A 41,097-nucleotide genomic window follows, 5' to 3' on the forward strand; every position below is an offset into this window, starting at 1 on the left:
TAGCGGAAGATCCGCTTATATAGGGCATTGTGGGATATTAGCTCAGTTGGTAGAGCACTTGACTTTTAATCAAGTTGTCCGGGGTTCGAATCCCCGATGTCTCATGGATCTTAAGGTATATAGCTTAACAGCTATATACCTTTTTTTAATTAGCCTGTATGGTTAATTTTGAGTCAGCAATTTTTAATTCACAATAGTAATGAAAAGGCTATAATATTTTATTGAGAAACCTAGTGTTTTATTTGCTTTTTATTACAAATATCCGTATAATTATTTTAGATCCGTATATTGAGAGACGTTTTATAAAAGTCAGGTATACATATACTAAAGTACAAGGAGATATCAATATGGATTATAACCGATGTCCGGAATGCGGGATGCCACTGGAGCCCAATGCAAAAAAATGTACTTTCTGCGGAAAGAAAGTGAAACCTAAGAAGGGATCACCGGCGACAATCAACACTTACGGCAACAACAATACTTCCAATAATGAAACGTATGCGGGACCTCCGTATCAAAAGCAAAATACACAGGGTTCGGCGGGAAGTACATCTAATTCAAACCGCTACTCCACGAATCCGAATCCGGGCCCGAACACAAATCCGAATTCGAATCAGAATACATCACGTATGGGTAATACAGGACCAGCCAGACCGGCCGGTTCACAATATAATCCCTATGATTCCTTTCCGGGAAGAGGAGGGGCTGGTTACAATTCCAGTAAGAGTAATAAATTGGCGCTTACGATTATACTTGGCGTCTGTGTCGTAGTGGTTCTGATCGGGGCGACGGTTATGGCCTTTCAGAATGCGGCAAACCGCTTCTACCATCAGGAATATACTTTGGCGGAGCCTCCGCAAAATAATTATTCTTCCCCAGAGTTCAGTTCGAATAACGGAATTGATCAAGTGCTGGAGGCAGTTTTTGATAAGCCGTCGGCGGCTGTGACAGAGGAAGAAATCAGTGCGATCCGGTATTTAAAGATATCGGATAACTATGATGACGGCAGTATCGACATTTTTTTCAGCGACAGGGATTATTACGATTATAATGGCAGCGATGAGTATTTTGACGATTACGTGAATTATACCTATGTGGAAGACACGTATCTGGAGGCCGAGGACCTGGCCCGTTTCAAGGGGTTGACTAGGCTGGTGCTGGACGGAGCATATCTGGAGGATATTTCCTCTTACAAGGCTATGCAGAATTTAAGAGGTTTATTTTTATATAACACGGTCTATGGCTACAGCAATCTGGAGGTATTTCTAGATTTCCCGCAGCTGGAGGGGATCGGGATCGATTATATTACAGATTTAAGCGGTTTGGATCAATTTAAGAATCTGAAAGAGCTGAATTTGTATAATTCCAGTTTCACAAACCTGGAGGACATCCTTCCGGTAACCAGCCTGGAAAAATTATCGATTGAAGAGAATTATGTAATTAATTCGCTGGAGGGTGTGCAGGATCTTCCGAATTTAAGATATCTGGATCTTTTTTATAATGAAGCGCTGAAGGATTTGAGTCCCATCTCCCAATGCGGCGGCCTGACAGAACTCAGTGTGGATTTGGATTACGCGGAGACGATACCGGACTTATCCGCGCTTACGAACCTGGAAAGTCTGGAATTGGGTTATTTTATAGATCTGTCGGCTTTGAATATAAATAAACTGCCTGAGCTGAAAAAAATCAATTTCTACAGCGGCAGCTTTGATGAGAGTAATTTTGCAAATATCTGTTCGTTAAGCCAGCTGGAGAGATTGAATATGAACTGGTGCACTCTCTACTGCGATACGGATAATTTAGCCAATTTGACGAATTTAAAGCATTTGGGCATTTCTGAAAATGGGATATCTAATATCGATTTTGTGGAAAGCCTTGGCCAGTTGGAGTACCTGGATATTTCTCTCAATAAGATTCAGGATATCTCCAAGCTTGCCGGTCTCAGCAATCTGACGTATCTGGATGTATCTGGTAATCCGGTGACCGATACCAGTGTGCTGGATCAGTTGGAAATGGAAGGTGTGGAAGTTTATAATTATGATGAATAGGGATCTGTATACCCGGCTAAAGGCTTATGGCAGTTCGGATTTTTACGGTTTTCATATGCCGGGACACAAAAGGCAGATGCTGTATCCTTTTGATAATCCGATGGGTATCGATATAACGGAGATAGACGGTTTTGATAACCTGCATCATGCGGAAGGGATTCTGATGGAAGCCCAGGGACGCGCGGCTGCGTTATATGGCTCTTCGGAAACTCATTTTCTAGTCAATGGCAGTACAGCCGGGCTGCTCAGTGCGATAGCCGGCTGTACCACACGCGGCGGTAAAATAATCATGGCAAGGAATTGCCACAAGGCGGTGTATCATGCCGCCTTTTTAAATGAGCTGGAAGTTATCTACTGGATGCCGCAAATGGATACGATAAATGGTATAAATTGTGGATTACCTGTGGATAACTTAAAAAAATTGTTGGAAAAAAATCCTGAAACACAAGCAATAGTAATGACTTCGCCCACTTATGACGGTGTTGTGTCAAATGTGGATAAAGTTGTGGAAATCGTCCACAAATGTGGAATTCCGCTCATTGTGGATGAGGCGCACGGGGCACATTTTGGTTTTGATCCGCGGTTTCCCGGGAGTTCTGTCGGGAAAGGAGCGGATGTAGTAATCCACAGCCTGCACAAGACACTGCCTTCCATGACCCAGACTGCGCTGATCCATCTGAATGGGGATCTGGCGGACCGGGAAAAGATTCGCAGATATCTGAGTATTTATCAGACCAGCAGTCCGTCCTATGTGCTGATGTCCAGTATAGACAGCTGTATCGGGCTGTTGAATGAGAGAAAAGAGGAGTTGTTTGACTCCTTCTGCCAGAAACTGACTGCTGTCCGGGATCAGCTGGGACAGATGGAGAAGCTGCGGCTGTTTACAAGAGAAGATGCGATAAAGAGGGAGGGCGTAGCTCTGGACCTGTCAAAATTACTGATTACTACCAGAGGGACAAATTTAAACGGAAAAGAGTTAAGCGGTCTTTTAAGAGAAAAATATCATCTGGAAATGGAAATGGAAACGCCGGGTTATGTTCTGGCACTTACCAGCATAGCGGACACGGAAGAAGGCTTTCAGAGACTCACGCAGGCCCTCATGGAGATCGATGGGCAAAGCGCGGTTATAGTTGAAGATTCTCAGACGGGGAATACAGATACCGGAGCCGGAGCTTCTATGAAGGGGAATGAAACGGTGATGTCCATCTGGCAGGCGGACCAGCATAGAAAAAAGAGTGTACCGTTAGGGGAGAGCAGCGGATTGGTCAGTGGAGAATTTGTCTATCAATATCCGCCGGGAATACCTCTGATCGCGCCCGGAGAAGTGATAAACGGTGAGATTCTGGAGCAGATCCGTCTGGCAAAAGCACAGGGAATTAACGTCCAGGGTATGAAGGATTATACTGCGGAATCCATAGAAATTCTCGATGATATCAGGCGTTGAAGGACGGATGGCCAGTCTTATTTACACCTGATTTCTAATACGTGAAATCTGATCATAATAACGAAAAAATACAATTATTATTGTATACTATGTCTCTTTCTAGTTGGAAAAAACTGTGCTATTCTGTATTAACTTCAATGAAATTCAGTGAGACGTATTTTACTTCACTGGAGATCGGGAAGAATACATTTATATGGAAGGATAGCGAGGGATTCACATGGAAAGAGATATGACCAAGGGGAGCCCGATGAAGCTGATTTTATGGTTTACGGTTCCTCTTTTAATTGGAAATGTATTTCAACAGTTATATAATATGGTTGACACCATAATCGTGGGCAGATATGTGGGAGTTCAGGCACTGGCGGCTGTGGGTTCCACCGGGACGATTATGTTTTTAATCCAGGGATTTATGCTTGGGCTTACAGCGGGATTTACGGTGCTAACCGCACAGCGGTTCGGTGCAGGTGATGTGGAGGGAATGAAGAAGACGGTGGCTTCGGCCTATGTCCTGTCCATTGTGATCACAATTGTGATTACGGCTCTTAGTATGATTGGTATGCGTCCGCTTCTGGAGTTGATGAATACGCCGGAGGATATTATCCAGGATGCCTACGATTATATTATCGTCATCTGTGCAGGCACAGGAGCCGTCGTGCTGTATAATCTGCTGGCCAGCATTATGCGGGCTGTGGGCGACAGTAAGACGCCCCTATACTTTCTCATTATTTCGGCGGTGCTGAATATATTTCTGGATCTGCTGTTTATTATTGTATTTTATATGGGGGTAAAGGGTGCGGCTTACGCAACCATCTTATCACAGGGGATCGCAGGCGTACTGTGCCTGATCTATATGCTGAAGAAGTTTCCGAATCTTCGGATACATAGGGAACATTGGCGTCTGGATAAGAATTGTGTGAGGTATCAGATTTCCCTGGGACTTCCGATGGCGCTGCAGTTTTCCATTACGGCAGTAGGCGCGATTATTCTGCAGAGCGCATTAAATGTGTTCGGTTCCACTGTGGTAGCTGCGTATACAGCGGCTAATAAGATGGAGCAGCTGGTCGTGCAGGCGCTGCCTTCCCTGGGGGTCACCGTATCCACCTTCTGTGCGCAGAACCTGGGCGCGGGGCATATTCCCAGAATTAAGGAAGGGATAAAGAAAAGCGTTATGCTGGCGTTTATCTTTGGTTTCTTTGCTATGGCCACTATGCTGCTGGCCGGTAACTGGCTGGTACGTTTGTTCATAACGGACCCTACCGATGAAATCCTGCACTATGCCGGAATTTATCTGGTGGCTAATGGTATTTTTGAATGGATTCTGGGACTGCTGTTTGTGTACCGGAATGCTCTTCAGGGAATGGGACGCGGAGTTGTTCCCCTGATAGCCGGCGGCTGCGAACTCTTTGCCCGTGTGGTCGTGGCGTTTGTGGGTAAGGGAATCGGAAGTTATATGGTGATCTGTCTGGCAAGTCCTTTTGCGTGGCTCTGTGCGACGATTCCTCTTATGTTCGCTTATTACCGCCTTATGAAAGATTTTATGAAGCGGTGGAATGAAAGACTTGCCGAGAGGGAACAGGAACAGTTATTGGCTGATGCTGACAGCTGTTGAGAACAGGATATCAATTACGGCATATGAAATATAGCATTACATACAAAAGCAAGACCGTTGCAAACAGGATGGGGAAATATCCTTTTGCAGCGGTCTTGTTTCATTCGGGTAAGTTTATCCTACGTATGTTTATTGTGATTACTAATTATATTTTTATTGCTATGAGCACTTAGTGCCTGTATTTTAGGCACTTACGTGCGATGCATGAAAAAAATAGTCAGCGAGGCTTTTTCGAGCGCTACTATTTTTTATGTCATTCGGTTGATAGATAATGAGACATATAGTTTTAGTAAGTAAATAACTGGGTCCAGTAATTTGTACCGGAACTGTTCTGGTAATGTCCCACATCGATGGAGGTGTAATTTTTGTTTAAGATATTGGCCCGGTGCCCTTCGGAATTCATCCATCCCGTTACTACTTCCTGGGGACTTCTCTGGCCCCACGCGATATTTTCTCCTGCACCCCGGAAGCTGATTCCGGCTTCCTTCAGTACAGAACTGAAGGAGGAACCATTGGGCCTGGTATGGGAGAAGGAAGTCTCGATTTCTTTGGCACGGGTCTGTGCCGCGGATGAGATGTTCAGATCAAAGGTAAGCGGCGCCAGTCCCACTTTAGCCCGTTCTTCATTTACCAGATCCGCGACCTGTTTCGCATAGCTGTTTTCGGAGGGAGTCTCATCGGGGGCTTCGGTACCCGGCTGATCGGTCTCCGGAGGAGTGAGATCGGGTTTATCAGTTTCCGGCTGATCGGTTTCGGGTTTGTCCGGTTTGGGCATTTCTACACCCGGGAAATTGAAGTCAGGACAATTATTCCAGTCGATCTGAATTCCCATCGCTTTTAACTGCTGTTTTAAATCTTCCAGGCTCGTTCCGGTAACCTGCTGGACGATGGGACAATCTTTGGTTCCGAGCTGGTTACAGATTTTATTTAAATCAGCGGCGGGCATTCCGCCGGTTGCAGAAGAGCCTGCGATTGTAGTTGCCAGAAGCATAGCTGCCATTTGATACATATGTAGTACCTCTCTTTCTTTAAATATTACGTAAATATTACAAATTTGTTACAAAGAGATCATAACATAATTCAGAAAGAGAGCCAATGGTAGTTTCTGGGAGATGTTTCAAGGTTTACAGTTCTGACAGGGTTCGTATCCTTCTTCCAGAGCTTCCTCCCGGGTATTGAAATAGATCCGGTTCTTTTCGGCAGGAAGGGAAGGGCATGCATCCGTGTGGAATTTCTTTGAATTTACATTTCCAATATAGGAAGCTTCCGGGAGATCATAAAGTCCATTGGCGTCATCGGTGTGCTCCCTGTCACTCTCTATTCCCTGCTGGTCAAAGGTGATATTGGTTCCATCGCTGGACGCGATGACAGTTCCAATAGTATCGGTGCGGTAGATGGTAGCGCCCACGTCCCGGAAGCGGCTGAGCGCGGCTTCGTGGGGATGGCCGTAGGAATTATCCCTGCCGCAGGAGATTACGACGTTTGGGGGATTCACGGCTCTTAGGAATACATAGGAATTGGAATATTCGCTGCCATGATGACCGGCCTGAAAGACATCCGCTTCCAGGGACACGCCGCTTTCCGCCAGATCTTTTTCCGGGGCCTGCCCGGCGTCGCCTGTGAATAGGAAACGGTTATCTCCGTGGGTTATTTTTAAGATCAGGGAGTTGTCATTCGTATCTTCATAATCAGTACCGGTTTGCAGAAACTCAAGCCGGCAGTCTCCGAAAGAAAAGGTATCGTGCTGCGAGGGGTGAATCGGAGTAAGCCCCTTTTGGTCAGCGGTGTTGGCCAGATCCTTGTATACTTTTGAATCGGGGGTATCCGTATTCATGTAAAGGTTGTCAACGGGTATTTTTTCCAGAATAGCGGCCCCGGCTCCGATATGATCTTCGTGGGGATGTGTAAAGATGACCGCGTCCAGCGAGTCAATGGAGAGGGATTCCAGATATTGGAGAATGGTTTGGGCATCCTCTCTGTTGCCGGCGTCTATCATGACAGCGGCATCCTGGGACAGCAGGAGCGTACAATCTGCCTGTCCAACGTCCAGATAGTGGACTGCCAGCGTGCCCGAAGGGACGGATGGGGCCGTGGATGCACCGGATGCCGAGGGGGATGCGCCGGTACAGCCGGTCAGCAGCAGGAATGCGGTTAAAAGAGCTGATATACAGCAGAGGATTCGGTAGTGTTTTGGTTGCTTTTGTCTGTGAAAAGGATTGCAGAAATGGGTTTTAAGATTCATAGTTTGGTGTCTCCTCGTTTATTGTAGTAGTTTTTCGTGGATTTCCGGATTCTTGTGGATAATTATTCGGCAGGAAGATCTGAATGTGGAAAACTTGATGTTCCGTTGTGATTTCCATCAGTCCGTTGTATTTGGCTGTTTTTTCCTGAATCGTATTAAGACCATATCCGTGGTTGGAGGCATTGGATTTGGTAGTGCGGTAGAGGGTCCCTTTTGGCAGCAGTTTTCCAATGTAATGGTTTCGGCAGGAGATCACGGTTACTTCCGCCGCCGCTTTTATTTCGAAAAGAATAAAGCGGTCCTGCGTGTTGTCTTTTTTCAGCGCTTCCAGGGCATTGGTCAAAATATTACCAATGATAACGGAAGTGTCATCGTCATCCATCGGAATGTAATTGACATATACTTCTGGTTCAAATCTGTAATTGAGCTGTTTGCATTTGGCCTGGATGTCGGAAAGTATCGCGGATACTACCGGGAGGCCTTCTATGTATATGAGGTTGCGGTAACTGAGCTGGCCAATGTTGGTTTTCAGGTAGTCCCGGGCTTTCAGGGTCTGGCCTTGGTCCAGGTAGGTGTCGATGACCTGGGCGTGGTAGCGCATGTCGTGGCGGAATTTTCGGATTTCTTCTGTGTTGCCGGCCAGGTTTCTGTAGTATTCGGTCATTCGTTCGGAGTTTAGGGCTTTTATTTCGGTTTCGTGCATTTTTAGTAAGTGGTTTTGTAATAAATTAAATAATATTAGAGTTATGATTACGATAATAAAATTAAGAAAAACAATAACTAATACAAGTGATTCCAAGGAATCTTTGGAATATTTTGCTTCCACATAAAAATCAAAGGTAGTAACTAAAATTACTATATTTAAAATCATTAGAATAATAATTGTAATGGTATAAATCTTGCTATTTATTGATCGATATTTATTCTTTATATAAAAAAGACTGAATATCACAAAGATGATTAAAAAGTTTATGAATTTTTGTAAATATGTATAAGCCAGGTTATTTGATAATTTTGTAAATGGCCAACTCATAAAATATTCTAATGAAAAATTAACTAGAAGGATAATAGCATTTGTAACTATGAAGGTTGAAACCAATAATTTTATTTTTTTGAAAATGCTGCCTTCATAAAAAAGTATAATATACAAAAAATTTATTATTACGATTAAAGAATCAGAAATTATAAAAGATGGTATCAAAATTGACACTAATGATATTAAACAAGTGGTTAAAAGAAATATTATGCAATATTTGAATTTAGAGAATTTATATTTAAGGAAGGTATTATAGATTAAGTTTATTACTAAAAAATCTAAAATAGTATTTAGTATCGCAGGTACATAATTTAACAATTCACTTAAATCTCCTTTGAGTTTTTAATATTATAACATACCATTTGTGATTTTTAATAAAAAGGTTAAAATGTCATATAAAAAGAATGAATGGTCCTGTTATTATTTGAACTTAAAATTTTAAATGGTATATTCGAAAAAAGGAGGTAATAAAAAATGCACAAAAACGATTTTAAAGAATTAGAAAATGAGAAAATTACTTTATTGAAAGAAGAAGACATTATTGAAATTAATGGTGGAGGGTTTTGTGATTTTATTCTAGATATTATTAATTCATTTAGGAAGTAAGATTAAGTTTATTGTAAAATGAATTGAAAATGTCCTGAAAGTATCCATTAAAAGAACTTTCAGGACATTCTACTATAGAAAATATTATTTATGAACATCAACTTAGCCAACATCTAAATTTTGCTCCCGTGTCCCGAAAGTATCCGCTGCAAACTATACTTTCGGGACATATTTTTGTAATTATATGTGAAAGAGGAACCAGATAGACGATTCTAAGCCGGCATCCGGGGACAGGCACCTTGCGCCTTTAGTATTTTGCTGGCTGGGGTTTCGGACGCAAGGAGCCAGTCCCCTCCCTAATTTACACAGGTTATTTGCCGTGATATAATGAGGCTTAGAATTAGTAAATGTTGGGAGACGGCAGGGTATGGTATATAGAATTGCGGTTTGTGATGATTCTGAGATTCATAATATGGAGATTTTGAAGTTGATTAAGGAGTTTTCACAGGGGAAGGATATTAAGACGCAGATCGATATTTTCCATGACGGTTTAGAATTTATCTCGGCGGCCACGAGGGTGAAGTATGACCTGGCTTTATTGGATGTGGATATGCCCAGAATGAATGGAATCGGCGCCGCAAAGATTGTCCGGAAGAATGATCCGAATCTGGTAATTATTTATATCACGAATTATGAGGGTTTTACATACGATGCCTGTGAGGTGGAGGCCATCGGTTATATCCTGAAACCGGTGCAAAAGGATAAGTTTTTCCGGATTATGGGACGGGCTTATTCGATTGTTCACGATATCAGGACAAGCCTGAAGGAGAACCTGATCACGATTACTACGCAGTATGAAAACGTTCCAATCGATATGAATAAGATCGTCCGCCTGTCCAAATTCCGCAATACGATTCAGATATTGATGGTGTCCGGTAAGGAATATATCTGGTATCAGACGATGAAATACGCGCAGCAGGTCCTGGATGAAAGATATTTTGTTGAAGTTTACAGAGGAATTATCGTGAATATCCGGTATGTGAAGAATATAGCGGATGAATGGATTGAACTGGAGTTTGATAAACAAAAGGAGAATGTCCCTGTTAGTAAAAGAAAAGCAGCGGAAGTAAAGAAGCTTTATTATAAGAGGAAAGTTTATATTTAAGATATGATCCCGTTGAGAACGAAGCTTATATTAAAAAATAAAAACGAATCTTATATGAATAATAAAATAGTAATCATATGTGTTGAAATATAATGGTAATGATTTGTATAAAATGTACAAATTGAATCAATAATTACTCAAAAATAAAAATTTACCACGCTTTTTCGACATTATATCCCTGGTTTGTTAGCAGCTATTGTCGAAACATGTAAAATAACACAAAAGGATAATGTAGAAGAGGTTGGGGTATGAGATATAATTTTGTCAAACAATTGGACAGTACGGATTGTGCTGCCGCTTGTCTCGCCATGATCTGTCTGTATTATAAAAAAGAAACCACAGTGACCAAGCTGCGGGATCTCATGGGTACGGATATAAAGGGAACGAACCTGGTCGGTTTGAGCAAAGCGGCAAAGGAACTGGGGTTCGTCAGTCAGGCCGTTAGAGTGGAGGAAGGCGGATTTTTTGTACCGTTTACGCTGCCCTGTATCGCCCATGTGATGACGAAAGAAGGTATTTACCACTTTGTAGTCGTATTTAAAAAATCTAAAACAGAAGTAGTGATCGGGGACCCGGCCAAAGATCTGATGCGCATGCCGGTGACCGAATTTCTGGAGATGTTTACGGGAAACATGCTGCTGATCAAGCCGGCAGAAGGGTTCTCGGGGGGAAAGGAAAAGGGAAGCCGCCTGTGGTCCCGTTTCCTGAAACTTTTGCTGCCCCAGAAAAAACTATTTCTCTTTTCTATATTGGCCTCTTTTGTAATAACTGTCTTAGGTATTGTTTCTTCACTGTTTAACAAAATATTGCTGGATGAAATCCTTCCCTATGAACTGGAACAGTCGCTGGTGATCCTGGTGCTGATTTTTATTACCCTGCAGATCACAATGGTAATCGTGGGATTTATCAGGGAATGGATGATGATCTATCTGTCGCAGAAAATAGATATTCCATTGATTCTGGGATATTTTCAGCATGTCTATAAATTGCCCATGAAGTTCTTCGCGGCGCGCCGGACCGGCGACATCATTACCAGATTCAATGATGCCTTTACCATTAAAAATATGTTTACCAATGTGGCGCTGACCTTGATTATGGACATTACGCTGGCGTTAATTACCGGTGTTATTCTCTATTTTATGAACCCGGAACTGTTTTTCCTGATTGCGCTTCTGGTGCTGATTGAACTGATGCTGGTGGTTTTATTTAAAGAACCGTACCGCAGGATCAATGAGGAGCAGATGCAGCAGGTTTCCGTATTGAATTCCCAGATTATCGAGGGACTGCAGGCCGTCGAGACCATTAAGGGGAATGCTACGGAGGACCTGGAGCTGGAACAGGTGGAACGGGAATATATAAAGACGCTCCGAATGAATAAGAAGGAGAATATGCTTTCCAATGTGCAGGAGCATGTGTCATCGCTGATTATCTCCGTTGGGAATCTCTTACTTATGTATTTCGGCGGGAAAATGGTGATCCGGGGAGGGCTGACGCTGGGGTCTTTGATGGCGTTCGGAACTTTATCCGTATATTTTATGGATCCCATTAACCGGTTGGCTAAACTTCAGCTGCAGATTCAGGAAGCTTCGATTTCCATGCGGCGTGTGGCGGAAATTATGGACTGCGACAGGGAACAGGAAGACGGTTACTATCAGGAACTGAAAACCGTGGAAGGGGATATCTGTGTAAACCATATCACATTCCGGTACGGGAACCGGAAGCCTGTGCTCAAGGATGTGTCCTTCCATATAGAAAAAGGTCAAAAGGTGGCCATAGTAGGCAGCAGCGGAAGCGGCAAATCGACCATTGCCAAGCTTCTGCTCAAATATTATGAGCCAGAGGAAGGAGATATCCGAATTGATGGAATGGATTTGCGTGAGATACGTGTCGAAACATTACGAAAGCTTGTGTCTTATGTACCCCAACAGTTATCCCTCTTCTCCAGGAGTGTATTTGATAATATTCGTGTGACGAAGATGGACGCTACCAGGGAAGAGGTGAAGGCCGCGGCGAAAAAAGCCGATGCGGAAGGGTTTATCAACAAGCTGCCGTTACAGTACGATACTTACCTTGAGGAGGCGGGGAATGGTCTAAGCGGCGGGGAAAAGCAGAGGCTTGCTCTGGCTAGGGCATTTTTAAAGGACAGCAATTTTTATATTATGGATGAAGCTACCAGCAATCTGGACTTTGGCGCGGAAAGCCTGATCTTTGATATGATTTATAACAAATTTAAGGATAAATCCATGCTGATCATCGCGCACAGGCTGGCCACGATCAAAGATTGCGACCAGATTCTGGTGATGGATGAAGGCAGTATCATAGAACAGGGGACCCACGGGGAACTGCTTGAGAAGAGAGGGCGGTATTACGAGCTCTGGAACATGCAGCAGGGGATCTTTAAAGGAGCTGGTGCGGATGAGTAGACAAGTGCGGACAATGAAAGATTTGACGGACAGCGCCCTGTTGTATCAGGCAAAATTTCCCCGTTTCGGATACCTGCTGATCGTGGTGGTGACCGCTGCTCTTATTATTACCGGGATCTGGATGTCCGTATTTCCAAGGGTACTGGTAATCAGCGGGGAAGGCGTGGTCCAGGGGGCAAATAAAACTTCGATATTGGCCCAGGAATACGGGGAGATCGCAAATCTTCTGGTCAAAGAGGGAAGTTATGTAGACCGGGGAGACGCAATATTTTACCTGAAAGATAAAACGGAACCACTGCGGGCGCTGGAATCGGGCATTATTCACCTGAATCGGGATTATCAGACGGGATCTCAGATTCTCAAAGGGGAAGAGCTGGGCAGCATTAATAATGAAAGAGACAGCTATGTGATCGTGAGCCGGATCGAGGCGAAGGACAGACCCAGGATTCAAAAAGGGGATGAGGTACAGATCGTCGTAAAGGGGCTTTCTCAGAGTACGTATGGCTGTCTGTATGGAACCGTCGATTCTATAGACAGCGACGTAACCATCGAAGAACAGACGGACAGCGCTATTTTTAAAATACGTATTATTCCCAATCAGGATTATCTTCTGAGTCATACCGGCGAGAAAATAAACCTGATGAGCGGGATGCTGGCGGAAACCAGGATAACCTATGCCCAGATGAGCTATCTGGATTATCTGAAGAGCCAGCTGGGAATCCAATTTTAGAGGCGCAATCATAGAGGCGCAATCATAGGGGAAGAGAGTGAATCATTTGGCTAAAGTCATATACAAACAACTGGAGGACCTGAATTATCTGGACAAACATCTGCTGAAAGCTCTCCATAATACCGGGGATACCCTGATTATACAGGGGAAAGAATATCAGGTGCGCATTGACGGATCTGAAATCCTGAATCCGAACCATGAGGTGGACTTGAATTATCAGATTGTGGAAAATGAGAATGGATATCTGCTGGCGGTAAATGACGGCAGGAGCCTGCCCGGTCCGATCTATCTGCATTTTTATAATGATCAGGAAATCCAGCTGACGGATTATAATGGTTATATTTATATAGAAGAAAATGATCAGTATGAGCGGATGAAAATGGTCAATCAGGAGAGTGGCGAGATAATCATCGATGAGGGCGGAAGCTATCTGTTCTCGCAGAAAAACATGGCAAAGAGCACGGTTCCGGGTGTGATATTTGCGGGTTTGGGGGGAGTCGCCGCAATGTTGCTGGTGGCCTGCCTTCTGATTAAAAAAAGGTATTGGTTCTGGTAGAGTGAGTAAAGAAACCAAAAGGGGACATGTCCAAATCGGTTTGGGACATGTCCATTTTGATTGAATCAGATGGGGCGGCATGATAAAATATAGTCGGACAGTAACCGGGGACTTGAGCTTTTCAAGTTCCCTTCTACTTATCGGCAGCCCTGTAAGGACTCAAAACAGAGGACGGATACGATGGAAGAGATAAAAATAGAAGCAATGGATGAAGGTTCCCATATAGAAAATGCGAAAGAAGATCAGGAATTCCGGTTAAAGATAGCAATCTGCGATGATGAACCGGGAACCTGCTCCGAGATAGAGGAAGCGGTCATAAAATTCGCCCGGCAAAAAGGCCTGGATATCCGGGTGGAACTATTCTACACGGGAGAAGCGCTGTATCACTATATGGTGAAGGTGAGCAGCTTCGATCTGATCTTTCTGGACATCCGGCTGGAACGGCTGAGCGGTGTGGACATCGGCAGGATGATCCGTGAAGAGCTGAGGAATGAAAAAACGCAGATCGTCTATATCTCTTCGCGGCAGAGCTATGCGATGCATTTGTTTGCGGTGCGGCCGATGGATTTTTTGATTAAACCTCTGAGTGAGGAGCGCATCTGCGAGAAGGTGGGACAGTATCTGGCGCTGACCCGGAAGCAGAAAGACTTTTTTTCATTTACCAGTGACCGCACTTTGTATCGGGTGCTGTACCAGGACATCCTGTATTTTCAATGTGACGGGAAGAAGATCCGGGTAGTGCAGTCAGGCGGTGTGAAAGAGTTTTATGGGAGAATGCGGGACGTGGAGGCGGCAGTTGAGTATAAGGGGTTCTGGACAATACACAAATCCTATGTCATCAATTCCGTCTATGTAATCGAATATCGGTATGACAGCATAAAAATGGCAAATGGGGATCAGCTGCCGGTGAGCCAGAGATACCGGAATGAAGTGCGAAGGAAGCTGCTGTCGGAGTATGCGGAAGGGGAACGCCAATGAATTATATCAACCTGGTAAATTTTCTGATCAATGCAATTCGCATATACGCGGTAATCCGCTTCCTGGGGATCTTTCTGGACAGTTCCGGGGCGGGGAAAAAACGGGAAATTATCTTTTATTTGCTGTGCCTTGGGATCAGTACATTTTGCAGCATTACGCTGCCGACCGATGTGGACTGGATACTATGGATGATTTTGCTGCCGGGAACGGCGTTGACCTATAAAGAAAGCCTGCGCCGCAAATGGGGAGTAGTGGTAATGGAGGAAGCCATCCGGATTCTGTTTGGGCAGGTTCTGGGGTATGTATTTCTGAATCATTATCCGGTTTTGAAATGGCAGAAAATGCTGCTGGACTTTTTCTCGGTTCTGTTGTTTCTGCTTTTGGAGCTTTTCCTGGAGAGAATCGTGTATACGCAGAGGGAACAGAAGGTTCAGATACTGGAACGGCAGCTTCAGATGTATTCCAACGAATTCGGCGTGATTCACCGGACCCAGAGTCAAATGCAGGGATTGCGGCACGATATGAAGCACCATACGAGGATGTTAAAAGAACTGATCTGCGCGCAGGATCAGAAAGGGGCGCTGGATTATCTGGACCGGATGCAGGAGTTCATGGAGGGTGAGGAGGAGACTGTCTCCTCCGGCAATGAAACCATCGACAGTATCATAAATTACTACCTTCGGGATGCGCGGGAATTGGAAACGGAAATCTGTACGGATATCCAGATTCCCGAAACTTTGGAATTCCCGGTTTTCGACATCAATGTGATCCTGGGAAATTTACTGGAAAACGCAGTTGACGCGTTGAGAAACTGCCGTGAGAGAAAGCTGGCGGTACGGATGAAGCTGGACCGGGGAATCCTGCTGGTGTGCGTGGAAAATACCTATGAGGGGGACATCAGGGAGGCGAAAGGCCGCCTTCTGACCGGAAAGCATGACCGGGTAAATCATGGAATCGGGCTGGATAATGTAAAGAGAATTGCGGGGAAATATTCGGGGGAGGTGCGCTTTTCCTACAAGGAGGGAAGATTCCGGGCGGATGTCCTGCTGTATATCAGCTGATTTTTTGTGAATTTTTCCAATAACGGTACTCGTTTTTCCAACTGTAATAGAATTACCTTCTTGTCTGCTAGTATCATAGTGAGCCGGCAACAAGGAGGAAGAACAGATGAAAACGGATACAAAGAGATATTGGGTATTGGACGGGGTCCGGGGGATCGCGTTGATTCAGATGGTGATTTTTCATTTTCTGTATGATGTGTTTATCGTCTACGGTTACGACCGGAGCTGGTATGGACAATGGTATATTACTCTGTGGCAGCAGGAGATCTGCTGGACCTTTATCCTGGTGGCCGGATTGGCCTGGCATTTTAGCAGGAATAACTGGAAGAGAGGCGCCCTGCTGAATGTGTGCGGATTCGCTGTCACTGTGGTGACCGGTATCGCGGTACCGTCGGAAACCGTATGGTTTGGAATTCTGAATTTTATGGGATGTGCGGTCTGGCTGATGATCCCGTTGGACCGCCTGCTGCGCCGCCTGAATCCATACGCGGGTGCGGCGGCGGCCTTTGGGCTGTTTTGGCTGACGAGGCCGGTCGGAAACGGATATCTGGGTCTGGGCACATATCAAATGATTCGGATACCGGAAGGGCTCTATCGGTTGAAATTCCTGACCTGCCTTGGATTTCCTTTTGACGGGTTCACATCAGGAGACTATTTTCCGATCTTTCCCTGGTTCTTTTTGTTCTGTACGGGATATTTCCTGTGGGAAATCATAAAAAGAAAAGGGTGGGATTCCGCTCTTACAATTCACATTCCGGCGGCGGAGGCGGTCGGTAGAAGGAGCCTGCTGATCTATCTTGCGCATCAGCCGGTGAGTATGGCGATTTTGTATCTCATCCTCGGGTAGCGGAGGGCTTGCGCTGGTCTCCGCTAAGAGGAATCGGAAAGCCGGATTCAGGAACCGGGCCTATTCACCAAGGGCAGTCGCACTGACTTAGCGTTCCTCCACGGGGCTTCCCGTACCCGCTGCTTAGGGCTTGGAACCGTGGGCGGTATCCGGGGATACTACGGGCGGCCGGGTTCTTTTGTATCTCCCTGGGAGCGCGGAGGGCTTGCGCTGGTCTCCGTTAAGAGGAATCGGAAAGCCGGATTCAGGAACCGAGCCTATTCACCAGGAACACGTGATGTGTTCCCGGTTCAGAGGCTCTTGCCCGTCGGACGTGAAGTCCGCCGGTCATCCTGAACCCGGCTTTCCGATTCCCCTAAGCGGAGACGCAGCCGCCCTATGCGCCCCCAGGGAGATACAAAAGAACTCGGCTGCCCGTAGTATCCCCGGATACAGCCCACGGTTCCAAGCCCTAAGCAGCGGGTATGGGAAGCCCCGTGGAGGAACGCTAAGTTAGTGCGACTGCCCTTGGTGAATAGGCCCGGTTCCTGAACCCGGCTTTCCGATTCCCCTAAGCGGGAGCTCAGCCGCCCTATGCGCTCCCGGGGAGACACAAAAGAATCCGGCTGCCCGAAGCATTCCGGGACACCGACACACACACCGGCCCTGAGCAGCTGGCATACCTAAATCCGAGGAAGAACCAGGTTCCATCTATTTTTAGAAGGTCCAAAAAGGGGTATGTAGAAAGGTCCAAAAAGGGTATACTTTGACAAAGCCCAACCGTATAGAGTATCATGTATAATAGAAATAAAAGGCAGAGCCAACACCTGCAGACTGCTATTCACTGATAAGAGGTATCCATGGGAAAAATATTTTATCTAATGGGAAAAAGCTCATCCGGAAAAGATACGATTTACAAGGATCTGGTATCCGACGAAGGGCTGCGGTTAAAAACAATAGTCCCGTACACAACCCGCCCGATCCGGGAAGGTGAGACGGACGGAGTGGAATATTATTTCTCCGGCGAGGAAGAGCTGGAGCGCCTGCTGGCGGATGGGAAGATCATAGAGCTGCGGGCGTACAATACGGTTCACGGAGTCTGGAAATATTTTACGGTCAACGATGAGCAGATCCGGCTGGCGGAATATAATTATGCGGTGATCGGGACGCTGGAATCCTATGAGAAAATGAGGGATTACTTCGGCGCCGGCCGGGTGATACCCATTTATATAGAAGTGGAAGACGGCGTGCGCCTGCAGCGGGCCCTGGACCGGGAGCGCAGACAAAAGGAGCCCAAATATGCGGAAATGTGCCGCCGTTTCCTGGCGGACAGCGAGGATTTTTCCGAAGAAAAGCTGGGAAAGCTGGGAATCCGAAATCGTTTTGAAAATCGGGAACTTCCGGAGTGCATCAACCATATAAAAACTTTTATTTCAAAAGAGATTATGATATAATTAATTGCACTGGGCGCGGCCTGACACCGATCGGGACCGCGTAATCTGAATAACCGGGTGCAATTTATTGAAAAAAGGAAAAAAACTTATGGCAGGATTTCAGGATGTAGTTGGACATGAGCAGATCATCGATCATCTCCAGCGCGCGATTGAACTAAATAAAGTATCCCACGCCTATCTGTTTTGCGCAGAGGAGGGGGCGGGGAAGAAGCTGCTGGCCGGGATCTTTGCCCAGACTCTGCAGTGCGAGAAGGGCGGAGTGAATCCGTGTATGGAATGCCATTCCTGCATCCAGGCCGCGGGAAAGAACCAGCCGGATATCATATGGGTCACACACGAGAAGCCGAATTCCATAGGTGTGGAGGACATCCGTACCCAGGTAAACGGGGACATTCAGGTAAAGCCTTACGGCAGCCCTTATAAAATATATATTATCGATGAGGCGGAGAAGATGACCGTACAGGCCCAGAACGCCTTATTGAAAACCATCGAGGAGCCGCCGGCCTACGGGATCCTGATCCTGTTGGCGGAAAGCGCGGACAGGCTTCTGCCCACGATTCTGTCCAGATGCGTGACGCTGAATTTAAAACCGGTGGCGGATGAGAAGATCCGGAAGTATCTGATGGAACAATTACAGGTGCCGGATTATAAAGCGGACTTAAGCCTGGCGTTCGCCCAGGGAAATGTGGGACGTGCGGTGAAGCTGGCCACGTCGGAGAATTTCAATGAGATCAAGGATGCGGCGCTGCATCTGCTGCAGCATATCCACGAGATGGAGCTGTACGAGATCATCAGCGCGCTCAAGCAGATCACGGATTACCGGATGGATATCAACGATTATCTGGACATCCTGATGGTGTGGTACCGGGACGTGCTGCTTTTCAAAGCGACAAAAGATATGAATCCGCTGATCTTCAAGGAGCATATCAACTATATACGGCAGCAGGCGGACAAGAGCTCCTATGAAGGGATCGAAACGATTCTGGAGCAGCTGGACAAGACGAAGGCCCGTCTGAAAGCCAATGTGAATTTTGAGCTGGCAATGGAATTATTGCTGCTGACGATAAAGGAGAACTGATATGAGAAATGTGATAGGCGTGAGATTTCGCAAAGCGGGCAAGGTATATTTCTTCGATCCGCTGAAGTTGACCATCAAAATGGGAGATCACGTGATCGTAGAGACGGCCCGGGGCGTGGAATATGGGACAGTGGTGCTGGGGCCCAAGGAAGTGGAAGATGAAAAAGTGGTGCAGCCGTTAAAACCGGTGATCCGTCTGGCATCCGCCAAGGACGACGCAGCGGAGGAGCGCAACCGCAAAAAGGAAAAAGAGGCCTTCGGCATCTGTATGGAAAAAATTCGGAAACATGGCCTGGAAATGAAGCTGATCGACGTGGAATACACGTTTGATAACAATAAAGTGCTGTTTTATTTTACGGCGGACGGAAGGATCGACTTCCGGGAGCTGGTAAAGGATCTGGCCGGTGTGTTTAAGACGAGAATCGAACTGCGTCAGATCGGCGTGCGGGATGAGACGAAGATCCTGGGCGGCGTGGGAATCTGCGGCCGGGCGCTGTGCTGCAACAGCTACCTTTCGGAGTTCGTGCCGGTGTCCATCAAGATGGCCAAAGAACAGAACCTGTCGTTAAACCCCACGAAGATATCGGGAGTCTGCGGAAGGCTGATGTGCTGTCTGAAAAATGAAGAGGAGACCTACGAGGAGCTGAACAGCCGCCTGCCCAATCCGGGCGACCATGTCACCACCAACGACGGGCTGCGCGGCGAGGTGCAAAGCGTCAGTGTTCTGCGCCAGCAGGTGAAGGTGATCGTGGAGGTCAACGACGAAAAAGAGATCCGCGAGTACAAAGTAAATGAGCTGAAAACGAAACCCAAGAGAAAAAAAGAGAAGATCAATATAGCGGATAAAGAGCTGAAAGCTCTGGAAGCCTTGGAGAAAAAGGAAGGAAAGTCCAAACTGGATGACAATTAAGTTCGATGAAGATTGAGTTAAAAGAGCAGGAACGTCTGGATGAGCTCCATCGGAACGGTTACCGGATCATCCAGAATCCATCCCGCTTCTGTTTTGGCATGGACGCGGTGCTGCTGTCAGGGTACGCAGCGGTGAAGGAAGGGGAAACCGCGCTGGATCTGGGCACGGGAAACGGGATCATCCCGATCCTTCTGGAGGCCAAGACAAAAGGAAAGCACTTTACCGGCCTGGAAATCCAGGAGGAAAGCGCGGATATGGCCAGGCGCAGCGTTGCCCTGAACGGGCTGGAGGAGAAAATAAAGATTATAACCGGTGATATCAAAGAGGCAGGTGAGATGTTCGAGGCTGCTTCTTTTGATGTAATTACATCCAATCCCCCCTATATGATCGGGCAGCACGGCCTGGTGAATCCGGATTCCCCCAAGGCCATAGCGAGACATGAACTGCTGTGCACTTTGGAGGACATTATCCGGGTCAGCGCCCGGCTTTTGCGCACCGGCGGGCGGTTTTATCTGGTACACCGGCCGTTCCGGCTGGCGGAGATTATGGCTGCGCTGGTAAAATACCGGCTGGAGCCCAAACGGATGCGCCTGGTTTACCCATTTGTGGATAAAGAGCCGAACATGGTACTGTTAGAAGCGTTACGCGGAGGGAACTCAAGAATCCGGGTGGAAAAACCTCTGATTGTGTATAAGGAGCCGGGGGTTTATACGGACGAGATCTATGATATCTATGGGTACTGAGCGTGTAATCCATGGAACGGAAGAACAGGAAAGGGGGAGTTAATATGGAGCAGAACGGACAAGGCAAATTATATCTGTGTGCAACACCCATCGGCAATCTGGAGGATATCACGTTCCGGGTGTTGCGAACCTTAAAGGAAGCGGATCTGATCGCCGCCGAGGACACCAGGAACAGCCGGAAGCTGCTGAACCATTTCGAGATTCACACCCCTATGACCAGCTATCATGAATACAATAAAATCGAAAAAGGCCGGCTTCTGGTAGAAAAACTAAAAGCCGGCAGTAATATTGCCCTGATCACGGACGCGGGTACGCCGGGGATCTCCGATCCCGGGGAAGAGCTGGTGCGGATGTGCTATGAGGCGGATATCGAAGTGACCTCCCTGCCCGGGCCTGCGGCCTGCGTCACGGCGCTCACCTTGTCGGGGCTTTCGACGAGGCGGTTCGCGTTCGAAGCCTTTCTGCCGATGGATAAAAAAGAACGGCAGCGGATTCTGGGTGAGCTGACAGACGAGACCAGGACCGTGGTATTATATGAAGCGCCCCACCGCCTGGTGCGTACGCTGAACGAACTGCTGGAGGCGCTGGGGGACCGGAATGTGACCGTGCTGCGGGAGCTGACGAAAAAGCACGAGACCGCATTTCGGACCACATTGGCCGGCGCAGCGGCTCACTATGAGAGTACGGAACCGAAAGGGGAATGTGTGATCGTTCTGGAAGGGCGGAGCCATCAGGAGCTGGTGGAGGAAAGCCGCCGCCGGTGGGAGGAAATGCCCCTTAATGAGCATATGGGCTACTATGAAGCCCAGGGAATACCGCGCAAGGAAGCCATGAAGCAGGTGGCAAAGGACCGCGGCGTTTCAAAAAGGGACATTTACCAGGCGCTGCTGGAATCCGAACGCTAAAGTAACCAGGCCGCTAATGTAAGCAGGCCGTTAATGTAACCTCAATACGTAGGAATCAGATCTTAAGCAAAGTTATTTATACACAGATTCATCCAGCAGCCCCAGCCGTTTATCCACGATCAGCGCGTTCGTGAGGGAACCGGAGACGTTCAGAAGTGTACGGGGCATATCGATGATCGGATCGATGGCTAAGATCGGGCTGATCGTGGAAAATGCCGAAGCCAGGCCCACGCCGGAGAGGCTGACGCTGGCGGCCATAGACGCGGTGCCCGGGATGCCAGCGATGCCCAGGGAGCCGATGGTGACCACGATCACCGCCATGACCAGCATGGAAAGATCGATGGGAGTGCCGGTAATATTACATACATAGACAATCAGGAGCGCGGGAAATAAGCCGGCGCAGCCCTGCATCCCGGCCGTTGTCCCGAATCCGGCCACAAAGTTTGCTGTGGCCTCGGACACCCCCAGATCCTTTGTCAATGTCTCTACCGTCAGCGGCAGACACCCCACACTGGAACGTGAAGTAAACGCCAGCAGGAGTGGAGCCGCTGACTTTTTCAGATAAGGGACCGGATTCAGCCCGTTCAACAAAAGAGCGGCCAGCTGGATAAAAAACTGGACACCGGTACCCAGATACAGGGCAAAGATGAATTTACCGGCATCGAAGATCCCGGACAAGCCGCGCCGGGCGATGGTATTTGCCAACAGGGCCAGTACGGCGAAGGGCATATAATCCAGGATCAGAAGCGCCATATTGATCATAGTCCGGTGAAGCCCCCGGATTCCCCGGTAGAGAGGCTCCGCCTCGGCGGAATGTTCCTTGTTCACCCACCACAGAGCCAGGCCCAGGATCGAGGAGAAGATCACCAGCCCGATAATATTGTTATTTACCATGGCGGACACGATATTATCCGGAATCAGGTTCTTAAGCGTGGCCGGGACGTCGGAAAGTTCGGCGGCGGACACAGCGCCGGAGATACCTTGGCTGCCGGAAGCCCCGGAGGAGACGGAATCCTGTCCGAGACCGAACAGCAGCCCGATCACCAGGCCTGTGACCGCGGAAACAGCGGCCATGACCAGCGTGACGCTGAGTGTCTTGCGGATCAGACTCCCCATCTGATGGCCCTGTTCCAGCGAAATAATTACCTGAAGGATGGAAATGATAACCAAAGGCACCACGATGACCTTGATCAGGTTCATGTAGCCGGTACCGAACAGCTGGTACCAGGCGGTGGCCTCCCGTATAAACCGAATATCCTCCGGTTGATCCGGAAAACCCGACGCGGCCTGGACGGCGAGCCCCAGAAGCAGTCCAAGCCCCGTTCCGATCAGGACGACGACGGAAAAATCCAGATGCTTCTTATGATAGAGGATATGAATCAGGTAGAACCCGGCGGCCAATAAGATTAAAAACAGTATAGTTCTTATATCGCTGATAAGCAGAAATTGCTGCAAAAACGGAATATCCATGATGATCTCCTAAAGGTTCGAGTGGATTACGAAAAAAGGAATTTGGCGTTAATTGGAAACAATATCAGTATTTCCTGTTCCGTAATTCTCATACCCTTTTTGAAGATTCCATTCCGTTGGAAAAAACTTAGCGTTCTTCCCGGAGGCCTCGTATGTCCGCTGCTTACGGCTTGGAACCGCGGGCGGTATACGGGGATGCTCCGGGAAGAACGCTAAGTGTGTGCGACAGCCCCGGGATAAGATCGCTTAACGGCAGCCGTTCCGGTTTATTTTATGAATGGTGGTAACGGATACGGCGCCGGATATATCTATATTCCGAACGGTGGCGGGATAAGTCAGGTTAAAGGAAACCGCAGTATTGGATTCGGTAACCGGTATTGTGAAACTCCCGGAGGCCGAGGTGTTGCGGGAAGCGGAACCGGTCGGCGCAAAATAGGAATACAACAGCCGCAGCGAGTTATTGATTTTGGGAGTGATTTGCATATAGCTGTCGGGTTCCGGGGTTGCCAAAAATATATAATCGACCAGATATAAATAGCCGGGCGCAAGCAGTATCTGCGTGTTATCCAATGAAATCTGATCCCCTTCCTGAAACAGGACCAGCATGGGCAGGTCGGAGTTCGAGGGCGGGCTGGATTGGACGCCGTACTGGGCATAGGAATAGGATTCCCGCGGTTTATCTGGTCTGCAAAAGCAGTCATAGAAACGCATATTGGTAAAGTCCCTTTTTATTTACATTGTATGAATTCAGGGAAATAAATGTTACAAGCGTTTCAGATATTCCGTGGGCGTGCAGCCCATTTTCTTTTTAAAACATTTCAGGAAATAAATATAATCATTAAAACCGCTCTTGGCCGCCACATCCCGGATCGGGAGATTTTCGCTGCGCAGAAGGCGGGTGGCGTGGTTTAAACGTACCTGCATCAGATAATCCGGGAAGCTTACGTGAAGCTCCTGCCGGAACAGCTTGCTCAGATAGACGCTGCTGATATGGATGCGGGAGGCCGCCTCGGACTGGGACAGCGGTTCCGCGAAATGTTCATGGATATAATTCAGCGCCTGCCGCATATATACGGATAATTCCGGGACCTCCCGCTTTTGCAGGAGATCAATCAGACGGTCGAAGAGGGAGGCGATCCACTCCTGTACGGTGGACAGGGATTGGAAGTCGTACAAATATTGGCCGGACAGCGTATCATCGTCATAGATTTCCTTAAAATTAACGGCCTGTTTTTTGCAGATCTGATTCAGCAGCCCCAGCAGATCCGTGAAGGCCATCTGCGTGACCGGCAGGGGAGGCTTTTGCCTGCGGATATCGGTGAAAATCTCATCCAACAGCTCATGGGCTTTTTGGGAATCCCGTTGGAGAACTGCTTCCGTCAGCGCGTTTTCCCTGCTGATGCTCAGAAAATCGAAGTCGGATGAGGCGCTGGTCCCATTTTCCCGGGTGAAAATAGAGCCGGGTTCGTAATAGAACTTCTGACGGAGATTTTCCTCCGCCTGACGGTAGGAAGCCGGCAGATCCGCAGGATGAATGCTTAAGGGGCCAAGGCTGAAGCTTACGGACAGGTTCAGGAACTTTTTCATGCAGAAGGTAATGCGCCCGATCGTATTCTGAATGGTATCGTGGATGGCGCTCTCGCTCCGCGTAGAGCCAAAGCTTAAGATCATGGCGTATTTTTCATTGGAAATATGGCACATGGCGCCGTTTTCCTGATCGGTGAGTATCTCGGTAACGATATTTACAATAGAAAATGAGATCAGGTTATTGTTGGCCAGATCCCTGGCCTGATAATCGTCGATACACATTAACAAAGGCAGCATGCGAAGGGGCTTTAAGGGGAGGGCCAGCACTTTGCAATGGGCCTGTATTTCCCCGGGATCGGAATAAAAACCGGTCAGCAGGTGGATGAGAAAATCCTGGCGCAGGGCTACCAGATTATTATCCGTCAGCCGGGAAGGGGCTGAACGGTCCTGCAGGCCGGCGGCCGCTTTTTCCAGAGCGGACAGAAGACTTTGCGGCGTCAGGGCGTGTTTTAACAGATAATCCATCGCGCCGCCTTTTAAAGCGCCCCGGACATATTCGTAGTCATCATAATTGCTGAGGGCGATAAACGGGATGCGGGGCGTCAGCCGGTTTATCTCTTCACACAGCATGAGCCCGTCCATTTCCGGCATCTTCATATCGGACAAAAGGATATCCGGGCGGGCCGACGTAAGCTTATCCAGCGCTTCTTTTCCATTGGAGGCCTCCGCGCACAACACAAATTTCTGCTTTTCGGTTGAAGTCTGCGCTCCGGTCCACTCTCCGGTTGAAGTCTGCGTTCCGGTTAAAGTCTGCGCCCGGGTTAAAGCGGGAATCTCCACATTTAACATATATTTCAGTGTGGTGCGCATCAGGACTTCATCGTCTACGATCATCACATTCATGTAAAATCACCTGCACTCTCTGCTGTAAATAAAGGGAACGACAGCTCCACGATGGTATACAAATCAGGCTTGCTGTTGATAGTAAAGGACTGGCGGCTGCCGAACATCAGCTCCAGCCGGCTGCGGATATTGGCAATCCCGATGTGGGAGGAATCGCTGTCCAGGGCGTGGGACAGGGTGTTCTGCTCCTCCTGGGTCAGCCCTTTACCGTTATCTTTGATCCTTATGTATAGCAGATCTTTATCTTGGAATATGCGGATCTGCAGGTAACCTGGCCGGGTGACCGGTGCGATTCCGTGCAGCAGGGCATTTTCCACCAGGGGCTGGAGCAGCAATTTGGGAATCAGGTAATCGTTCAGCGCGTCGTCCACGGCAAAGTAACTGGTAAATTTCCCATTGAACCGGTATTCCTGAATTTCCAGGTAATGTTTCAGATATGCGGTCTCCTCCGCCACCGTTACATATTTCCGGGGGCTTAGATTCACGTGGAGCATATCGGAGAGGGCCTGGGTGACGCTCTGGATATTTTGCGCTCCCTGGACGGTGGCCAGAAACTTTATGGTGTTCAGGGTGTTGTACAGGAAGTGCGGGTTGATCTGAGCCTGGAGGGCTTTTATTTCCAGATTCCGTTTTTCATTTTCCCGTTTGCGGATATCTTCGATCAATTCCCGGATTCTTCCGATCATGTAGGTGATCTGGCGGTAAAGCTGGCCCACCTCATCTTTGGTCTGTATCGTGATGTTAAGTTCCAGCTGGTCGGAATCGATCTTACTGACGGCAGTGGACAGGCGGGTCAGCTTCCGGGTGATGATGGAGATGAACAGGGTGACGGTAATAATAAAGACTACGGCGCACACCAGCGCGATACGGAAGACCACAGCCCGGGTGGTCATAAAGTCTTCGAGAATATTCTCATATGGTACGAAGCCGATCACGGTCCAGTCGGTGATCGAAGCGTTCTGCTCGATAACCAGACAGTCCCGGCCGCCAAGCTCTGTGGTAAAATAGCCGTCCTTCCGATGCGGGGACGTGGTTAGAAGATTCAGCTCCTGAGCGGTCAGTATCTGCTTTTCTTCCTCCAGCGGGAAGATCACGCTTTCCGTATCCGGGTCCAGGATTAACATAGAATAGCCGTTCACATTCTGCACATTGAACATGTCTTCCAGGAGGGAACACTTGATGTCGGCTGTCACGATTCCGATGACCTGTCCCTGATGCTGTATTTTTCTCGCAATGGAAAAAACCAGATCCCCGGGATAGCCGCCTGCGGGGTCGTAATAGTGGGGAGGGACAAAGAGCAGATCCCGGTCGGATTGAATAAGTTCCTGAAACCAGGGCTGCGCCTGCAGATCCTTTCCGTTCATGAAGATTCCATAGGACAGGGTGTTCCCGTTCAGATCGCTGACGGCCAGCCCATTTAAGTAAGATTTAAAATTACATAGACTGAAGATATAATCTTCCGCGTCGCGCCGGTATTGGAGCAGTAGCTGATCGTCCTCGTTTTCATTCATAAGGTAATTGAAGATCCGGGAGTTCAGCCCGAAACTCATATTGCTGGAGATCAGGGCGGTGACGCTGTTGATGTCTTTTAAGGCGGTGCCGAAGTTGTTGTTGGACACCTGCATGATGGAATAAAGATCCCGGGACGCGGTCTCGGAGGCCTGGCTGGTCATCCGCTGTGTCCAGACCCGGGTCACGATTCCGGCGAACAGAAAAAACAGGCAGACTGTGACGCAGAGCAGCTTCCATGTGAGACTGTGGAAAAACAATAAAGTCTGTTGTTTGATATTTGATTTCAATTTCATAAACTCCGCCCCCAAGTGCTGTCGTCCATCGCACTTTTATACTATAATAGAGTGAAGGGGGACATGTCCAATCCGGTTTGGGACATGTCCGTTCAGAATGGACATGTCCCAAACCGGATTGGACATGTCCCCCTTCACAACTTCATTATACATAGGAAGAGTCAGGCGTGCAATGTGGGGACCGACACTTTATAAAAACAGACAGTCCAGTTTAAAAAATGACAATTCAATGGCCCGCCGGGGAATCTATAATAAATACAACGAAGCGGTTTGATCGTTAAACTATGAAGGAGGATATGAGAATGAAGTTAAAACGAGTGATGAGTCTGTTAGTTACTGCGGTGATGATCTGTTCCCTGGCGGCCTGCGGCAGCGGGAAGGAAGCGGCACCGGCTGAAAAGGAGGAAGCCGCAGCCCCTGCACCGGCCGAAACCCCGGCACAGGAGGAAGAAAGCGGCGGAGAAGAAGTAAAGACGCTGACGATGCTGACCTTTACCGAGTGGTATACGGACGGATGGGCGGCCCTGGACAAATATATCAATGAAAATGCCGATGAACTGGGCTTTAAGCTGGATATCCAGAAGATCGCCGGAGGTTCCCAGGGGGAAGAGGTAGTGAAAGCCCGGTTTGCGACCGGTGATCTGCCGGACATTATGCAGAGCTACGGAGCCAAATGGATCGACACACAGGTCAATGCGCTGGATAAAATGGTGGATATGGAATCCCTGCCCAGCGAGTCGGAGTATGACCCGGCGACTATGGAAGAGGGCGGATACCGCTACAACGGGAAGCTGTACGGAATGCCCATCGGAACGACCAGCCTGCTGGGCGTGTTCTATAATAAGGACGTGTTTGAGGAAGCCGGCGTAACCGAGGTGCCAAAGGACTGGCAGGGATTCCTGGATACCTGTGAAAAAATCAAAGCGGCCGGGAAGGTTCCTCTTTATTATTCCGGAAAAGATGCGTGGACGCTGCAATGCTTTAATCATTTCGGGTTCAACAAAGAAGTGTTTGACAGTGGATTAAGCTATACGGAATTCTGGGATGAAATGAATACGAACAAACGCCACTATGCGGACTGTACGCAGTTTAAAGAAGCGATCGAAAGATCCAAGGAAATGCTGGATAAGGGCTATGTGCAGGAGACCTACCTGTCCGACACCTATGATATGGCGCAGACGGCGCTGGCAAAAGGGGAGGCGGCTATGTATATCAACCCGTCCAACGTGCTGGACGAGATCGCCAACAAATATCCGGAAGCTATGGAAAATATCGGCGGCTTTGCCCTGCCTCTCTATGAGGACAGCCAGAATTATACCTGTCTCTCTCTTCCGGGAGCGCTGGGCGTGACCACCAGCTGCAAAGACGTGGAGGCCGCAAAGAAAGCCATTGATTTTATCAGCTCCGCGAAAGCGCAGCAGATCTATGCCGACGGCGTGGCCGGTGTGTATCTGAACAAAAATGTGACTTGTACGCTGACCCCCGCCCTGCAGGATCTGGTGGATCTGATGCAGAATGGCAAATCCATCGCGCTGTGGCAGGGAGCAGGTAATAATTATGGCTACGGAGATTTCGGAGCAATGGTTCAGGATTATTATGTGGGCTCCAAGACCGTAGATGACCTGCTGAAAACCATGGACGACGAAACCGCGAAAAATGCTATCGCGGCCGGTGACGCGAACTGGAATAAGTAGGCCGGCGAATCCGGTTACATACACCCGGAACGTAGATGAGATGACAAGAAAAGGTCCTTCTGCCCAAAAGAAAAGAGGGGCCTTCTCTGTTGATACAGCGAATCCGCCGGGACTGGAAAGGGGCTCTTAATATTGAAACGAAAAAGTATCTATTCCTATTGGATGCTGTTACCGTGTCTGGCTATTTTCGGGATATTCTTTATGCTGCCTGCCGTCATGGGCGTGGGATTTTCTTTCCTGAATATCCGAAACGTGGACTTCTCTACGGCCACCTTTGCCGGTATCGGGAACTATAAAAATGTACTGACGGACAGCGGCATGAACATCGCGATCAAAAATTCTTTTATTTTCGCCTTTGTCACCACGGTTCTGAAGGTGACGCTGGGCCTTCTGCTGGCTGTGCTTTTGAACAATAAACTGAAAACGACAAATTTTATGAGAACCGTATTTTTCTTACCGGCGGTTTTGAGCAGTGTGGCAGTGGGTCTGATCTTTACGGCTATGATGCATCCGACGAACGGGATCATCAATGTGGCGCTGCGGGCGGCCGGCCTGCCGATGCTGGCGCAGAACTGGCTGACGGACCCGAAACTGGCGATCTTTTCGGTAGCTTTTGTGGAGGTCTGGAAATGGACCGGATTTACCATGGTGATCCTGCTGGCCGGCCTGCAGTCCATACCGGAGCACTATTATGAGGCGGCCAGAATCGACGGCGCTACCGGCTGGCAGAAATTCCGGTATGTGACATTCCCGCTGATTATGCCGGCATTTACCAACGCGCTGGTAGTGAATCTGATCGGCGGGCTGAAAGCCTTCGACGTGGTGCAGACCGTGACGGGCGGAGGACCGGGAACGGCCACGGAAGTGTTTGGCACGCTGGTGTACAAATCATTCGGCAGCGGCCGTTATGGGGAGGGCTGCGCCGCCAGTATCATCCTGTGCGTGGTGATCCTGATCGTGGTGCTTCCCGTATACCGGTTCCTCACTGGTAAGGAGGTAGAAATGTAATGGCAAAGAAAGTAACCGGAATGGCAGCGGAGATCTTCGCGCTGATCTGCAGCCTGTTTATGCTGGTGCCGTTCTACATGATCCTGATCAATTCCTTTAAGAGCAAGGAAGGGGCCGCGCTGGTGAATCTGTCATTGCCGGACGAGTGGCACATTGTGGAAAACTACACGGAAATGTTCAGGGAGGGGGGATTGGGGCTGGCGTTTCGAAACAGCGTGCTGCTGACCGTTCCAAGCGTCCTGGTCATCATCTTTGTAAGTTCGCTGGCGGGCTTTGTACTGCAGCGCAGGGTGAGTAAGGCGTCGAAAAGGCTGCTGATGCTGATCCTGATGGGATTATTCATACCGGGCCAGATCATACCGACCTATTTTATCTGTTACTATATGCATGTCCGGACGTTTTTGGCCGCGGGACTCGTGCTGATTGCGTCCAATCTTTCCATGGGAGTCTTTTTGTATACCGGATATTTTAAGAGTATTCCAAGAGAATTAGATGAATCGGCAATGCTGGACGGCTGCAATGGGCTTCAACTGTTCTTCCATATTATTTTCCCGCTGCTCAAACCGATTACGGTTACCCTCTTTATTATTACTTTTATGGGTATTTGGAATGATTTCGGGACGACGATTTATTTTCTGAACAGCTCCAGGAACTTTACCTTAACGCTGACGATCTATAATTTCTTCGGGGTACACAGCTCGGACTGGAACCTGGTGTTCGCAAATGTCATCGCGGTATCCCTGCCGGTGATTATCGTATACTTTATGGCGCAGAAGCAGATCATGTCCGGTATGACTTCCGGAGCAGTGAAGGGGTGAGGAAAGATGAAGACTGAAGAAATACAAAAGCCCGGCGAGCCGCTTGAGTATATGAGACACGGGGCGGACCCCGCCGGCGCTTATGCGGATAACCTGGCGGTGTCCGGGGAGTGGCGCGTGTACGCCGGGGAAATGGAGATTCCGGTCTATTCGGTGCCGGTGACGCATGGAGGCCCCCATAGTTTCTGCCAGATTCTGACGGAACAGGAGAATACAGCCCTGTGTGTAACGATGCATTGTCTAAGAGAGGTCCGCAGCGCCAGGATTCACACCCTGAAAGGGGATATTCCGTTTCAGATACAGGGAAATGAGATACGGGGAAAGGTTACCGGACACGGGTATCTGACCGTGGAGATCAACGATAAAATCTATGCGCCGCTGACCGTTATTATACGACCGCCGCTTAAGGATGAAAAATACGGTGAAAGAAACGGCGGCCCGTGTTGTGGAAAATATAGTGAAGCACAGGAGACAGAACAGCGGGTACGCATTTACAAAGCGGGAATCCATGAAGTGGAGTCCGTGGAGTTAAAAGACAATGAGACGCTGTACCTGGAACCCGGGGCGGTCCTGCGGGCGGTGCAGCCCGCGCCGGACGAAGTGCCGGAGACAGAAGAAGACTGGGCCGGAATCCCCAATTACGCGGACTTTATCCGGGCGGATAACAGGAAGAATATAAAAATAATCGGCTACGGTATCATCGATCTGTCCGGTCTAAGCTGGCACGCCCGCCGGACGCTCCGGCTCACGGGATGCGGGAACGTGGTGGTGGACGGGCCTGTCCTGATCGGCGCCGCCCACTGGACCACGGCCCTGTTCCGCTGTGAAAATGTGGAGGTGCGGAATCTGGTAATACTCGGATACCGCCAGAACAGCGACGGCATAGACATCGTGAACTGCCGGAACGTCCATGTGGACAACTGTTACATCAGAACCGGGGATGACGCCATCTGCGTCAAATCTATGGAAGCGCCGCCGGTATGCGGCGGTGAGAAAATTCTGGTGGAGAACTGTACCGTCTGGGATGATAAGGTGCGGGGAATCGGAATCGCCGGGGAGTCCAAAAGCGATATCCGCGATGTCGTCTTCCGGGACTGCCTGGTGCTGCACGGGCTGGCGGACTGGGCATATGAGCTGGGCGCGTTGTGCATCACCCTGTGCGACAGCGGTACGGTGTCGGATATCCTCTTTGAGAACATCCGCATTCTGCAGGAAAGCGCCTGCGCGATCAACTGCATGCTGTACCGGGACCGGTGGTCTACGGACACGGAGGCGGGCCATATCCGCGGCATTCGGTTCCGGAATATCCGCATGCCTGAGAATTCACCTATCCGTATATGGGGCTACGATGAAGAGCATGAGGTGGAAAATATCCGGTTGGAGCAGATCGATAACGGCGGGGAGCCATTGTGGATAGACCGGAATTCTTATGTGAAAAACATTAGCGTATCCGGAAATGAGGCATCGGATCAAGCGCCATCAGAACGTACCGGATAAATAAGAAATTTGTATCAGAAAGGATAGTTGCCATGCTGTCTGTAAATGACATACAGATTCGCGACCCGTTTGTGCTGACAGTCCCGGAGGAAGGATGCTATTACCTCTACGGAACGACGGATGAAGATCCCTGGAGCGGGCGCGCCCAGGGCTTCCGGGCGTACAAAAGCCGCGATCTGGAAAACTGGGAAGGACCTTATACGGTTTTTACTCCGCCCCCGGACTTCTGGGCGGACCGGAATTTTTGGGCGCCGGAGGTACACCGCTATCGCGGAGCTTATTATATGCCGGCCAGTTTTAAATCGGCAGAGCACAGAAGAGCGGTACATATTCTGTGGAGCCGGAATCCCTTAGGCCCGTTTCTCCCGCTTTCCCCTGAACCGGTCACGCCGGAGGGATGGGAGTGCCTGGACGGAACGCTGTATTGGGATGAGACGGATTCTCCCTGGCTGATATTTTCCCATGAGTGGACCCAGATCCATGACGGGGCCATGTGCTGTATGAGACTGACGGAGGATCTGAAAGAAGGCTGCTCCCGGCCCGCCGTAATGTTTCGGGCCTCCCGGTCTGGATGGAGCATCAATGACACCGGTGACGTGGTAAAAGGCGAGGGAGAGAATTATGTGACGGACGGGCCCTATATTCTGCGCCCAAAAGATGGAGGCTTACTGCTTCTGTGGTCCAGTTATTCCGCCACGGGCTATTCGATCGGGACGGCGTACAGCGGCAGCGGCAGAATCACAGGGCCATGGAGCCATGCGGCAAAACCGTTTTTTTCGGCGGACGGAGGCCATGGTATGGTGTTCCCCACGCTGGATGGCAGGATGATGCTGGCGATTCATCAGCCGAACAGGACGCCCTGTGAACGGGCCCGTTTCATTCCGGTCCAACTGCTGGAGAGGGATATCAAAATATTATAGGGCGGATCAGGCCAAGATGAGCGTAAAGATTACCATAAACCTTATTTCGAAAGAAATTGCGGCGCTTGGGGTGCGCCGGTGGAGGCAAAAATGAAAAATGTAAATAAAAAAGAGTTTTGCTTGCGAAACTCTCCGCCTGCGGCGGGCCGTGTAAGCGGCATCTTCTTTCCCGCCGCAGTGCGATCACCCGGAGGGCTTTTTTATTCCATAGGCGTATTTTCCTATGGAATAAAAAAGACGGCGCTGGCCGCCGTTGTATGCGCAATGGTAAGTTTTATGACAGCGGGCGCGGCGTGGGGAGAGGAAGCCTATACGGTAAACGAACCGATGGAGCGGGCATATGAGCCGCTTGTAAATGTGTATGAAAAACCCGATGCCATGCCGGAAAAATACAGTTCTTCGGATTTTCAGGTGCAGGCGGGAGGTCTGGACATTCCGGTCTACGTATCCGGGAACAACGCATGGGGGAATCCTGTGTCCTACGGGACATTCGAGAGCACCGGGCCGGTTGAAATTCAGATCAGCGCTCAGGTTCCATTTACGGATTACGCATTGCTGCCGGAATCTCTGGGGTTAAGCGGACAGCGGGCGGGTAATAAAGTGACCTTTACCGCGCAGCCCGGAACAGATATCACATTTTTACCGGACAGAAACTATAATGGGAGAGTGCTGCACTTGTTTGTCCGGGAACCTCTCACGGATATCCCGGATATACAGAGTGATCAAGTGATCCACTATGGGCCGGGATATTATGATCTTTCCGGCCGGCCGCCGTTAATGCTCCGGACCGGCCAGACACTCTATCTGGAAGGCGGCGCTGTCTTGCGGGGACGGGTTCTGGTTCAGGACGCGGATCACGTTACCATATGCGGCCCCGGGATTCTGTTGAACGATTATGTAAGCCAGGACAGTTATGACGGGGTGGCGGTGGCGCTGAAAAATGCAAATGATGTGACGGTCCGGGACATTACCGTCATCCGCGATATGAATTCCTGGATTTCCTTTATGTGGAAATGCAGTAATGTTACTGTAAAAAACTACAAAGCAATCAATGCGAGATACGCATCCTCCGACGGATTCAATGTGGCAAACTGTCAGGGCGTGCTGTTTGACGGAAGCTTCATTCACTCCTGCGACGACAGCGTGGCCATCAAAGGGACGGGCAACAACGGATACAACCCCGCGGAGGATCCCTCCCAGGCTCTTCCCACCAGCAATATTACCTATCAGAATTCCCAGCTGTGGAGCGACGCCAACAATGCCATCGGCATCGGGGCTGAAACCCAGGCCGGCTATTTTGATCAAATCCGGTTTCAGAATATCGATATCCTGCGTAATTATGACGATCTGAATTATCCGGATCAGCTGACGGAGCGCTCAGCGATCAATATATGCGCGTTGAACGCCACGCAGATTCAAAATGTGACATTTGAAGATATCCGGGTGGAGAAAGCAAAACGGCTGATCAATATCACGATGGAAGACAGCTTCTGGTTCGGAAGCCTGGCGGGAAACTGGCAGTGGCCCGGTTCCATACAAAATGTCACGTACCGCAATATCACATCCAAATCCGACGGTTCCAACCAGATCCGGATATCCGGTCATGACTCGAATCATCTGATATCGGATATTCATTTTGAGAACATAAAGATTCAAGATACGCCGTTGACGGATTTTGACACAGACATTTTTTCCGTAAATTCCTTTGGAAAAAATATCCGTCTTGTATTGGATCTGCACCCGGAGGGCGTCACCGCAGACGGTCCCATAACGGCTCCGTCCAACCGTTATCAGGCGGCGGAACAGCTGTCGGATACGCAAGGGGGAAACGGCTGGTATTACCGGACCTGGCAGGCAGGCGTCGGTACCCTGGATATGGCCTGGAATCCGGATGGTTCCAATCATTGGCGTGGGCCGAAACAATGGGACGCCATCTGGGCGGAACAAGGACAGCTGCTGTTTCATCCCGATGAGACACAGATCCTGCTGGACTGGAAAGCGCCCAGAAGCGGCGTTATATCAATCAGCGGGACGGTCAGGAAATATGCTTCGGAGGGAGGAGACGGTGTCAATGTCAGCATCTGGAAAAACGACCGGATGATCTGGCCTGTCAACGGAGCGTGGCAGACGATCGACTTTGACGATACGGCGGGGGTGGCCGCCGAGGTTTCCACCAGCGTGGTTTCGGATGATGTGATATCGTTCCGGGTGGATAAACGCGGGAATACGGCCTATGATTCGACGGCGTGGACACCGACGATTATCTATGAGTAACCAATAAATAAAAGGCATCTCCCATAAACAAAGCGGCCGGAAAACCAATCATGTTTTCCGGCCGCAGTCTGTTCTTATTCCGTTCTTGTTCCCAGCAGCTCTTGCACCTTCCGGACGCAGCCCTGTATCTCTTCGAAGCAGTCGTTCAGCGTCTCCCGCTCGATGGTCAGATATCCGCTGTAGGAGATATCCCTCAGAGCCTTGAACCACAGGGGAAGATCCACATCGCCCTCTCCCAGTGGAGTCTCAATAAAATAATCGCTTAAACGCATATCCCCGATACCGCCCTCGGCAAAGTAACGGTAGATCACGGCGGGGTCCGTCTGTTTTAACATCTTCCCATCCTTCACATGGGTATGCACAATGCGGTCCGCTAACAGGCGGACGCCCTTAATGGGGTCATCCCCGGTCACCATGACCAGGTTCGCCGGATCGTAGTTGACTCCGATAGAGGGACAGTCAAGCCCTGTCAGAAAATCATGCAGCACGGATGTGGTCTCCGGGCCTGTCTCGATGGCCAGACGGACTCCGCAGGCCCCGCACAGTTCGTCTATTCTTCGGCAGGCTTCCGCCAGGACGCGGCGGACCGAAGACGCGGGGTCCGCGGGGATAACGCCCAGATGGGTGGTTACCGTGCGGCAGTTCAGCTCGCCGGCCCATTTTATCATACGTCCGGTCTTGGCGATCCGCTCCGGGTTATCCTGGGGGATGGCGAAACCGTGGCCGCCCAGGTCGGCGCAGACGGCGCTGATCTCCAGGCCGCTTTTTTGCAGGGCTTTTTCGAACTCCCGGCGTTCGGACAGGGACAGGCGGTCCAGATCCAGAGGGCCGACGCCTGCATAGAATTGGACGGCATCGGCTCCGGCTTCGCGGGCCAGAGTCAGGGCTTTTAACGGTTCCGTTCGGAAAGCTTCCAGCATTACTCCTATTTTATTCATGATCTACTCCTTTCTTTCAGCGCCGCAGGGATAAGGCATATTCCGTGGGGGTCATTTTCGTCTCTTCTTTGAACCGTCTGGAAAAATAATAGATATTATCATACCCTGTCAGCTCCGCGATCTGCGTAAAGTTGTGATTGCTCTCCCGGATCAGCCGCTTGGCTTCGCTGATCCGGACTTTCGTCAGGTAGGCGATGACGGAGGACCCGGTCTGATCCTTGTAAGTGCGTTTTAACTGGGAGACGCTGATGTTGACCTGGGCGGCCAGTGCTTCCAGTGTGAGCTTCTCGGCGTAGTGGCTTCTTATGTAGGACTGCACCCGCTGCACGATAATCGCGTGGTTCTGCAGGGCATTGGAGCCGATCCGCCTTTCCCGGATGCCGATTCCGTCCTGCCTCCGGTATATCAGGATGAAGAGCTGTTCCAGGCTGGTTTTCAGCAGCTGATCGCTCCCGAAGGGCGCGTTGGGATTTTTCTGCATATTGATCCCCGGCGCTGACTTTTCAAAAAATTCATAAGCGGACTCGGATTCCGTAACGACCCGGAGCAGGCACTCCTTTTCAAACGGATTCAATAGGAGGATCTTATTGCGGAAATAATCCATGCACGGGCTGTCGCAGCAGAAGGACACGACAATAATGTTGGCTGTAGAGTTCCGTATTGTCTGCAGGTCATGGTATTCTCCCGGGCAGTGAAAAGCCATCTCTCCTGTTTTTAGCAGATACCGCCGTCTGTCGGCCGTAATAATGAGTTCCCCCTTATCCACATAGACAAATTCCCAGAAATCATGGCTCTCCCCTTCAAAAATGTAATTTTTAGGCAGGACGTAATACGAGATATTGACAATATCCGTGATAAATACAACGGTTTCTAATTTTAATTTATAGTATTGTTGCATATTTGTCCTCCTTTTTTTGAAATATGGTCTGATTCTGTAAATTTGCGGACGTTTATTGTAAAGTGCAATTCTTAAAAAGAGTTTATAATTAGAGTTATCAAAAGTATATACTTTTCAGCCAAACCTGTAAATAGTGTTCACACAGTCAATTAGGAAAAACCGTATTCAGGCCGAATACCAAAAGAAAATGAAAAGCAAAAAGCAAAGCAAATGGCAAAGCAAATAGCAAAGCAAAAAGAAAAGAAGGTGGATTATTATGAAAAAAGCAATCAGTATCTGGTCATTTTCCGGGCAGCCTCTGAGAACATGTATGGAGCTGGCCAAGGACGCGGAATTTGACGGAATCGAGCTGGCCATGGATGGGACCGGGGAGTTGACGCCGGATACCACGGACGAGGAATTGAAACGGATTTTAAAAGATTCCCGGGAGACAGGCATTCGGATTCACAGTATCGCCAGCGGCCTGTATTGGGATTATTCCTTTACGTCGGATGAGGAAACCGAGAGGGAACGGGCCGTAGAACTGGCCATGCGCCAAATTCAGATTGCCAAAACACTGGAAGCGGATTCGGTATTGATCGTGCCGGGCGCCGTAGGCGTTGATTTTCTACCCGACCGGGCCGTGGTGCCTTATGACGCGGCATATGACCGGGCGCTTCTGGCGTTTCAAAGGCTGGCACCCGCAGCGTCGGAGGCGCAGATCCAGGTCGGCATCGAGAATGTGTGGAATAAGTTCCTGGTATCCCCGTTGGAAATGCGGAACTTTATCGACCAGGTGGACTGCCCGTACATAGGCTCCTACTTCGATGTAGGAAATGTGGTGTATAACGGATATCCGGAGCAGTGGATCCGGATTCTGGGCAAACGCATCAAGAAGGTGCATTTTAAAGATTACCGAAGAGCGGCAGGCGGACTGCACGGGTTCGTGGATCTGCTGGCCGGTGATGTGGACTGGCCGGAAGTGATGCGGGCCTTCCGGGATATCGGGTATGACGGTTATTGCACCGCGGAAATGCTTCCGCCCTACACCTGCTGGCCGGAACAGATTCTCTATAACACGGCGGCCTCTATGGACCGCATCTTTGGAAAGGAGTAAATTCTTATGTTGAAAATTGGATTAATCGGCGCCGGATATATGGGCGGAATGCACACTGCCTGCTATCAGGCCCTGATGGAAGAGGATGTTAAAGTTACCGCGGTGGCGGACCTGCGGCCGGAATATGCCAAAGCTGCCGCTGAAAAATTTTCCGCGCAGATCTACCAAGAGGGCATGGACCTGATCGAGCAGGCGGACGTGGATGTGATCGATATCTGTCTACCCACCTACCTTCATACCAAATATGCCGTAGCGGCTATGAAAAAAGGCCGGGCCGTATTTATAGAAAAACCGGTATGTTTAAGCCCCGATGAGATGGAGCTTCTTCTGGCCGCGCAGCGGGAGACCGGTGTTCCTGTCATGGTAGGACAGTGCATCCGGCTGTGGAGCGAGTATGCCTGGCTGAAAGAGGCGGTGGAAAATAAGACCTATGGGGCGCTGCGCTCCGGGGTCTTCAAGCGGATCAGCCCGCTTCCCGGATGGGCGTGGGAGAACTGGCTCCACCGCCCCGAGTGCTCCGGTACCGTTGCTATGGATATGCATGTGCATGACGTGGATTATGTGCGCTATCTGCTGGGTGATCCCCTGGAAGTAACCGCCCGGGCGGCCAGGGATTCCGAAGGCGTCATCCAGCAGATCTTCGCCACCTACGGATATGAGGATGCGGCCGTCACCGTGGAGGCCTGCTGGGATTATCCGGACGCGTTCCCGTTTACCATGGAATACCGGGTTAAATTCGACGAGGCCACTGTGGTATTCGATTCCTCCGCCACCCCCTCCCTGGCGGTCTATCCGAAGACCGGCGGACGGATCATCCCGGAGCTTGATAAGGAGTTCGAGAGCGAAAATGATATCGGCGGAAATATTTCTTCTCTGGGGGGTTATTATAACGAGCTGCGGTATTTTACGCAGGGTGTGAAAAACCATACCCCTCTGACCATAGCCACGCTGGAGGAGGCCATCCGTTCCGTCCGGCTGGTGCTTCAGGAGATCGAACTGGCGGGAGGTATGAGACGGCCATGAGAAAAACCTATGGCGTGGCGCTGATTGGCTGCGGACATATGGGGGAGGCTCATCTTTCTCAAATTTATTACAAAGAAAACGTGAGGTTAGAGTATGTGTGCGATCTGGACGAGGCGAAGGCCCTCAGCTTTCAGAAACGGTACGGGGCCGGCCGCTTCTGCACGGACAGCCGGGACTGTATCTCTTCTCCCCGGGTCGATATCGTAATTATCGCTACGTATCCCAGCACCCACCTGGAGCTGGTGCGGCAGTGCATCCTTCATCAAAAGCATGTGATCTGCGAGAAACCGATCGCGCCGGATCTGGAGGAAGGCCGCCGGTTCGTCCGGCTGGTCAGGGAACATCCGGAGTGCAAGGTGCTGGTGGGCCACATACTGCGGCACAATGCCACCTACCAAAAGGTAGCGGATATGATCCGCTCCGGCGCCATCGGCAGGCCCATCGTTTTTCGGATGGTACAGAATCATCACACCATGGACTGGGAAAAATACCTGGCAATATTAAAAGAAGCTTCGCCGCTTCTGGACTGCGGGGTTCACTACGTGGATGTCGCGCAGTGGTTCACAGGGGCCCGGGTACAGCGTGTGTCTGCATCCGGTTCCAGAACGGAGGAAGATGTTCCGAAGGATTCCTTTAATTACGGTTTTATGACCCTGGAACTGGACGACGGCTCCGTAGGCTATTATGAGGCCGGCTGGAGCAATACGTTTTCCTCGGATAATCTAAAAGAATTCGTCGGCCCCGGGGGAAGCATCCGGATTATCTACCGGAAAGACCGGCAGACCCACCAGGAGGAAGGCGATCTGATCGAATATTACAAATATCCGGAGAAAGAGTACGAGATGATTAATCTCCAGAGCGACCGCAAACCCACCGGAGCACAGTTTGACCATCTGATCCGGATGATTGAGGAAGGGTGCGAGGCGAACCCGACCATTGAGGAAGTTTTCGAAAGCTTTGAAGTGTGCTGCAATGCCCAAAAACAGGTGCTGGATAAATTAATGCTGCGGGAGTGAAGTTCTTCCTCGGGGTTGGGGATGGCCGCTGCTTTGGGCCGGGGTGTGTACCGGTTTCCGGGGGTGCCTTCGGCGGCCGGGCGGTTTGGTGTCTCCCCGGGATCGCGGAGGACTTGCGCTGGCATTCGCTAAGTGGAACCGGAAAGCCGGGTTCAGGATGCACGGCGGACTTCACGTCCGACGGGCAAGAGCCTCTGAACCGGGGGCTGTAGCACTGACTTAGCGTTCTTCCACGGGGCTTCCTATGCCCGCTGCTTAGGGCTTGAAACCGTGGGCGGTATCCGGGGATACTACGGGCGGCCGGGTTCTTTTGTATCTCCCTGGGAGCGCGGAGGGCTAGCGCTGGTCCCCGCTAAGGGGAATCGAAAAGCCGGATTCAGGAACCGAGCCTATTCACCAGGAACACCTGATGTGTTCCCGGTTCAGAGGCTCTTGCCCGTCGGACGTGAAGTCCGC

General features: G+C 49.6%; 33 protein-coding genes, 1 tRNA gene and 1 pseudogene. 26 read left to right on the top strand and 9 right to left on the bottom strand.

The window, feature by feature from the left end; all coding sequences use genetic code 11:
* Positions 1-31 precede the first annotated feature (31 nt).
* The 4 genes from KTH89_RS21450 to KTH89_RS21465 all read left to right on the top strand — a co-directional run bounded on the left by KTH89_RS21450 (position 32) and on the right by KTH89_RS21465 (position 5,101).
* Positions 32-104 (top strand) — tRNA-Lys (locus KTH89_RS21450).
* 243 nt (positions 105-347) lie between these two features.
* Positions 348-2,048, top strand: coding sequence for a leucine-rich repeat domain-containing protein (locus KTH89_RS21455; RefSeq protein ID WP_238723037.1), 1,701 nt, complete (start codon positions 348-350; stop codon positions 2,046-2,048).
* On the top strand, positions 2,038-3,492 hold the full coding sequence (locus tag KTH89_RS21460; protein ID WP_238723038.1) for an aminotransferase class I/II-fold pyridoxal phosphate-dependent enzyme: 1,455 nt from the start codon (positions 2,038-2,040) through the stop codon (positions 3,490-3,492). Before KTH89_RS21455 ends, KTH89_RS21460 begins: the two co-directional genes overlap by 11 nt.
* A 217-nt stretch (positions 3,493-3,709) precedes the next feature.
* Complete coding sequence (locus KTH89_RS21465) at positions 3,710-5,101, top strand: MATE family efflux transporter (protein ID WP_238723039.1); 1,392 nt, start codon at positions 3,710-3,712, stop codon at positions 5,099-5,101.
* A 286-nt stretch (positions 5,102-5,387) separates the two neighbouring features.
* Here KTH89_RS21465 and KTH89_RS21470 read toward each other — a convergent pair whose 3' ends face one another.
* From KTH89_RS21470 to KTH89_RS21480, 3 genes are all read right to left on the bottom strand, one after another.
* Positions 5,388-6,110 (bottom strand): CAP domain-containing protein, encoded by a 723-nt coding sequence (locus KTH89_RS21470; protein ID WP_238723040.1) that lies wholly within the window; start codon positions 6,108-6,110, stop codon positions 5,388-5,390.
* 108 nt (positions 6,111-6,218) lie between these two features.
* Positions 6,219-7,343 carry a ComEC/Rec2 family competence protein gene (locus KTH89_RS21475; protein ID WP_238723041.1) on the bottom strand — a complete coding sequence of 375 codons (1,125 nt, stop codon included), beginning with the start codon at positions 7,341-7,343 and terminating at the stop codon, positions 6,219-6,221.
* Entirely contained in the window at positions 7,333-8,046 is a 714-nt protein-coding gene (locus tag KTH89_RS21480) for a sensor histidine kinase (protein WP_238723042.1), read from the bottom strand. The genes KTH89_RS21475 and KTH89_RS21480 overlap by 11 nt, the downstream gene beginning before the upstream one ends.
* Before the next feature lie 807 nt (positions 8,047-8,853).
* Between KTH89_RS21480 and KTH89_RS24940 the strand changes: the two genes are divergently transcribed.
* The 13 genes and pseudogenes from KTH89_RS24940 (at position 8,854) to rsmI (ending at position 21,754) form a co-directional block, all read left to right on the top strand.
* Complete coding sequence (locus KTH89_RS24940; RefSeq protein WP_275061817.1) at positions 8,854-8,985, top strand: hypothetical protein; 132 nt, start codon at positions 8,854-8,856, stop codon at positions 8,983-8,985.
* Positions 8,986-9,352: 367 nt separating this feature from the next.
* Positions 9,353-10,090 (top strand): LytR/AlgR family response regulator transcription factor, encoded by a 738-nt coding sequence (locus tag KTH89_RS21485; RefSeq protein WP_158348637.1) that lies wholly within the window; start codon positions 9,353-9,355, stop codon positions 10,088-10,090.
* Between the two features lie 248 nt (positions 10,091-10,338).
* Positions 10,339-12,513, top strand: a complete 2,175-nt coding sequence (locus KTH89_RS21490) for a peptidase domain-containing ABC transporter (protein WP_238723043.1) — start codon at positions 10,339-10,341, stop codon at positions 12,511-12,513.
* A complete protein-coding gene (locus tag KTH89_RS21495; RefSeq protein WP_238723044.1) occupies positions 12,506-13,243 on the top strand; it encodes an HlyD family efflux transporter periplasmic adaptor subunit in 738 nt (245 codons plus the stop codon). The genes KTH89_RS21490 and KTH89_RS21495 overlap by 8 nt, the downstream gene beginning before the upstream one ends.
* A gap of 46 nt (positions 13,244-13,289) precedes the next feature.
* On the top strand, positions 13,290-13,799 hold the full coding sequence (locus KTH89_RS21500) for a hypothetical protein (protein WP_158348640.1): 510 nt from the start codon (positions 13,290-13,292) through the stop codon (positions 13,797-13,799).
* Between the two features lie 204 nt (positions 13,800-14,003).
* Positions 14,004-14,732, top strand: a pseudogene (locus KTH89_RS21505) (LytR/AlgR family response regulator transcription factor); the annotation flags it as partial.
* A gap of 50 nt (positions 14,733-14,782) precedes the next feature.
* Positions 14,783-15,838: a GHKL domain-containing protein gene (locus KTH89_RS21510; protein ID WP_408639973.1), complete on the top strand. Its 1,056-nt coding sequence runs from the start codon at positions 14,783-14,785 to the stop codon at positions 15,836-15,838.
* 106 nt (positions 15,839-15,944) lie between these two features.
* The gene (locus KTH89_RS21515; RefSeq protein WP_238723047.1) at positions 15,945-16,685 is read left to right on the top strand and encodes a heparan-alpha-glucosaminide N-acetyltransferase; all 741 of its coding nucleotides are present in this window, start codon (positions 15,945-15,947) and stop codon (positions 16,683-16,685) included.
* Positions 16,686-17,524: 839 nt separating this feature from the next.
* On the top strand, positions 17,525-18,118 hold the full coding sequence (locus tag KTH89_RS21520; protein ID WP_238723048.1) for a nucleoside/nucleotide kinase family protein: 594 nt from the start codon (positions 17,525-17,527) through the stop codon (positions 18,116-18,118).
* Between the two features lie 88 nt (positions 18,119-18,206).
* Positions 18,207-19,196, top strand: coding sequence for a DNA polymerase III subunit delta' (gene holB, locus KTH89_RS21525; protein ID WP_238723049.1), 990 nt, complete (start codon positions 18,207-18,209; stop codon positions 19,194-19,196).
* 1 nt (position 19,197) lies between these two features.
* Positions 19,198-20,106, top strand: coding sequence for a PSP1 domain-containing protein (locus KTH89_RS21530; protein ID WP_158348245.1), 909 nt, complete (start codon positions 19,198-19,200; stop codon positions 20,104-20,106).
* Positions 20,107-20,111: 5 nt separating this feature from the next.
* On the top strand, positions 20,112-20,849 hold the full coding sequence (locus KTH89_RS21535; RefSeq protein WP_158348243.1) for a tRNA1(Val) (adenine(37)-N6)-methyltransferase: 738 nt from the start codon (positions 20,112-20,114) through the stop codon (positions 20,847-20,849).
* A gap of 44 nt (positions 20,850-20,893) precedes the next feature.
* The gene (gene rsmI, locus KTH89_RS21540) at positions 20,894-21,754 is read left to right on the top strand and encodes a 16S rRNA (cytidine(1402)-2'-O)-methyltransferase (RefSeq protein WP_238723050.1); all 861 of its coding nucleotides are present in this window, start codon (positions 20,894-20,896) and stop codon (positions 21,752-21,754) included.
* A gap of 72 nt (positions 21,755-21,826) precedes the next feature.
* On the opposite strand, the gene KTH89_RS21545 is transcribed toward rsmI, so the two are convergent.
* The 4 genes from KTH89_RS21545 to KTH89_RS21560 form a co-directional block, all read right to left on the bottom strand.
* On the bottom strand, positions 21,827-23,224 hold the full coding sequence (locus KTH89_RS21545; protein WP_238723051.1) for a cation:dicarboxylate symporter family transporter: 1,398 nt from the start codon (positions 23,222-23,224) through the stop codon (positions 21,827-21,829).
* Between the two features lie 246 nt (positions 23,225-23,470).
* A complete protein-coding gene (locus KTH89_RS21550; RefSeq protein ID WP_238723052.1) occupies positions 23,471-23,935 on the bottom strand; it encodes a hypothetical protein in 465 nt (154 codons plus the stop codon).
* 51 nt (positions 23,936-23,986) lie between these two features.
* Positions 23,987-25,654, bottom strand: a complete 1,668-nt coding sequence (locus KTH89_RS21555; protein ID WP_238723053.1) for a response regulator — start codon at positions 25,652-25,654, stop codon at positions 23,987-23,989.
* Positions 25,651-27,459 (bottom strand): cache domain-containing sensor histidine kinase, encoded by a 1,809-nt coding sequence (locus tag KTH89_RS21560; protein WP_238723054.1) that lies wholly within the window; start codon positions 27,457-27,459, stop codon positions 25,651-25,653. Before KTH89_RS21560 ends, KTH89_RS21555 begins: the two co-directional genes overlap by 4 nt.
* A 302-nt stretch (positions 27,460-27,761) precedes the next feature.
* Here KTH89_RS21560 and KTH89_RS21565 point away from each other — a divergent pair, with 302 nt between their 5' ends.
* From KTH89_RS21565 to KTH89_RS21590, 6 genes are all read left to right on the top strand, one after another.
* Positions 27,762-29,153: an ABC transporter substrate-binding protein gene (locus KTH89_RS21565; RefSeq protein WP_238723055.1), complete on the top strand. Its 1,392-nt coding sequence runs from the start codon at positions 27,762-27,764 to the stop codon at positions 29,151-29,153.
* Positions 29,154-29,285: 132 nt separating this feature from the next.
* Positions 29,286-30,161 carry a carbohydrate ABC transporter permease gene (locus KTH89_RS21570; RefSeq protein WP_238723056.1) on the top strand — a complete coding sequence of 292 codons (876 nt, stop codon included), beginning with the start codon at positions 29,286-29,288 and terminating at the stop codon, positions 30,159-30,161.
* A complete protein-coding gene (locus KTH89_RS21575; protein WP_238723057.1) occupies positions 30,161-30,979 on the top strand; it encodes a carbohydrate ABC transporter permease in 819 nt (272 codons plus the stop codon). Before KTH89_RS21570 ends, KTH89_RS21575 begins: the two co-directional genes overlap by 1 nt.
* 6 nt (positions 30,980-30,985) lie before the next feature.
* On the top strand, positions 30,986-32,476 hold the full coding sequence (locus KTH89_RS21580; protein ID WP_238723058.1) for a glycoside hydrolase family 28 protein: 1,491 nt from the start codon (positions 30,986-30,988) through the stop codon (positions 32,474-32,476).
* A gap of 32 nt (positions 32,477-32,508) precedes the next feature.
* Positions 32,509-33,396 carry a glycoside hydrolase family 43 protein gene (locus tag KTH89_RS21585; RefSeq protein ID WP_238723059.1) on the top strand — a complete coding sequence of 296 codons (888 nt, stop codon included), beginning with the start codon at positions 32,509-32,511 and terminating at the stop codon, positions 33,394-33,396.
* Between the two features lie 90 nt (positions 33,397-33,486).
* The gene (locus KTH89_RS21590; RefSeq protein WP_238723060.1) at positions 33,487-35,670 is read left to right on the top strand and encodes a glycosyl hydrolase family 28 protein; all 2,184 of its coding nucleotides are present in this window, start codon (positions 33,487-33,489) and stop codon (positions 35,668-35,670) included.
* A 74-nt stretch (positions 35,671-35,744) separates the two neighbouring features.
* On the opposite strand, the gene KTH89_RS21595 is transcribed toward KTH89_RS21590, so the two are convergent.
* Together KTH89_RS21595 and KTH89_RS21600 are read right to left on the bottom strand one after the other, a co-directional pair.
* Positions 35,745-36,608: a sugar phosphate isomerase/epimerase family protein gene (locus tag KTH89_RS21595; protein WP_238723061.1), complete on the bottom strand. Its 864-nt coding sequence runs from the start codon at positions 36,606-36,608 to the stop codon at positions 35,745-35,747.
* 16 nt (positions 36,609-36,624) lie between these two features.
* Positions 36,625-37,506 carry an AraC family transcriptional regulator gene (locus KTH89_RS21600; RefSeq protein WP_158348217.1) on the bottom strand — a complete coding sequence of 294 codons (882 nt, stop codon included), beginning with the start codon at positions 37,504-37,506 and terminating at the stop codon, positions 36,625-36,627.
* 256 nt (positions 37,507-37,762) lie between these two features.
* Between KTH89_RS21600 and KTH89_RS21605 the strand changes: the two genes are divergently transcribed.
* From KTH89_RS21605 to KTH89_RS21615, 3 genes are read left to right on the top strand one after another with little or no spacing between them, the layout of a single operon-like run.
* Positions 37,763-38,602, top strand: a complete 840-nt coding sequence (locus tag KTH89_RS21605; protein WP_238723062.1) for a sugar phosphate isomerase/epimerase family protein — start codon at positions 37,763-37,765, stop codon at positions 38,600-38,602.
* A gap of 6 nt (positions 38,603-38,608) precedes the next feature.
* Positions 38,609-39,625, top strand: coding sequence for a Gfo/Idh/MocA family protein (locus KTH89_RS21610; protein WP_238723063.1), 1,017 nt, complete (start codon positions 38,609-38,611; stop codon positions 39,623-39,625).
* Positions 39,622-40,641: a Gfo/Idh/MocA family protein gene (locus KTH89_RS21615; RefSeq protein ID WP_238723064.1), complete on the top strand. Its 1,020-nt coding sequence runs from the start codon at positions 39,622-39,624 to the stop codon at positions 40,639-40,641. Before KTH89_RS21610 ends, KTH89_RS21615 begins: the two co-directional genes overlap by 4 nt.
* Positions 40,642-41,097: the final 456 nt, after the last annotated feature.

This window comes from Diplocloster agilis (genome assembly GCF_019042275.1).
GTDB lineage: Bacteria > Bacillota > Clostridia > Lachnospirales > Lachnospiraceae > Diplocloster > Diplocloster agilis.

Coding starts and splice junctions, on each gene's coding strand:
- KTH89_RS21495 (WP_238723044.1), top strand. CDS start 12,506: ATGAGTAGACAAGTGCGGACAATGAAAGATTTGACGGACAGCGCCCTG.
- KTH89_RS21490 (WP_238723043.1), top strand. CDS start 10,339: ATGAGATATAATTTTGTCAAACAATTGGACAGTACGGATTGTGCTGCC.
- KTH89_RS21470 (WP_238723040.1), bottom strand. CDS start 6,110: ATGTATCAAATGGCAGCTATGCTTCTGGCAACTACAATCGCAGGCTCT.
- KTH89_RS21480 (WP_238723042.1), bottom strand. CDS start 8,046: ATGCACGAAACCGAAATAAAAGCCCTAAACTCCGAACGAATGACCGAA.
- KTH89_RS24940 (WP_275061817.1), top strand. CDS start 8,854: ATGCACAAAAACGATTTTAAAGAATTAGAAAATGAGAAAATTACTTTA.
- KTH89_RS21475 (WP_238723041.1), bottom strand. CDS start 7,343: ATGAATCTTAAAACCCATTTCTGCAATCCTTTTCACAGACAAAAGCAA.
- KTH89_RS21455 (WP_238723037.1), top strand. CDS start 348: ATGGATTATAACCGATGTCCGGAATGCGGGATGCCACTGGAGCCCAAT.
- KTH89_RS21580 (WP_238723058.1), top strand. CDS start 30,986: ATGAAGACTGAAGAAATACAAAAGCCCGGCGAGCCGCTTGAGTATATG.
- KTH89_RS21600 (WP_158348217.1), bottom strand. CDS start 37,506: ATGCAACAATACTATAAATTAAAATTAGAAACCGTTGTATTTATCACG.
- KTH89_RS21515 (WP_238723047.1), top strand. CDS start 15,945: ATGAAAACGGATACAAAGAGATATTGGGTATTGGACGGGGTCCGGGGG.
- KTH89_RS21530 (WP_158348245.1), top strand. CDS start 19,198: ATGAGAAATGTGATAGGCGTGAGATTTCGCAAAGCGGGCAAGGTATAT.
- KTH89_RS21610 (WP_238723063.1), top strand. CDS start 38,609: ATGTTGAAAATTGGATTAATCGGCGCCGGATATATGGGCGGAATGCAC.
- KTH89_RS21520 (WP_238723048.1), top strand. CDS start 17,525: ATGGGAAAAATATTTTATCTAATGGGAAAAAGCTCATCCGGAAAAGAT.
- KTH89_RS21465 (WP_238723039.1), top strand. CDS start 3,710: ATGGAAAGAGATATGACCAAGGGGAGCCCGATGAAGCTGATTTTATGG.
- KTH89_RS21555 (WP_238723053.1), bottom strand. CDS start 25,654: ATGAATGTGATGATCGTAGACGATGAAGTCCTGATGCGCACCACACTG.
- KTH89_RS21550 (WP_238723052.1), bottom strand. CDS start 23,935: ATGCGTTTCTATGACTGCTTTTGCAGACCAGATAAACCGCGGGAATCC.
- KTH89_RS21605 (WP_238723062.1), top strand. CDS start 37,763: ATGAAAAAAGCAATCAGTATCTGGTCATTTTCCGGGCAGCCTCTGAGA.
- KTH89_RS21565 (WP_238723055.1), top strand. CDS start 27,762: ATGAAGTTAAAACGAGTGATGAGTCTGTTAGTTACTGCGGTGATGATC.
- KTH89_RS21460 (WP_238723038.1), top strand. CDS start 2,038: ATGATGAATAGGGATCTGTATACCCGGCTAAAGGCTTATGGCAGTTCG.
- KTH89_RS21575 (WP_238723057.1), top strand. CDS start 30,161: ATGGCAAAGAAAGTAACCGGAATGGCAGCGGAGATCTTCGCGCTGATC.
- rsmI (WP_238723050.1), top strand. CDS start 20,894: ATGGAGCAGAACGGACAAGGCAAATTATATCTGTGTGCAACACCCATC.
- KTH89_RS21615 (WP_238723064.1), top strand. CDS start 39,622: ATGAGAAAAACCTATGGCGTGGCGCTGATTGGCTGCGGACATATGGGG.
- KTH89_RS21595 (WP_238723061.1), bottom strand. CDS start 36,608: ATGAATAAAATAGGAGTAATGCTGGAAGCTTTCCGAACGGAACCGTTA.
- KTH89_RS21485 (WP_158348637.1), top strand. CDS start 9,353: ATGGTATATAGAATTGCGGTTTGTGATGATTCTGAGATTCATAATATG.
- KTH89_RS21585 (WP_238723059.1), top strand. CDS start 32,509: ATGCTGTCTGTAAATGACATACAGATTCGCGACCCGTTTGTGCTGACA.
- holB (WP_238723049.1), top strand. CDS start 18,207: ATGGCAGGATTTCAGGATGTAGTTGGACATGAGCAGATCATCGATCAT.
- KTH89_RS21560 (WP_238723054.1), bottom strand. CDS start 27,459: ATGAAATTGAAATCAAATATCAAACAACAGACTTTATTGTTTTTCCAC.
- KTH89_RS21590 (WP_238723060.1), top strand. CDS start 33,487: ATGAAAAATGTAAATAAAAAAGAGTTTTGCTTGCGAAACTCTCCGCCT.
- KTH89_RS21535 (WP_158348243.1), top strand. CDS start 20,112: ATGAAGATTGAGTTAAAAGAGCAGGAACGTCTGGATGAGCTCCATCGG.
- KTH89_RS21545 (WP_238723051.1), bottom strand. CDS start 23,224: ATGGATATTCCGTTTTTGCAGCAATTTCTGCTTATCAGCGATATAAGA.